Raw genomic sequence first — 57,215 nt, forward strand, 5'->3', positions numbered from 1 at the left:
GCAGGACGAGGTTGGCGTACGCGTCGCGCTCGTCGACGGCCCGCAGGGCCTCGAAGGCGAGGATGCGTGCAGGGTCCTTCTTCGGCCGGCGGTAAGGCTTGCCGGGGCGACGACGGGGCTGGTCGGTCACGGGAAATGTGCTCCGGGGAAGGAATCGGTCCGAACGGCCGGACAGGCCTCTAGCCTACGTCGCCGCCCGCTCACCTCAGCCGAGCGCCCCCTGGACGGCGGCCGGCTCCCGCGCTGCGGCGGGTGCACCCTCCGCGGCGGATTCCGGCTCCTCGGACGACGGCCCCGACTGCAGGTCGAACTGCGTCCGGTGGAGCTGCTCGTAGCGGCCTCCGGCGGCGAGCAGCTCGCTGTGAGTACCGCGTTCCACGATCCGGCCGTCCTCGACCACGAGGATGAGATCGGCGGCCCGGACGGTGGAGAGCCGGTGCGCGATGACCACCGCGGTACGCCCGTCGAGGGCCTCGCTCAGCGCCTCCTGTACGGCCGCCTCGGACGTGGAATCCAGGTGCGCGGTGGCCTCGTCGAGGATCACCACGCGGGGCCGGGCGAGGAGCAGGCGGGCGATGGTCAGCCGCTGGCGCTCGCCACCGGAGAGCCGGTAGCCGCGCTCGCCGACGACGGTGTCCAGGCCGTCGGGCAGGGCCGCCACGAGTCCCTCGAGGCGCGCCCGCCGCAGCACCTCCCACAGCTCGTCCTCGGTGGCCTGCGGCCGCGCCAGCAACAGGTTCGCCCGGATCGAGTCATGGAAGAGGTGCCCGTCCTGGGTCACCATGCCGAGCGTGTGGCGGACCGACTCGGCCGACAGGTCGCGGACGTCAACCCCGGACAGACGTACGGCCCCGCTGTCGGCGTCGTAGAGCCGCGGCAGCAGCTGCGCGATCGTCGACTTGCCGGCACCGGAGGAGCCCACGAGAGCGATCATCTGTCCGGGCTCGGCGCGGAAGGACACCTCGTGCAGCACCTCGACGCCGCCCCGCGTGTCGAGGTTCGCCACCTCCTCCAGGGAAGCGAGGGACACCTTGTCCGCGGAGGGATAGCCGAAACCCACCCGGTCGAACTCGACGGACACCGGTCCGTCCGGGACGCGTCGGGCGTCCGGCTTCTCGGTGATCAGAGGCTTGAGGTCGAGCACCTCGAAGACCCGCTCGAAGCTGACGAGTGCGCTCATCACCTCCACCCGCGCGCCGGCCAGGGCGGTGAGCGGGGCGTAGAGGCGGGTGAGCAGGAGGGCGAGGGCGACGACGGCACCGGCGTCGAGCGTGCCGCGCAGCGCGTAGAAGCCGCCGAGCCCGTAGACGAGGGCGAGGGCCAGGGCGGAGACCAGCGTCAGCGCGGTGACGAACGAGACCTGGACCATGGCCGTACGCACGCCGATGTCGCGCACCCGACGGGCCCGAGCGGCGAACTCGGCCGACTCGTCGGCCGGCCGCCCGAACAGCTTGACCAGGGTCGCGCCAGGGGCGGAGAAGCGCTCGGTCATCTGGGTGCTCATGGCCGCGTTGTGGTTCGCGGCCTCGCGCCGGAGCTTAGCCAGCCTGCCGCCGACCCGTCGCGCGGGCAGCAGGAAGGCGGGCAGCAGGAGCAGCGCGAGGAGGGTGATCTGCCAGGAGATCCCGATCATCACGACCAGCGTGAGCAGCAGCGTCACGAGGTTGCCGACGACCCCGGAGAGGGTGTCGCTGAACGCCCGCTGCGCGCCGATGACGTCGTTGTTGAGCCGGCTGACCAGCGCACCGGTGCGGGTCCGGGTGAAGAAGGCGACGGGCATGCGCTGGACGTGGTCGAACACGGCGGTGCGCAGGTCGAGGATCAGGCCCTCGCCGATGGTCGCCGACAGCCAGCGGGTCACCAGTCCGAGTCCGGCCTCGGCCACCGCGATGACGGCGATGAGGGCGGCGAGTCCGATGACCACCCCCGCGGAAGAGCGGTCGACGATCGTGTCGACCACTCTGCCCGCGAGCAGCGGCGTGGCGACGGCCAGCATCGCCGTGACCGTGCTGAGCAGCAGGAACCAGGCCAGTCGGCGACGGTGCGGCCGGGCGAAGCCGCCGATGCGGCGGAGCGTGGAGCGGGAGAAGGGCCGCCGGTCCTCCCGGGCGTTCGCCGCATGGTGGAGCGAGGTCCAGGCCGTGACTTCCATGTCCATCGGGCACCTCCGAGGTCTCGGTGTGCCGCGGTGGCTCCCGGCACGACAGGGACCGTAAAACCTCAACAAAGCTTGAGGTCAAGTCGTTCCCTGACGGGGCGCCAGGGCGGTGGCGGCCGATGAGGCGCGGCCACCACCGACTGGCCCGCTCGCCCGGGGCATTCGCGCTACGCGCCCAGCCGCTCCCCCGCCCCGATGCGTACGCCGCGCGCCCAATCGGCCGCCCGCATCGGCTTCTTGCCCTGCGGCTTCACCCACTGCAGCTCGACGGCGTGCGACCCGGTCCCGGCGTACACCGCGTTCTTGGTGACCGACAGCTCGCCCGGGGCGAGGTCCGTACGGTCCGGCAGCAGAGCCAGCGGCATGACCTTCAACCGGTCCCCGCGGAAGAGCGTCCACGCGCCCGGCGCGGGCGTGCAGCCGCGGACCACGCGGTCCACCCGCAGCGCGGGGGCCGCCCAGTCGATCCGGGCGTCCTCGACACTGATCTTGGGTGCGTGGCTGACGCCCTCGGTCGGCTGGGGCACCGCCTCGAGGGTGCCGTCCTCGATGCCGTCCATCGTCGCGACGAGAAGCCCGGCCCCGGCGAAGGCGAGCCGGGTCAGCAGGTCCCCGCTGGTGTCGGTCGGCCGTACCTCCTCGGTGACCACGCCGTACACGGGCCCGGAGTCCAGGCCCTCCTCGATCAGGAACGTCGTGGCGCCGGTCACCTCGTCCCCGGCCAGCACGGCGTGCTGTACGGGCGCGGCACCTCGCCAGGCGGGCAGCAGCGAGAAGTGCAGGTTCACCCAGCCGTGGGCGGGCACCTCCAGCGCGGCCTTCGGCAGCAGCGCTCCGTAGGCGACGACCGGGCAGCAGTCGGGCGCGATGTCGCGGAGCCGGGCGAGGAAGTCCTCGTCGCGCGGCTTCAGCGGTTTGAGCACCTCGATGCCCGCCTCCTCAGCACGTTGCGCGACGGGGCTGGCGACCAGGCGCCGGCCGCGCCCGGCCGGCGCATCGGGCCGGGTGACGACGGCCGCGACCTCGTGCCGGTCGGACGCGATCAGCGCGTCCAGAGCGGGTACGGCGACCTCGGGGGTGCCGGCGAAGACGAGCTTCATCGGTGGTGCACTGCCTCTCTCAGGCGGACGACGAGAACGGCGCATGGGGGGACTCCCCCAGGGCCGTACCCCACCCGGCGACAGACCCCCTGGGCCTGACGGTCCGGCACCCCGGAAGGAGCCGGTGGCGCGCCCACGGAGGAGGTGCCGGTGCGGAGCGCACCAGTCTATGGGCCGAACTGCCAGGGGGCGTACGCGCTTCCGCGCGCCCCCGGCCCGGGCGAGTACGCCCCTGCACCGTGACCAGGGAGGCGGGTCGGGCGTTGGTCAAGTGGGATTGACCGAAATGGGCCGCGATTGCGGCCCGCTCCTTTTGACGCCGGTTCGAGAGGCTTGTTCATGGCCGACCACGCAACCCACGACGCCCAGGCTCGGGCCAGCCTGCATCTGCTGGTGCGGGACATCGAGCGGGTCCGCCGGCAGGTGGACGCGCTGCGCACCCTGACCGCCCAGCTGGGCAACGTCTACCGGCCGCGGCGCACCGGCCCGTCCGCGGGCTTCGTCGTGTACGGCAGGGCGCCCGCGCCCACCGTACGGCTCGCCCAGGAGCTGCGGGACAGCGTTGAGACCCTGGTGACGGCGGCGGTCGACTTCGACCGCTCGCTGGGCTTCTCCTGGGACGCCGTGGGCTCGGCGCTCGGCGTGACGAAGCAGGCGGTCCACCGCCGTTACGGATCCCGCCGCGCGACCGCCGCGACGCAGAACGGTTCCTCCGGGGACACCGGAGAGGCGCCGCCTGCGGTGTCAGCCGTACCTGCCGCCCGCTCGGTTCCCGGCCAGTCGAGCCCGTCCCTGGCCCTCGAGGACTCCCGGCCCACCGCGCTCCCGGGCCCCCGCCACGGCTGACACCGCGCGTCGCGGGCGGAGTCGTACAGGCCGGTGGTGCCGGCTCAGCCGAGATCCGTCGGGTCGATGCGGACCCGGACCCGTTCGCCCTCACGGCGGACCGCGCGGGACGCCTGGGCCTCCTTCAGGGCGGACGCCAGGCCGGCACCGTTGCCCGGCCGCACCCGGAGCAGCACCCGCTCCCAGCTCTCCCCCGGCGGAGGGTCACCGGGGCGGCGCGGGCGGCCCGCTTCCGTGACGGGCAGCGGCACCGGTCCCAGCACATCGGTTCCCTCGGGCAGTTGGACCGTGCCGACGAAGTCCTGGACGTCCTCGGGACGGCCTGAGACGGCCGCCATCCGGGAGACGGGCGGGAAGCCCAGCTCGGCCCGCTCGGCGAGCTCCCGGACCGCGTGACCTGCCGGGTCCCAGCGGACCAGCGCCTGTACGGGCCGCAGGGTCGGCTCGGCGACGACCACCACCGTGCCCCCGTCTTCCTGGCTCCGGACCAGCGCCGCCGCACCCAGCCAGCGGCGCAGCGCCTCCTCACCCGCCCGCAGGTCAGGGCGGCCGAGCATGGCCCAGCCGTCCAGCAGCAGCGCCGCCGCATAGCCCGCCTCGGCGACGGGCTCGGCGCCCGGTGTGCTGACGACCAGGGCGGGATGATCGGGGACGCTGTCCAGGACGTGATCGCGTCCCGAGGTGCGGACCGGAACCGCAGGGAAGGCGCGTCCCAGCTCCTCCGCCGTGCGCCGGGCACCGACGATCTGCGCCCGCAGCCTGACTCCCCCACAGGAGGCGCAGTGCCAGGACGGCTCCGCACGCCCGCACCACCCGCACTCGAGCCCGCCCGCGTCCGTGGCCTCGAGCGGCCCGGAGCAGGCCCCGCAGCGGACCGGGGTCCGACACCGCTCGCAGGCCAGCCTGGGTACGTACCCCCGGCGCGGGACCTGCACCAGCACCGGGCCCGTGCGCAGTCCTTCGCGGACCACTTGCCAGGCGAGCGTCGGCAGCCGTGCGGCGCGGGCGGCCTCGTCGCGCGCCTGGTCGGCGTCGCCGACGGTGCGGATCAGCGGTGCCGTGGACCGGACCACCTCACGGGAGGCCGCGAGCGGCCGGGCCCAGCCGGTGTCCACCAGCTGCGCCCCCTCGACCGTGCAGCCGACGCCGCCGAGCAGGAAGGCCGCCTTTTCATGCGCGGCTCGCAGCAACAGCACCTCGCGTGCGTGGGGTTGGGGCGCGTGTTGCTCGCTGTGGCTGGAGTCTCCGTCGTCCCAGATCGCCACGAGCCCGAGATCGCGCACCGGCGCGAACATGGCGGCCCGGGTGCCGATGACGGCCCGGACGGATCCGCGGCTCACCGCGAGCCAGCGTCGATAGCGCTCCTCCGGTCCGCTGTCCGCGGTGAGCAGCACATGCCGTCCCGGGCCGATCAGAGCAGTGAGGGCGGAGTCCGCACCCGCTGCCGTACGCCCGTCCGGCACGACGAGCAGGGCACCGCGCCCGGAGGCGAGCGTCGCGGCGATGGCCCGGGACAGTTCGTCGGACCAGTGCGGGCCGGGCAACGCCGTCCATACGGCCCGGGGAGCGTCACCGCGGGCGAGCGCCTGGAGATAGCCGGGTCCTTCGGCATAGCGCGACCAGCTGCCCGGGGCCGGGGGCGGGGGCGGGGGCAGGGGGTCGCCGACGGGCTCTGTCTCCGGCCGCGCGCGGCGGGGCGGCACGGCCAGCTGTACGACATCCGCCAGCGCTCCCGCGTACCGGTCGGCGACCGCGCGGCACAGCGCCAGCAGCTCGGGCCGCAGCACCGGTTCCGGGGAGAGGACTTGGGCGAGGGGGGCCAGCGGGCCGCGATAGTCGCTCTCCGCCAGCCGCTCGACGATGAAGCCGTCGTGCAGCTCCCCCCCTTCGCGGCGACCCTTGACCACGCGGGCGCCGAAGCGGACCCGGACGCGGACACCGGGCCGAGCTTCGGCGTCCATGGCGGCGGGGACGGCGTAATCGAAGAACTGGTCGAGGTGGAGCAGGCCCTTGTCGACGAGAACCCTGGCCACGGGCTGGTGCTCGGCGAGCGGCGCTCCGCGCCAGGTGCGCGGTTTGGCCCGCGGCGCCTTGGCCTGGCGCACGGTCGCACGCATGAGCGCGAGCTGCTCCGCGCCCCCGTGCGGCTCTGCCGCCCGGGGGTCCCGCGCCGGATCCCGCTCCGGCGGCCGCGGCCCGTTCTCGCTGCTCATAAGGTTTGTCCTACCAGACGAGAGTGACACGGCGGCACGGCACCGGCCGACTTCTCTCACCTGGGTACGACAGCTCCGCTACCCTCGGACGGGGGGGGGGTAGGGGGCCCGCGACGGACGGCGGTCAGGTCACCGGCCGACGGCCTGGCGCAGGGCGTCCACCCGGTCGGTGCGCTCCCAGGTGAACTCCGGCAGCTCCCGGCCGAAGTGCCCGTACGCGGCGGTCTGGGCGTAGATCGGGCGCAGCAGGTCCAGATCGCGGATGATCGCGGCCGGCCGCAGGTCGAACACCTCACCGATGGCCTGCTCGATCTTCTCCGGCTCCACCGTGGCCGTCCCGAAGGTCTCCACGAACAGGCCCACCGGCTCGGCCTTGCCGATCGCGTACGCCACCTGCACCTCGCAGCGCGCGGCCAGACCCGCCGCGACCACGTTCTTCGCCACCCAGCGCATCGCGTACGCCGCCGAGCGGTCGACCTTGGACGGGTCCTTGCCGGAGAAGGCTCCGCCACCGTGCCGGGCCATGCCCCCGTAGGTGTCGATGATGATCTTCCGGCCGGTCAGTCCCGCGTCACCCATCGGGCCGCCGATCTCGAACCGCCCGGTCGGGTTCACCAGCAGCCGGTAGCTGTCGGTGTCCAGCGTGATCCCGTCCTCCGGCAGCTGCTTGAGCACGTGCTCCACCACGAACTCACGGATGTCCGGCGCCAGCAGCGAGTCCAGATCGATGTCCGAGGCGTGCTGCGAGGACACCACGACGGTGTCCAGCCGGACGGCCTTGTCACCGTTGTACTCGATGGTCACCTGGGTCTTGCCGTCCGGGCGGAGGTAGGGGATGGTCCCGTTCTTCCGCACCTCCGACAGCCGGTGCGAGAGCCGGTGGGCCAGGTGGATCGGCAGCGGCATCAGCTCCGGCGTCTCATCGCACGCATAGCCGAACATCAGGCCCTGGTCACCAGCGCCCTGCCGGTCCAGCTCGTCCCTTTCCTCGCCTGCTTCGGCAGCCTCGACCCGCTGCTCGTAGGCGGTGTCCACACCCTGCGCGATGTCCGGCGACTGCGCCCCGATGGACACCGACACACCACAGGAAGCTCCGTCGAAACCCTTCTTCGACGAGTCGTAGCCGATCTCGAGGATCTTGTTCCGCACCAGCGTCGCGATCGGTGCGTAGGCCTTCGTGGTCACCTCGCCGGCCACATGCACCAGGCCGGTGGTGATCAGCGTCTCCACGGCGACCCGCGAGCCCGGGTCCTCCTGGAGGAGCGCGTCGAGAATCGTGTCGCTGATCTGGTCAGCGATCTTGTCAGGGTGGCCCTCGGTCACGGATTCCGAGGTGAACAGGCGGCGGGACACATCGCTCCCTGGGGTTGCAGCGGCTGCTGGCTGATCATGGTCGGATCCGTCCGGGAGCTGCGCCCGGCGCGGATCCGCCATCAGTTTATCCGTCCCACCCGGCGACCGGACACGGCATCTCGCTCCGTGGGAGACCTGTGTCTTACGGCACCGCCGGGGACAGCCGTGCGCGGCACGGGAAGTTCACCGAACCGGCTGGGCGTGTTCGCAGGAGATCAGGAACTCTCGGGACCTGGCGAAGGTATCAGCGCAAGGCGTCGGCCCACCAGGTCCCAGACCGTGTCGGCCAGGGCCTCCTTGGGGCCGTACGGCACCGGGGTCTCGGTTCCGTCGGCGCCGAGCACGATCGCTTCGTTCTCCTCGGAGCCGAAGGTCTTGCGCTCGCCCACCTCGTTGACGACCAGGAGGTCGCAGCCCTTGCGGGCCAGCTTCGTCCGGCCGTTGGCCAGGGCGTCGCCGGTCTCGGCGGCGAAGCCGACGATCACCTGCCCGGGCCGGGCCCGTTCCGCGGAGATCTCGGCCAGTACATCGGGGTTGCGCACCAGGGCGATGGGGGCGGGGTCCTCGCCCTCCCTCTTCTTGATCTTGCCCTCTGCGTAGTGCGCAGGGCGGAAGTCCGCGACGGCGGCGGCCATCACGACCGCATCCGCGTCGGCGGCGGCCTTGAGGACCGCCTCACGCAGCTGCACGGCCGTGCCGACCGGGACCACGTCGACACCGGCCGGGTCCGGGAGGCCGGTGTTGGCGGCGACCAGTGTGACGCGTGCGCCGCGCGCCGCCGCCGTTCGGGCCAGGGCGTACCCCTGCTTGCCGGAGGAGCGGTTGCCGAGGAAGCGGACCGGGTCCAGCGGCTCGCGGGTGCCTCCGGCGCTGACGACCACATGCCGGCCGGAGAGATCCTGCGTCCCGCCTGCCGACCCGCGGGCCAGCACGTGACGGCACACGTCGAAGATCTCGCCGGGCTCGGGGAGCCGGCCCTTGCCGGTGTCCACGCCGGTGAGCCGGCCGACGGCGGGCTCGAGGACGACGGCGCCGCGACGGCGCAGCGTCGCCACGTTCTCCTGGGTGGCCGGGTGCTCCCACATCTCGGTGTGCATGGCGGGCGCGAAAATCACCGGACAGCGGGCGGTGAGCAGGGTATTGGTCAGCAGGTCGTCGGCGATGCCGTGGGCGGCCTTGGCCAGCAGGTCGGCGGTGGCGGGGGCGACGACGACGAGGTCGGCCGCCTGGCCGATCCGTACGTGCGGCACCTCGTGGACCGACTCCCACACCTCGGTCGAGACGGGGTTGCCGGAGAGCGCGGACCAGGTCGCCTCGCCGACGAACTGCAGCGCCGAGCCGGTCGGCACGACCCGTACGTCATGTCCGGACTCGGTCAGCCTGCGCAGCAGCTCGCACGCCTTGTAGGCGGCGATGCCGCCGCTGACCCCCAGGACGACCTTCGGCTTGTCCATCGCCGGCCTCTCCCGCGCTTCCTCAGGTACCTCTCCCATGACACACCACGGGCCCGGCGGAGCGCTCCCCCAGTGGGGCAGCCCGTGCCGGGCCCGTGGTGACGTTGACGGTGCCGCTACTGCGCCGGGCCCTCGACGGCCTCGGAGGTCAGCAGACCCGCGTTGATCTCACGCAGGGCGATCGAGAGCGGCTTCTCGTGCACATGGGTGTCCACGAGCGGGCCGACGTACTCCAGCAGGCCCTCGCCGAGCTGGGAGTAGTACGCGTTGATCTGCCGCGCGCGCTTGGCCGCGTAGATCACGAGGCTGTACTTCGAGTCGGTGGCCTCGAGCAGCTCATCGATCGGCGGGTTGATGATGCCCTCGGGCGCGGTGATGGGAGAGGACACGCTCTACCTTCCGAAAAGGGGAGAAAGATCAGACGAACTTCTGGGGGTCCGGGGCCCGTGGCGTCGGCCGCCGGTGCTCCGTCACCCCGGATATCACAGCAAGGCTAGCAGCTCGCGGACGACGTCCTCGACGGAGGTGTTCACCAGGGTGACGTCGAACTCCGACTCTGCCGCGAGTTCGGTCTTGGCGACCTCGAGCCGGCGCTCGATGACCTCCGGCGGCTCCGTGCCCCGCCCCGTGAGCCGGCGGACCAGCTCGTCCCAGCTCGGCGGGGCGAGGAAGACCAGCTGCGCCTCCGGCATGGACTCGCGCACCAGCCGGGCTCCCTGGAGATCGATCTCCAGCAGCACCGGCTGGCCGGCCTCCAGGTGCTCGAGCACGGCGCGCCGCGGCGTGCCGTACCGGTTGCCCGCGAACTCGGCCCACTCCAGCAGCTCGCCGTTGGCGATCAGCTTGTCGAACTGCTCGTCCTCGACGAAGAAGTACTGGACCCCGTGCCGCTCGCCCGGGCGCGGCTTGCGCGTGGTGGCCGAGACCGAGAGCCAGACCTCGGGATGGACGGCGCGCATATGAGCGACGACCGTGCTCTTGCCGACCCCTGAGGGGCCGGAGAGCACGGTCAGCCGCGGACGTACGCCAGGAGGTTCTGAGGGTTCCCCCTGCTGAGCGAGGGGGTGGGTCGTCCCCCGGGTTGTTGCAGCCATGGAGCGATTATCCAGGTTCTCGGGAGGGCCCGGGAACCTCAGGAGGCGGCGCCGCCGAACTCGCGCTCCAGGGAGGCGATCTGGTTGGAGCCGAGACCACGGACCCGGCGGCTCTCGGAGATGCCGAGCCGCTCCATGATCTGCTTGGCACGGACCTTGCCGACGCCGGGCAGCGACTCGAGAAGGGCGGAGACCTTCATCTTGCCGATGACATCGTTCTCCTGACCCTGCTTGATGACCTCGTGGAGCGAGGCGCCGGAGTGCTTGAGTCGATTCTTGACCTCGGCCCGCTCCCGGCGAGCCGCGGCGGCCTTTTCGAGCGCGGCTGCGCGCTGTTCAGGGGTAAGGGGCGGAAGAGCCACGCCTACGTCACCTCGGATGTCGAACTGATGGATACGGACCGGTGAGGAACCTAGTCGCCCCACACCTGCGGAGCAACGAGCAACGCGCTTTCACGGTCGCTCGTGACGGAGACTAGCGGCCAAGGAGGCTCCAGTCAGCGAGAACGAACGAAAAGTCCTGGTCAGACTCAGTTGACTCGGACTTTTCAGACAAATCAACCCCACTTTCGCCAGAAATTGTTCAACACGCTCGACCTGCGCTGCCGATCAGCCGGTGGCCAGGGCGGTCCGTACCTCGTCGGCGAAGCGTGCGGCGGCCTCCTGGAGGCCCTTCGTGTCGGGGCCGTGGCGCAGTACCCCGCGGCTGACGCTGGGCACCACGTTGCGGACGGCAGCGCCGAAGACGCGCGGCAGATCGGCCGACGTGGCGCCCTGTGCGCCGATGCCCGGAGCCAGCAGCGGACCGTTGATGTCCAGGTCGGCCCCGGCCTCGCCGAGGGTGGCTCCGACCACCGCGCCGACGGAGCCGAGCGGCTGCGCGCCCGCGTTCTCCACCGCCATGTGGTCGAGCATCACCTGCGCGACGGAGGTGCCCGTTGCGGCGGTGGCCCGCTGCACCTCGGCACCCTCCGGATTGGAGGTGAGGGCGAGGACGAAGACGCCGCAGCCGTTGATCACGGCCGCGTCCAGCGCCGGGCGCAGGGACCCGAAGCCCAGGTACGGGCTGACGGTGACGGCGTCGGAGAACAGCGGGCTGCCCTTGTGCAGGTAGGTCTCGGCGTACGCGCCCATGGTGGAGCCGATGTCGCCGCGCTTGGCGTCCATCAGGACCAGCGCACCGGCGGACCGGGCGTCGGCCACGGCCCGCTCCAGCACGGCGATACCGCGCGAGCCGAACCGCTCGAAGAACGCGGACTGCGGCTTGAGGACCGCGACCCGGTCCGCGAGCGCGTCGACGACCGTCCGGGTGAACCGCTCCAGGCCCGCGACGTCGTCGTTCAGGCCCCACGCGGTGAGCAGCGAGGCGTGCGGGTCGAGGCCGACGCACAGCGGACCGCGGGTGTCCATGGCGGTGCGCAACCGGGCCCCGAACGGCTCCAGGTTCTCCAGGGAGGTCATGACGTGGTCACCTTCCGGGTTTCGGCGCCGACGGCGTCGGCGAGGGTGCCGTACGGGCTCGCGGCGAGATGGGCGGCCAGACCGCGGTGGATCGTCCGGCACCAGAAGGGCCCCTGGTAGATGAACCCGCTGTAGCCCTGGACCAGGGTGGCTCCGGCGAGGATGCGCTCCCACACGTCGTCGGCGGTCTCGATGCCCCCGACACCCACGAGCGTGATCCGGTCGCCCACGCGCGCGTACAGCCGGCGCAGGACCTCCAGCGAGCGGGCCCGCAGCGGAGCGCCGGAGAGGCCGCCCGCGCCGATCGCCGCGATCTCGTCCGCGCCGGTCCGCAGGCCGAGACCGTCGCGGGCGATGGTGGTGTTGGTGGCGATGATCCCGTCGAGGCCGAGTTCGAGGGCGAGGTCGGCGACCGCGTCGACGTCCTCGTCCGCCAGGTCCGGCGCGATCTTGACGAGCAGCGGCACGCGGCGGTCGGTCACCATCCGGTCGGCGGCGTCGCGGACGGCGGAGAGCAGCGGGCGCAGCTGGTCGACGGCCTGGAGGTCGCGCAGCCCGGGCGTGTTCGGGGAGCTGACGTTGACCACGAGGTAGTCGGCGTGGGCCGCGAGCCGCTCGGTGGACGTCACATAGTCGAGGACGGCTTCCCCCTCGGGGACGACCTTGGTCTTGCCGATGTTGACTCCGACGACCGTGGGAAAGATCGGCTTGCGCTCGCCCAGGCGGGCGGCGACGGTCGCGGAGCCGTCGTTGTTGAAGCCCATCCGATTGATCAGCGCCCGGTCGGCGACCAGCCGGAAGAGCCGCTTCTTGGGGTTGCCCGGCTGCGCCTCGCCGGTGACGGTGCCGATCTCGACGTGGTCGAAGCCGAGCATCGCCATGCCGTCGATCGCGACGGCGTTCTTGTCGAACCCCGCGGCGAGGCCGAAGGGGCCGGGCATGGCCGTGCCGAAGGCCGTGGTGCGCAGCGCCGGGTGGCGGGGGGCGAGGACCGCGGCGAGCAGGGTGCGCAGCACCGGGATGCGGACGGCCAGCCGGATCCAGGAGAAGGCGAGGTGGTGGGCCTGCTCCGGATCCATGCGCCGGAAGAGCAGGTTGAACAGGAGTCGGTACATGGTGTGCTTTCTACGAGGCAAGGGGATCTCACGACGCGGGGGACACCTCTGACGCTCCCCCATAGCCCTTCGGCATGGGGTGGTCCCATCGGTGTCCCCCGATATCACCTAGACCTTTCGGGCGGCGGTGAGATGTTCCGCGTGTTCCTGGAGGGAGCGCACACCCACGTCCCCGCGGCTCAGCGCCTCGATGCCCTGGACGGCGGCGGCGAGCGCCTGGACCGTCGTCAGGCACGGCACGCCGCGGGCGACCGCCGCCGTACGGATGTCGTAGCCGTCGAGGCGGCCGCCGGTGCCGTAGGGGGTGTTGACGATCAGGTCCACCTGCCCGTCGTGGATGAGCTGGACGATGGTCTTCTCGCCGCGTGGGCCCTCGCCCTCGCTCTGCTTGCGCACCACGGTGGCGTTGATGCCGTTGCGCTTGAGGACCTCCGCGGTGCCGGAAGTGGCCAGTAGCTCGAAGCCGAGGCCGACCAGCTCCCGCGCCGGGAAGATCATCGAGCGCTTGTCGCGGTTGGCGACGGAGACGAAGGCGCGGCCCTTGGTCGGCAGCGCGCCGTACGCTCCGGCCTGCGACTTCGCGTACGCCGTGCCGAAGACCGAGTCGATGCCCATGACCTCGCCGGTGGAGCGCATCTCCGGACCCAGGATGGTGTCCACGCCACGGCCGGAGGCGTCGCGGAAGCGGGTCCACGGCATCACGGCCTCCTTGACGGAGATCGGCGCGTCGAGCGGCAGCGTGCCACCGTCACCGCTCTTCGGCAGCAGGCCCTCCGCACGCAGCTCGGCGATCGACGCGCCGAGCGAGATCCGGGCGGCGGCCTTGGCGAGCGGCACAGCGGTCGCCTTGGAGGTGAACGGGACCGTACGGGAGGCGCGCGGATTGGCCTCCAGGACGTAGAGGATGTCACCCGCCAGAGCGAACTGGATGTTGATCAGGCCGCGGACGCCGACGCCGCGCGCGATGGCTTCGGTGGACGCCCGCAGCCGCTTGATGTCGAAGCCGCCGAGGGTGATCGGAGGCAGGGCGCAGGCGGAGTCGCCGGAGTGGATGCCGGCCTCCTCGATGTGCTCCATGACGCCGCCGAGATAGAGCTCGGTGCCGTCGTAGAGCGCGTCGACGTCGATTTCGATGGCGTCGTCGAGGAACCGGTCGACCAGGACCGGGTGTTCGGAGATCAGACCCGCGTGCCGGGTCAAGTACGCGGCGAGGGAGTTCTCGTCGTAGACGATCTCCATGCCACGGCCGCCCAGGACGTACGACGGGCGCACCATGACCGGGTAGCCGATCTCGGCGGCGATCTTCTTGGCCTCCTCGAAGGAGAAGGCGGTGCCGTACTTCGGCGCGGGGAGCCCGGCCTCGGTCAGCACGCGGCCGAAGACCCCGCGGTCCTCCGCGGCGTGGATGGCCTCGGGAGAGGTGCCGACGATCGGCACGCCGTTGTCCTTGAGCGCCTGCGCCAGGCCCAGCGGGGTCTGCCCGCCGAGCTGGACGACGACGCCCGCGACGGGACCCGCCTGCGTCTCCGCGTGGACGATCTCCAGCACGTCCTCCAGGGTGAGCGGCTCGAAGTAGAGCCGGTCGGAGGTGTCGTAGTCGGTGGAGACGGTCTCCGGATTGCAGTTGACCATCACGGTCTCGTAGCCCGCTTCGCTGAGCGCGAAGGAGGCGTGGACGCAGGAGTAGTCGAACTCGATGCCCTGGCCGATGCGGTTGGGGCCCGAGCCGAGGATGATCACGGCGGGCTTCTCACGCGGCGCGACCTCGCTCTCCTCGTCGTAGGAGGAGTAGAAGTACGGGGTCCTGGCGGCGAATTCGGCGGCGCAGGTGTCGACGGTCTTGTACACCGGCCGTACGCCCAGCGCGTGCCGGACCTCACGGACGACGTCCTCGCGCAGGTCGCGGACGGCGGCGACCTGGGCGTCGGAAAAGCCGTAGCGCTTGGCCTCGGCGAGCAGCTCGGGATGGAGCTTGTCGGCCGCCGCGATCTCGTCCGCGATCTCCTTGATCAGGAAGAGCTGGTCGACGAACCACGGGTCGATCCCGGTGGCGTCGAAGACCTCCTGCGGGGTGGCCCCGGCACGGATCGCCTGCATGACGGTGTTGATCCGCCCATCGGTGGGGACCCGGGCCGCGTGCAGCAGTTCGCCCTTCTCCCCCGGCCGGCCGACGAAGGAGAACTGGCTGCCCTTCTTCTCCAGCGAGCGCAGCGCCTTCTGCAGCGCCTCGGGGAAGTTTCGTCCGATGGCCATGGCCTCGCCGACGGACTTCATCGTGGTGGTGAGGGTGGCGTCCGCCGCCGGGAACTTCTCGAAGGCGAACCGGGGCACCTTGACGACGACGTAGTCGAGCGTCGGCTCGAAGGACGCGGGCGTCTTCTCGGTGATGTCGTTCGGGATCTCGTCGAGGGTGTAGCCGACGGCGAGGCGGGCGGCGATCTTGGCGATCGGGAAGCCGGTGGCCTTCGACGCCAGCGCGGAGGACCGGGACACACGCGGGTTCATCTCGATGACGATGACCCGGCCGTCGTCGGGGTTGACCGCGAACTGGATGTTGCAGCCGCCGGTGTCGACGCCGACCTCGCGGATCACGGCGATGCCGATGTCGCGCAGGATCTGGTACTCGCGGTCGGTCAGGGTCATCGCCGGGGCGACGGTGATCGAGTCACCGGTGTGCACCCCCATCGGGTCGAAGTTCTCGATGGAGCAGACGACCACGACGTTGTCGTGCTTGTCCCGCATCAGCTCCAGCTCGTACTCCTTCCAGCCGAGGATGGACTCCTCCAGGAGCACCTCGGTGGTGGGCGACAGCGCCAGGCCCTGACCGGCGATCCGGCGCAGCTCCTCCTCGTCGTGCGCGAAGCCGGAGCCCGCGCCGCCCATGGTGAAGGAGGGCCGTACGACGACGGGGTAGCCGCCGAGCGACTCGACGCCCGCGAGGACCTCGTCCATGGCGTGGCAGATGACCGAGCGGGCCGACTCGCCGTGGCCGATCTTGGCGTTGACGGCCTCGACGACCTCCTTGAACTGGTCGCGGTCCTCGCCCTTGTGGATGGCCTCGACGTTGGCGCCGATCAGCTCGACGCCGTACTTGTCGAGGGTGCCGGCCTCATGCAGGGCGATCGCGGTGTTGAGCGCGGTCTGGCCGCCCAGGGTCGGCAGCAGCGCGTCGGGGCGCTCCTTGGCGATGATCTTCTCGACGTACTCCGGAGTGATCGGCTCGACGTACGTGGCGTCGGCGATCTCCGGGTCGGTCATGATCGTGGCGGGGTTGGAGTTGACCAGGACCACCCGCAGGCCCTCGGCCTTCAGGACACGGCAGGCCTGGGTGCCGGAGTAGTCGAACTCGGCGGCCTGGCCGATGACGATCGGGCCGGAGCCGATGACCAGAACGGACTGGATGTCGGTGCGCTTAGGCACGCTGGCCCTCCATCAGGGAGACGAAGCGGTCGAACAGGTACGCGGCGTCGTGCGGACCTGCGGCGGCTTCGGGGTGGTACTGGACGCTGAACGCGGGCTGGTCGAGCAGCTGGAGGCCTTCCACCACGTTGTCGTTGAGGCAGACGTGGGAGACCTCGGCCCGGCCGTACGGGGTGTCGGAGACCTTGTCGAGCGGGGCGTCGACGGCGAAGCCGTGGTTGTGCGCGGTGACTTCGACCTTGCCGGTCGTACGGTCCTGGACCGGCTGGTTGATCCCGCGGTGGCCGTACTTGAGCTTGTAGGTGCCGAAGCCGAGCGCACGGCCGAGGATCTGGTTGCCGAAGCAGATGCCGAAGAGCGGGGTCTTCCGCTCCAGCACACCCCGCATGACGGCGACGGGGTGGTCGGCGGTGGCCGGGTCACCGGGCCCGTTGGAGAAGAACACGCCATCGGGGTGCACGGCGTAGACGTCCTCCAGCGTGGCGGACGCGGGCAGGACGTGGACCTCGATGCCGCGCTCGGCCATCCGGTGCGGGGTCATCCCCTTGATGCCCAGGTCGACGGCGGCGACGGTGAAGCGCTTGGTTCCGATGGCCGGCACGACGTACTGCTCGGCGGTGGCGACCTCGCCGCACAGGTCGGCGCCCTTCATCTGGGGGGATGCCTGCACCTTGGCCAGCAGCGTCGCCTCGTCGGCGATCACCTCGCCGGAGAAGATGCCCACCCGCATCGCGCCACGCTCCCGGAGGTGGCGGGTGAGGGCGCGGGTGTCGATGCCGCTGATGCCGACGACGCCCTGGGCGGTGAGCTCCTCGTCGAGGGAGCGCACCGAGCGCCAGTTGGAGGGCACCCGGGCCGGGTCGCGCACGACGTAGCCGGAGACCCAGATGCGCTTCGACTCGGGGTCCTCGTCGTTGACGCCGGTGTTGCCGATGTGCGGGGCGGTCATGACGACCACCTGGCGGTGGTACGACGGGTCGGTCAGGGTCTCCTGGTAACCGGTCATGCCGGTGGAGAACACCGCCTCGCCGAAGGTCTCCCCCACGGCCCCGTAAGCACGGCCACGGAAGGTACGGCCGTCCTCCAGAACAAGTACGGCGGGGGTCCTGGCTCCCCGGGTGGAGGTCGTCATGTTGTGTCCTTCTCGGGGGTTACGGCTCGCGGCGGAGCCGCCGAGAGACGCTGTGTCCCCCGGGAGATAGCAGTCTGGTCGTGCGGGCCGGCGACACCCGTGTCGCCGGTGAGAGTGGTGATCCGTTCGACCCAGGCCCGGTGCTCCGCGGCACGGTCGGAGCGGAAGCCGGAGTCGATCGGCTTGCCGCCGTTTTCCCAGGTGATCACCAGCAGGCCGCCCTCGGCGAGGACCTTGCCCGCGATGCCCTTGTCGAGCCGGGCGCCGCGCAGCGCGTCCGCGGGGACGAAGAAGTCCCGCGCCCCGGGCCGTACGACCGCCAGACCCTGGTCGGTCAGCGTCAACTCGGCGCGGCTGCGGGTGCCGAGCCCGTGGGCGACGATCCGGTCGAGCCACTGGCCGGCGGTGGTGGAGCCGTGGTAGCGGCCGGACATGGAGAGCCGGGGCTCGCCGGTGGTCTCCGGTACGGCCGACAGCTCCGGCAGGTCGTCCTGCAGCAGGGCGCGCCATTTCCAGCCCTCGCGCATCAGCCAGTAGACCAGCGCGACGAAGAGCAACAGACCGACGACCCAGCCGAGGCGGGCCGCCCAGTCCGTCACTTCCTGGGACTTCTGCTCGGCGGCGAGATCCGCCGCCGCAATCGTCAGTGGTGTCACGCCAGCTTCCCGTCCACGACCGTCGCCCGGCCCCGCAGGAAGGTGTGGGTGACGCGGCCCGGCAGCTCGCGGCCCTCGTACGGGGTGTTGCGGCTGCGGGAGGCGAAGCCCGCGGGGTCCACCACACCACGGTAAGCCGGATCGACGAGGGTGAGGTTCGCGGGTTCCCCGACCGCGATGGGCCGTCCATGACCTTCGAGGCGGCCGATGGCGGCCGGCCGGGAGGACATCCGGTCGGCGACCTGGGCCCAGTCCAGCAGGCCCGTGTCGACCATCGTGTGCTGGACGACGGAGAGCGCGGTCTCCATGCCGACCATGCCCATGGCCGCGGCGGCCCACTCGCAGTCCTTGTCCTCGTGCGGGTGCGGGGCGTGGTCGGTGGCGACGCAATCGATGGTGCCGTCGGCCAGGGCCTCGCGTAGGGCCATCACATCGGCCTCGGTGCGCAGCGGCGGGTTCACCTTGTAGACGGGGTTGTAGGACCGTACGAGCTCGTCGGTGAGGAGCAGGTGGTGCGGGGTGACCTCGGCGGTCACGTTCCAGCCCTTGGACTTGGCCCAGCGGACGATCTCGACCGAGCCGGCGGTGGAGAGGTGGCAGATGTGCACCCGGGAGCCGACGTGCGCGGCGAGCAGCACGTCCCGGGCGATGATCGACTCCTCGGCGACGGCGGGCCAGCCGCCCAGGCCCAGTTCGGCGGAGACGATGCCCTCGTTCATCTGGGCGCCCTCGGTCAGGCGCGGCTCCTGAGCGTGCTGGGCGATGACGCCGTCGAATGCCTTCACGTACTCCAGGGCACGGCGCATGATCACGGCGTCGTCGACGCACTTGCCGTCGTCGGAGAAGACGCGGACGCCCGCGGCGGACTCGTGCATGGCCCCGAGCTCGGCGAGCTTCTTGCCCTCCAGGCCGACGGTGACCGCGCCGACGGGCTGGACGTCGCAGTAGCCGGACTCCCTGCCGAGCCGCCAGACCTGCTCGACGACACCGGCGGTGTCGGCGACCGGGAAGGTGTTGGCCATGGCGTGGACGGCGGTGAAGCCGCCGACGGCGGCCGCGCGGGTGCCGGTCAGGACCGTCTCGGAGTCCTCCCGGCCGGGCTCGCGAAGGTGGGTGTGGAGGTCGACGAGACCGGGCAGCAGGATCTGGCCGTCCGCCTCGATGACCGTCGCGCCCTCACCGCTGGACACGGTCAGGTCCGTGCCCACCGCAGTGATGGTCTCGTCCACGATGATGACGTCCTGCGGTTCGCCGCCCAGGATCTTCGCACCGCGGATAAGGATCTTGGTCATGGTTACTTGCTCTCCTCGGTGCGGGAGTTGGTGGTTGTTACGGCGGGCTCGGCGCCGCCGAGCAGCAGGTAGAGGACGGCCATCCGGATGCTGACCCCGTTGGCGACCTGCTCGACGGCGGTGCAGCGGACCGAGTCCGCGACCTCGGCGGTGATCTCCATGCCGCGGTTCATCGGGCCGGGGTGCATCACGACGGCGTGGTCGGGCATCCGGGCCATCCGGTCTGCGTTGAGGCCGTAACGCCGGGAGTACTCGCGCTCGGTGGGGAAGAACGCGGCGTTCATCCGCTCGCGCTGCACGCGCAGCATCATCACGGCATCCGACTTCGGGAGGACGGCGTCGAGGTCGTAGTTCACCTCGCAGGGCCAGCTCTCGACGCCGATGGGCACCAGGGTGGGCGGGGCGACGAGGGTGACCTCGGCGCCGAGGGTGTGCAGCAGGTGCACGTTGGACCGCGCGACACGGCTGTGCAGCACGTCGCCGACGATCGTGATCCGCCGCCCGGCGAGGTCGCGGCCAGTCCCGTCACCAGTGCCCTGGTGGTTCGTCGGGCCGCCGTCGGGCGCTCCCGCCAGGTGGCGGCGCATGGTGAAGGCGTCGAGCAGCGCCTGCGTGGGGTGCTCGTGGGTGCCGTCGCCGGCGTTGATGACGGCGCCGTTGATCCAGCCGGAGGTGGCCAGGCGGTGGGGGGCGCCGGAGGCATGGTGCCGGATGACGACGGCGTCCGCGCCCATCGCCTCCAGGGTCAGCGCGGTGTCCTTCAGCGACTCGCCCTTGGAGACCGAGGATCCCTTGGCGGAGAAGTTGATGACGTCGGCGGAGAGGCGCTTGGCGGCCGCCTCGAAGGAGATGCGGGTACGGGTCGAATCCTCGAAGAAGAGGTTGACGACGGTGCGGCCGCGCAGGGTCGGCAGCTTCTTGATCGGCCGGTCGGCGACCCGGGCCATCTCCTCGGCGGTGTCGAGGATCAGGACGGCGTCGTCGTGGGTGAGGTCTGCGGCCGAGATGAGGTGGCGCTTCATCCGGTGTCTCCGTGGGTGAGGAGGTCTGCGGGTGGTTCGACGGGCAGGCCGGGCCCCTGTCGGGGATCGCGCGTGCCGAAGGCGGGGGGTCGGCCCGAGGGCGTGCGCCCGGCGGGGTCGCCGGGCTCGTCCAGCGGCCTACTGCTCGCCGACCGGGGCGGTCTCTTTTAGGCCGAGAAGCACGCTGTCGCGGCCGTCCTCCTCGGTGAGCTGGACCTTGACCGTCTCCCGCAGCGACGTGGGGAGGTTCTTGCCGACGTAATCGGCGCGGATCGGCAGTTCGCGGTGGCCGCGGTCGACGAGGACGGCGAGCTGGACGGCACGGGGACGGCCGATGTCGCCGAGGGCGTCGAGAGCGGCGCGGATCGTGCGGCCGGAGAAGAGCACGTCGTCGACCAGGACGACCAGCCGCCCGTCGACGTCGTCACCTGGGATGTCCGTGCGGGCGAGGGCCCGGGCCGGTCGCATCCGCAGGTCGTCGCGGTACATGGTGATGTCGAGGGAGCCGACCGGGGCCGGGCGGCCGGTGATCTGCTCGAGCTTGGCTGCCAGCCGGCGGGCGAGGAAGACGCCACGGGTGGGGATGCCGAGAAGCACCACGTCGTCGGCGCCCTTGGCGCGCTCGACGATCTCGTGGGCGATGCGGGTGAGCACCCGCGCGATGTCCGGCGCCTCCAGGACGGGGCGGGCCGGATGTGTGCTCGGGGAGCTGTCTGCGTCCATACGAAACGGACCTCCTTCTCCGCCTCACGGGACGGACTTTAAAGGACGTCGGAACTGTGCGAGGCCCACGGTATCAGGGCGGCAGGACAGGGTCAGCGGCGGCCTGAAGTACCACCCGGTAGTGCCGGTGTGGACCGTTCGGCTTGACGAAGTCAGATTACGCTGCGTAACCTCACAGTGAGTGACCATCCTTCGTCCGGGGAGCTATATGTCCAGCGAATACGCCAAACAGCTCGGGGCCAAGCTTCGCGCCATCCGCACCCAGCAGGGCCTCTCCCTCCACGGTGTCGAGGAGAAGTCCCAGGGCCGCTGGAAGGCCGTGGTCGTCGGCTCGTACGAGCGCGGCGACCGAGCCGTGACCGTACAGCGCCTCGCGGAGCTGGCGGACTTCTACGGCGTCCCGGTGCAGGAGCTGCTGCCGGGCACGACGCCGGGCGGTGCCGCCGAGCCTCCGCCGAAGCTGGTGCTGGACCTGGAGCGGCTGGCCCACGTGCCGGCCGAGAAGGCGGGTCCGCTGCAGCGGTATGCCGCGACGATCCAGAGCCAGCGCGGTGATTACAACGGCAAGGTCCTCTCGATCCGGCAGGACGACCTGCGGACACTCGCGGTCATCTACGACCAGTCGCCCTCGGTTCTGACCGAGCAGCTGATCAGCTGGGGAGTGCTGGACGCGGACGCGCGCAGGGCAGTGCAGCACGAAGACGCCTGACGCTCGCGCGTCAGGCTGCGGAGCTGCAGAAACGTGCCGCCGGGGCGGCGGCACCCGTTGGGGTGCCCGCTCCGGCGGCCTTCGTTTGCGCCCGCCCGCGCCCCGGCGTCGGCGCCTCCGGACGCGGAAAGCCCGCAGGCCCGAGCCACTCCCCCGCAACACCCGTGCGGGGAATCACGGCGGGCCGAAACGAGCCTGCGAGCGCGGAAGGCCCGGGCCACCGAGGCGCTCACCCGCGAGGCACGTTGGCCGGGGAGACGCGTCCGTCAAGGAACGCATGCGGGCCCGGAACAGGAACGTTCCGGGCCCGGGGCTTGGGGTGATGGCTATGGGGCGCGGCGCAGGGTGGGCTTGAGCTCCTTGAGACGGCCCAGCAGGCCGTTCACAAAGGCCGGCGAGTCGTCCGTAGAGAACTCCTTGGCGAGCTGTACCGCCTCGTCGATCACCACCGCGTCGGGGACCCCGTCCTCCCATATGAGCTCGTACGCGCCGAGCCGCAGGATGTTGCGGTCCACCACCGGCATCCGGTCGAGCGTCCAGCCGACTGCGTAGGTGGCGATCAGTTCGTCGATCCGGTCCGTGTGCTCCGCGTATCCCTCGACCAGCTGCATGGTGTACTCGTTGACCGGCGGCTGCCGGTCGTCGGTCCGGGCGAGCCGCATCCAGTCCGCGAGTACGGTCCGCACCGCGACATCCCGCTGGTCAGACTCGAAAAGGATCTGGAAGGCGCGTTTCCGGGCCTTGTAGCGTGCGGCCACGGTTACTTGGTCACCCGGCCGAGGTACTCACCGGAGCGGGTGTCGACCTTGATCTTCTCGCCCGTGGTGATGAAGAGCGGGACGCCGATCTCGTGGCCGGTCTCCAGACGGGCGGGCTTGCTGCCCCCGGTGGAGCGGTCGCCCTGGACACCCGGCTCGGTGTACTCGATGACCAGCTCGACGGAGGCGGGCAGCTCGACGTAGAGCGGATTGCCCTCGTACATCGCCACGACGGCCTCGAAGCCCTCGAGGAGGTACTTGGCGGCGTCGCCCACGACCTCCGGGGTGACGTGGATCTGGTCGTAGGTCTCCGTGTCCATGAACACGAAGTCGCTGCCGTCCTTGTAAGAGAACTGCATGCCGCGCTTGTCGACGTTGGCCGTCTCGACCTTGACGCCGGCGTTGAAGGTCTTGTCGACGACCTTGCCGGACAGCACATGCTTCAGCTTGGTGCGGACAAACGCAGGGCCCTTGCCGGGCTTGACATGCTGGAACTCGACAACGGACCAGAGCTGGTTCCCGTCGAGCTTGAGCACCATGCCGTTCTTGAGGTCGTTCGTGGTGGCCACGGTTGCTTGAATCTCCTGGACTGGCTGGAGCGGAGACCGAGGCTGCGCGCCGGGCTTGCTAGAGCGCGAGCAGTTCCTTGGTCGTAATGGTGAGTAGCTCGGGTCCGCCGTCCGCCTCGGAGCGGACGACGAGCGTGTCATCGATCCGGACACCGCCCCGGCCCGGGAGGTGGACCCCCGGTACGACGGTGACCGGCACACAAGCGTCCAGTTTACCCATGGCCGAAGGCGACAGCTGAGGGTCCTCACCGATTTCGAGCCCCACTCCGTGTCCCGTGGAGGGACCCAGCCGGTCGCCGTATCCGGCGGAATCCAGGATCTGGCGCACCGCGCGGTCCACCTCCCGGTGGGCGGCACCGGGTGCGAGCGCCTCCCGGCCGGCCCGCTGGGCGGCGAACACCAGGTCGTAGAGGTCGACCTGCCAGGAGGCGGGAGAGGTGCCGATGACGAAGGTCCGTCCGAGTTCGCAGCGGTAGCCGCGGTAATTCGCGCCCAGGCAGACGCTGAGGAAGTCGCCCTCCTCGACCCGCCGGTCCGTGGGCAGGTGGCCGGCCGCACCAGCGTTCGGCCCGGTGGCGACGGAGGTGGGGAAGGCGGGGCCGTCGGCGCCGTGGTCCACCAGACGGCGCTCCAGCTCCAAGGCGAGATGCCGCTCCGTACGGCCGACGAGTATCGACTCCAGCAGCTCACCGAGAGCCTGGTCCGCGATCTCGGCGGCGATGCGCAGGCAGGCGATCTCCTCCTCGTCCTTGATCAGCCGCTGCTGTTCGACAGCGAAGCCGAGGTCCGTGAGACGGAGTCGCGGGGCCGCCGAGCCGATGGCCCGGTGGCGGGCGACGGTGAGGTGGTGCTCCTCCAGGGCGAGGCTCTCGGCACCGGACGCGGCGGCGAGACTCGCGGCAGCGAGGGCGGGGTCGGCGCCCGTGTCGTCCAACGTCTGTACGCGCAGGTCCTCGCCGATGCGTCCCTCGACAGGGTCGCCGGAGGGAGGCTGGGAACAGAAGAGGACGTCCTCGGCGGGGCCGAGGAGCAGGACCGCGTGCTGTGGCGCGCTGCCCGTGAGATAGCGGAGGTTGGCGGGGCGCGATACAAGCACGGCGGACCGCCCGGCCGCCGCGCGCCCCTCGCGCAGCCGCGAACGCCTGGCCGCATGCACCTCCGCCATGCTCCGAGCCTACGCACGGCGGCAGGCCCCCGGCCCGGCGAACGCGGCCGTACGGGCGGCCTACGGCGCGCTCCCCGCCGCCGACAGCGCCGGGTGGCGGGCCCGGCAGGCCCGAGGTGCGGTGACGTGAGGGCGGCAGACGCTGATCGCGTGCCGCAGGGACGGTGGTTCGGGTCCGGCAGCGGCCCGCCGCGCATACCCCGAACCACCTGGCGCCACGGGTAACGAGGGAACGCGCAGCTTTGAATGAGCCGGCGAGCGGCCACAGCTCCGAACGTCAGGAACCCGGTGGGCAGGGCGGGCACGTCGGCGCCATCGGATCCGGGGGCGGAGTCCTGGGCGGGGTCCGGGCCGGAGGCCGGAGTGCCTACCAGGCCGGAGGGCTGGCGATGCTGCGGACCAGGATGTCGTCCAGGAGGCGGGCCGTCGTGGGGACGTCGAGCTGGGAGTTGTCGATGATGGGGAGGCCCGAGCCGTACCAGCCGGCCATCTTGCCGTGGATCAGGGCGACCTCCTCGTCCGACAGCCGGCGGTTGCCGGTGCGCTCGGCGTTGCGCTCGAGGACCACCTCCAGGCCGGGGAGCAGCACCACGGGCAGCAGGCCCGGGCCGACGTGCCGCTTCCAGCCACCGAGGCCGACGACGGGGCGGTCGGGGAAGACGGCGTCGTCGAGGATGCAGGAGATCCCGTTGGCGAGGAAATTACGGGCGGCGAAGCCACAGGTGCGGCGGGCGAGCCGGTACTGCGCCTCGGAGTGGTCGTTCCACCCGGACTGGGGGTCCGCGAAGCCGGACCTCACCCACTCGCGGACATCATCGAGGCTGATGTGCGCCGTCGGCACCCGCCGGGTGTCCGCCCAGTGGCGGGCGACCGTCGTCTTACCGGCGCCCGCCGGGCCTATGAGGAGCACCGCGATGGTCGCGTGCGAGAAGTCGGGGGCCGCCGCGCCCGGGGCCGGCCCTGGCATCGGCACCGGTCCACCGGGCGGCAGGGGGATGTGCCCCGTGGTGTCGACGGGCGGCGGGGCGGACGGGTGACGCTGGTCCTTGCCGGTCCAGCCCGGTGCGTGCGGCGGGCCCGGAGGTAGGGGGTGGTGACTGGGGTGGACCTGCGCTCGGGGAGCCGGGACGTCCGCCGCCTGCCCAGTCGCTGCCTCTTGCGGATAGCCAGGTGGTGGTATCGGAGGCTCGGCGGGCCGACCGGGGACGACCGGCTCATGCGGTCCGTGGGGCGGTGGCAGCGGAGCCCCCACTGCATGCTGCATCCGCTGTCTCTCCGTCTCGTGCAGGCGACTTGCGCAAGGTCGACCGGCCTGAGAAGGCCGGTCGTCATCGAACCGTACCTTCCCCGCCTCCGCGGGGAGCGTACGGAGTGCCCAAAGGCCCGGGTCAGCCGGACAGTTCCTCGGCCAAGGAGCGCAACGCGAGCCGGTACGAGCCGATGCCGAAGCCCGCGATCGTCCCGGACGCCACGGCGGCGACGACCGAGGTGTGCCGGAACTCCTCCCGTGCGTACGGGTTGGAGATGTGCACCTCGATCAAGGGCGCGGTGCGCTGCGCCGCCGCGTCCCGCATCCCGTACGAATAGTGCGTGAACGCACCGGGGTTGAGCACGACCGGAATCGAGCCGTCCGCGGCTTCGTGGAGCCAGCGGATCATCTCGCCCTCGTCGTTGGTCTCGCGCACCTCGACCGCGAACCCCAGCTCCTTCCCGAGCCGGGTGCACTCCTCGACCAGCCCCGCGTAGGAGGTTGAGCCGTAGACATCGGGCTCACGCGAGCCGAGGCGCCCCAGGTTGGGGCCGTTCAACACCAGGACGCGCCGCGTCAATTCGATACCTCCGCGTACGCGGCCGCCAGCACGGCCGGGTCCGGGCCCTCCAGGACGGTCGGCTTGGCGAGGCCGTCGAGGACGATGAAGCGCAGCAGGTCACCACGGGACTTCTTGTCGACCTTCATGGTCTCCAGCAGCTTGGGCCACTGGTCGGCGCGGTAGGTCAGCGGCAGACCGACCGCTTCCAGCACGGTGCGGTGCCGGTCGGCGGTGGCGTCGTCCAGCCGGCCGGCGAGCCGCCCGAGTTCGGCGGCGAACACCATGCCGATCGAAACCGCCGCGCCGTGCCGCCAGTTGTAGCGCTCGTTCTTCTCGATCGCGTGGCCGAGGGTGTGTCCGTAGTTGAGGATCTCCCGCAGGCCCGACTCCTTGAGGTCCGAGGAGACCACCTCGGCCTTGACCCTGATGGACCGTTCGATGAGCTCGGCGGTGTGCGGGCCCTGCGGCGTACGGGCCGCTGCCGGATCCTGCTCGATCAGGTCGAGGATCACCGGGTCGGCGATGAAGCCCGCCTTGATGACCTCGGCGAGCCCACTGACGTAGTCATGCGCGGGCAGCGTCTCCAGGCTCGCGAGATCGCACAGCACGCCCGCGGGCGGGTGGAAGGCACCGACGAGGTTCTTGCCCTCGGCGGTGTTGATGCCCGTCTTGCCGCCGACCGCCGCGTCGACCATGCCGAGCACGGTGGTGGGCACGGCGATCCAACGGACTCCGCGCAGCCAGGTCGCGGCGACGAACCCGGCGAGGTCGGTCGCCGCCCCTCCGCCGACGCCGACGATCACATCGGTGCGGGTGAAGGCGGTCTGGCCGAGCACCTTCCAGCAGTACGCCGCGACCTCGGCGGTCTTCGCCTCCTCCGCGTTGGGCAGCTGGATCGCGATCGCCTCGTACCCCTGCCCGGAGAGGTCCTCGCGCAGGGCCTCACCGGTGGCCGCCAGCGCTTCCGGGTGCAGCACGGCGACGCGTTTGGCCTTCTTGCCGATGAGGCCGGGGAGTTCGCCGAGCAGCCGGCGTCCGACGAGCACCTCGTACGGGTCCGCGCCCGCGGAGCCGCCGACGTGGATGCGGGTGGTGGCTTTGTTCATAGTCTTTTCCCTGCCGGGGGTCCGGGGGTTGCCCCCGGGAGATGGGGCCTCAACTCCAGTGCGTCGAGGACGGCTTCGGTGACGTCCTCGGGGGTACGGCCGTCGGTGGCGACGACGGCGCGGGCGACCTCGGTGTACAGCGGACGGCGCTGCTCCATCAGCTCCCGCCACCGCTGCCGCGGGTTGACCGCGAGCAGCGGACGCGGGGCGTCCAGGCCCACCCGCTTCACGGCGTCGGCGAGTTGGACGTCCAGGAAGACCACGGGCAGCCCGGCGAGCAGGGCACGCGTGCCCTCGTCCATGACGGCACCGCCGCCCAGGGAGAGGATGCCGTCGTGCCCGGCGAGAGCAGCCCGCACGGCCTGCCGCTCCAGCTGGCGGAAGTGGGGTTCGCCGTCCTCGAAGAAGATCTCGGGGATCGGCTTGGCGGCGGACTGTTCGATGTCGGCGTCGGTGTCGCGGTACGCCACGCCGAGCCGCTCGGCGAGCAGCGCGCCGACGGTGGACTTGCCCGCGCCGGGCGGCCCCACGAGGACGACGACCGGACCGCCGGCCCCCCGTGCCGCGCTCATCGGATCGCCAGGTTGTCGAGGAAGTTCTGCACGTTTCGGCGGGTCTCGGTCACGCTGTCACCGCCGAACTTCTCCGCGACCGCGTCGGCCAGGATGAGGGCGACCATCGCCTCGGCGACGATGCCGGCCGCCGGGACCGCGCACACGTCGGAGCGCTGGTGGTGCGCCTGCGCGGCCTCACCGGTGGCCACGTCGACGGTGGCCAGGGCCCGCGGCACGGTCGCGATCGGCTTCATCGCCGCCCGGACGCGCAGCAGCTCACCCGTGGACAACCCACCCTCCGTCCCGCCGGAGCGACCGGAGGCGCGCCGGATTCCCTCGTCGGTGCCGACGATCTCGTCGTGCGCCTGTGAGCCCGGTACACGTGCCAGGTCGAAGCCGTCGCCGACCTCCACCCCCTTGATCGCCTGGATGCCCATCAGGGCCGCGGCGAGCCGGGCATCGAGACGCCGGTCCCAGTGGACGTGCGAGCCGAGGCCGACCGGCACGCCGTAGGCGAGTACCTCGACCACACCGCCGAGGGTGTCCCCGTCCGTGTGGGCCTGATCGATCTCGGCGACCATCGCCTTGCTCGCGTCCGCGTCCAGACACCGCACCGGGTCGGCGTCCAGCCGCTCCACATCCGAGGGCCTGGGATAGACCCCGTAGGGGGCCGTCGCCGAGGCGAGCTCCACGACATGGGAGACGATCTCGATCCCCGCCGTCTCCTTCAGGTACGAGCGGGCGACCGTGCCCAGCGCCACCCGGGCCGCGGTCTCCCGCGCCGAGGCGCGCTCCAGGACCGGGCGGGCCTCGTCGAACCCGTACTTCTGCATACCGGCCAGGTCCGCATGGCCGGGCCGGGGACGCGTCAGCGGAGCGTTGCGGGCCAGCTCGGCGAGCTCGGCCGGATCCACCGGATCGGCCGCCATCACCTTCTCCCACTTGGGCCACTCCGTGTTCCCGACCATGATCGCGACCGGGGAGCCGAGGGTCAGGCCGTGGCGCACGCCTCCGATGAAGGTGACCTCGTCGCGCTCGAACTTCATCCGGGCGCCGCGGCCGTACCCCAGCCGTCGGCGCGCCAGCGCATCCGCCACCATCTCGGTGGTGATCGGCACGCCGGCGGGGAGTCCCTCCAGCGTCGCGACGAGTGCGGGGCCGTGCGACTCCCCCGCGGTCAGCCAGCGCAACCTGCTCAACGGTGCTCCCTCATCTTCGGCCCTCGGCATACGGTGCGGCGGCCCGGGAGCGCAGTCCCCCGGCCGGCCACCTCGGTCCATCCTCCCACGTCCGGGCCCTCTCCCCGGACGCCGGTCCAGCTGGCGGACGGCTCGTGAACGGCTCCCGTCGGCCGCCCGGGGCCGGCTGCTGGGGGCACGCCCCCTGGCTTCGCCGGGGGGATCCCCACCCAGCGATAGCTGGGGGAGCTCCGGACCGAGCGCATACCGGCTCTCCCTCGGCTCCCGACGGAGTCCGACCGGCCTGGGTCAGGCCTCGGAGCCAGCCCCGCGCGCCACGAGCGCCCGCTCACCCGCCGCGCGCATCGCCTCCAGCGGTGCCGGGGTACGGCCGGTCATCCGCTCGACTTGCAGTACGGCCTGGTGGACGAGGAGGTCGAGACCGCCGACCACTCCGCCGCCCCGGGCCGACCAGGCCTCGGCGAGCGCGGTGGGCCACGGCTCGTACAGCACATCGAACAGCACCCCGGGCCGAGCAGGGACGGACGCGGCGAGGGCGTCGGTGGTGCCCGCCGGAGTGGTGGCGATGACCAGCGGTGCGGTGAGGGCACGCGCCGCGTCCGCCCAATCGGCCGTCGTGACGTCCACGGCGAGCCGCTCGCCCCACTGCCGCATCTCGGCGGCGCGGGCCTCGCTGCGCACGTAGGCCGTGACCGGGCCGGTGCAGATCCGGGAGAGCGCAGCAAGCGCGGAGGAAGCCGTGGCCCCGGCGCCGAGTACGGCGGCGCGTTCGACCTTCTCGACACCGCGCTCGCGGAGGGCTGCCAGCATGCCGGGGATGTCCGTGTTGTCGCCGGTGCGCCGACCGTCGTCGGTGAAGATCACTGTGTTGACCGCCTCGACCGACGCGGCCGTCTCACTGATCTCGTCGAGCAGCGGGATGACGGCCCGCTTGAGCGGCATGGTGAGGGAGAGGCCGGCCCACTCCCGTGCGTCGAGCCGGGTCATGAACCCGGGGAGGGCAGCCTCGTCGACCTCGAAGCGGTCGTAGGTCCAGTCGGTGAGTCCCAGGGCGTCGTACGCGGCTCGGTGCAGCACCGGCGAGAGGGAGTGCGCGATCGGTGAGCCGAGAACGGCCGCACGCCGGCCGCCGGTGCGGTGCTCTGCCGTCACGCTCTCAGCCCTTCTTCGCTCGCCGGTTCTTGTTGAACTCGTCGACCAGCCGGTTGTGTTCCTTCAGCGTCTTGGCGAACTTCGTCTCGTTGCCGTCGACCGCGACGAAGTAGAACCAGCCGCCCTTGTCCGGATCGAGTGCCGCCCGCAGCGCCTCGTCCCCCGGGTTCCCGATCGGCCCCGGCGGAAGGCCCCGGTGGAAGTAGGTGTTGTACGGGTCGGGGTCGTTGCGGATCTTGTTGATCGGAATGTCGATGTTGCTTTGATTCTTGAGGTAGTTGTACGCCGAGTCGAACTCGATCTTGCCGTTCGTCTGGATGTTGCCGGGCTTGAGGCGGTTGTAGACGACATCGGCCATCTTGCGGAAGTCGTCGTGGGTCTTGCCCTCGGCCTGCACCAGGCTGGCCACCGTGACGACCTGGAGCGGCGACTTCAGTCCGAACTCGTCGGCCTTGCGCTCGATCCCGAGCTGCGCGTACCGCCCCTTCGCACGGTCGACCATCTGACGCAGGACGTCCTCCGGCTTGGTGCCCTTGGCCGCGCTGTACCGCGAGGGGTAGAGGAAGCCCTCGAGCGGGTCCTTGATGTCCGCGTCGTCGTCGGCCCACTCGGGCAGTCCCAGGTTCTTGGCCTGTTTCTTGGCGACGGCCTTGGTCGTACCGGCCTTGAGGTCGAGCTTCTTGTCGATGGTCGAGTAGACCGCGGACGCCCGGATGCCTTCGCTGATGATGAGCGCGCTGAGGCTCTTCGGGTCGGTCATCATCTCGACGGCCGCCTCGGCCGACATCCCCTTGCGCAGGACGTAGACACCCGCCTGGATCTGCCTGCCCTTCGGATGCTTCTTCTGAGCCTCGACGAACGCGTCGACGCTCTTCACCACCCCGGCCTTCTTCAGGATGCCGCCGATCTCGTTGCCGAACGCGCCGTCCGGGATCTCGACTTGGACCTCGCCCGTGCCGCTCCCGGTGAAGTCCGGTGCCGGGCCGAAATGTTCCTGCCAGAGGTCGTAGCCGAGGTAGCCGATGCCGCCGACCGCTCCGAGGAGAAGCGTTCCCGCGACCAGCAAGGCCGTCCCGCTGCGGCGCTTCGGCCGGTCGCGCTGGTCGCGGCGGCCCGGCCCGTAGTCGTCGAACTCTTCGTCGAAGTCGTCGTCGCTCCTGGACCGGCCCCGGCGCCGGTCGGGCTCGCCCGTGAAGAAGGGGTGCTCGGCGGCGTCCGGCTCGGATTCCCACGTGGCGGGCGGTTCGGTCTGCGGCCGCCGGTGCTGATGCTGGTCCGGGTACTGGTGCTGCGCGTCGTAGCCCTGGGCGGGGTACGCCTGCTGATTGCGGCCGCCGGGGGGCTGGGGCGGCGGATACGCCTCGGGCGTGCCGTACGGGCCGGGCCGTTCGCCGCCGTACGGGTTGGGGCCGGGGCGGCCGTAGGGATCTCCGGCCCCGCCTCCGTAGGTCACCCCGCCGCCCTGCGCCGGGTCCCAGCCGTACTGCTGCCGGTTGTAGTGCTGCTGGTCGGGATACTGCTGACCGGCGCCGTAGGAGGCCGGCTGGCCTGGCCACTGCGAATGGGGCGTCCCACCACCGGCTGGGGGAGGATACTGCTGACCGTCGTAGGGACCGTAGCCGTCGTTCGTGGCCTGCTGCCCATCCCATCCGTCCCCGTAGAGCGGGTCCTCGGGATGCCACGGTTCGGAGCCAAGGCCCCGGCCATACTCAGTCATCGATCCCCTTGCACCGCGAGGCGGCTCCCGGTGCGCGTCGTGAGGCGCAGGCGTCCGGTCCGCCTCGTTCCGCGCGGCGGCATTCGATAATCGGACGCCGCCCCGTCGCGCGGAAACGCTACCGTACCGCGATCACCCGACTACCTCGACGCACTCGCCCGGAGCTTTACCCGACACTCGTTCGGACTCCAGGGCATTCTGGAGGATGACCACGGCCGCCGCCTGGTCCACGACCTTGCGTCCCTTCTTGCCACCGACACCCGAGGCGCGCAGTCCCCGGGTCGCTGTGACCGTACTCATCCGCTCGTCCACCAGCCGTACCGGGATCGGGGCGACGCCTTGTGCCAGCCCCTGCGCGAAGGACCGCACCTTCTTGGCTGCCGGGCCCTCACCGCCGCCGAGGGAGCGGGGTAGGCCGACCACGACCTCGATCGGTTCGTACTCCTCGACGATCGCGGCCAGCCGCCGCTGGGCGGCCGGGATGTCGCGTCCCGGCACGGTCTCCACCGGGGTGGCGAGGACCCCGTCGGGGTCGCACGAGGCGACCCCGATCCGGGCGTCCCCGACGTCGACGGCGATCCGCCTGCCGCGTCGCATGGCCTGAGCCTCCGTCATGCCTTCTCGGCGGCGCTTGCGACCAGCCTGTCGACGGCGGCAACGGCCTCGTCGACGGCGGCCGGGTTCTGCCCGCCGCCCTGGGCGACGTCGTCCTTGCCACCACCGCCGCCGCCGAGGGTCTTGGCTGCCGTACGGACCAGCTCGCCGGCCTTGATGCCGCGTTCGCGGGCGGCCTCGTTGGTGGCGATCACGGTCAACGGGCGGCCGTTCGCCACCGAGAAGAGGGCGACCACGGCGGGGCGGCCGCCGCGGATGCGGCCCCGCACATCGAGGACCAGCTTGCGCAGGTCGTCGGCGCCGGTGCCGTCCGGCACCCGCCCGGTGACCACGGCCACGCCCCGTACGTCACGGGCGCCCTCGGCGAGGCCGGCGGCGGCCTGGAGCACCTTCTCCGCGCGGAACTTCTCGATCTCCTTCTCGGCCTCCCTGAGCCGGGTGAGCATCCCGGAGATCTTCTCCGGCAGCTCTTCCGGGCGGCCCTTCACCAGGTCGGTGAGCTGGGAGACGACCGTGGCCTCACGGGCGAGGAAGCTGTACGCGTCCACGCCGACCAGCGCCTCGACCCGGCGCACCCCGGAGCCGATGGAAGACTCGCCGAGCAGCTTTACCAAGCCGAGCTGGGCGGTGTTGTGGACATGCGTGCCGCCGCACAGCTCCTTGGAGAAGTCGCCGATGGTGACGACGCGGACCTGCTCGCCGTACTTCTCGCCGAACTCGGCGATGGCGCCCCGCTTCTTGGCCTCGGTCATGCTCATCACCTCGGCGGTGACGTCGAGTTCACGGGCCAGCACCTCGTTGATCGTCTGCTCGACATCGTTGAGGACCGTGCCGGGAACGGCGGTCGGCGAGCCGAAGTCGAAGCGGAAGCGGCCGGGGGCGTTCTCGGAACCGGCCTGGGCGGCCGTGGGGCCGAGGGCGTCGCGCAGCGCCTGGTGGGTGAGGTGGGTGGCGCTGTGGGCGCGGGCGATGGCGCGCCGGCGGGTGACGTCGATGACGGCGTAGGCGGAGGCCCCGACGGTCACCTCGCCGACCTGGACGACGCCCTTGTGCACACTGACGCCCGGCACCGGCTGCTGGACGTCACGCACCTCGACGACGGCACCGGTGTCCAGCTTGATCCGGCCCTGGTCGGCCTGCTGGCCGCCGCCCTCGGCGTAGAACGGGGTGCGGTCGAGGACGACCTCCACCTCGTCGCCCTCCTGGGCGGCGGGTGACGGCACGCCGTCCACCAGCAGGCCGACGACGCGGGACTCGCCGGAGGTGTCGGTGTAGCCGGTGAAGACCGTGGCGCCGGAGGTGTCGGCGACCTCGCGGTACGCGGACAGGTCGGCGTGGCCCTGCTTCTTGGCCTTCGCGTCGGCCTTGGCCCGCTCCCGCTGCTCCTTCATCAGGCGGCGGAAGCCCGCCTCGTCCACCGACAGGCCCTGCTCGGCGGCCATCTCGAGGGTGAGGTCGATCGGGAAGCCCCAGGTGTCGTGGAGCAGGAACGCCTTGTCGCCAGGGAGGACGGTGGAGCCGGCGGCCTTGGTGTCGGTGACGGCGGTGTCGAGGATGTTGGTGCCGGTCTTGAGGGTCTTGAGGAAGGCGGCCTCCTCGCCGAGCGCGACCGTCTCGATGCGCTTACGGTCCTCGATCAGCTCCGGGTACTGCTTGCCCATGGTCTTCAGCACGACGTCGACGAGGTCGCCGACGACCGGCTGGGGGGCACCCAGCATGCGCATGTTGCGGATGGCGCGGCGCATGATGCGGCGCAGGACGTAGCCGCGGCCCTCGTTGCCCGGGGTGACGCCGTCGCCGATGAGCATCACGGAGGTGCGCAGGTGGTCGGCGACGACGCGCAGCGAGACGTCCGAGGCGTGGTCGGCGCCGTAGCGGACCCCGGTGAGCTCGGTCGCCTTGTCCATGACCACGCGCAGCGTGTCGGTCTCGTACATGTTCTGCACGCCCTGCAGGATCATCGCGAGGCGTTCGAGGCCGAGTCCGGTGTCGATGTTCTTGCTCGGCAGCTCCCCGAGGATCGGGAAGTCCTCCTTGCCCGACCCCTCGCCGCGCTCGTACTGCATGAAGACCAGGTTCCAGAACTCCACATAGCGCTCGTCGTTGACGGCCGGGCCACCCTCTTCGCCGAACTCCGGGCCGCGGTCGTAGTGGATCTCGGAACACGGTCCGCAGGGGCCGGGGACGCCCATGGACCAGAAGTTCTCCTTCATGCCCAGGCGCTGGATGCGCTCGGCGGGGACGCCGATCACGTCGCGCCAGATCTGCTCGGCCTCGTCATCGTCCTTGTAGACGGTGATCCAGAGCTTCTCCGGCTCCAGGCCGTATCCGCCCTCGGCCACGGGCGTGGTCAGCAGCTCCCAGGCGAGCTTGATGGCGCCTTCCTTGAAGTAGTCCCCGAAGGAGAAGTTGCCGCACATCTGGAAGAACGTGCCGTGCCGGGTGGTCTTGCCGACCTCCTCGATGTCGGGGGTGCGCAGGCACTTCTGCACGCTGGTGGCGCGCAGGTAGGGCGGCTTGACCTCACCCAGGAAGTACGGCTTGAAGGGGACCATTCCGGCATTGACCAGCAACAGCGTCGGGTCGTCCGCGATGAGCGACGCCGACGGCACGACGGTGTGCCCACGCTCCCCGAAGAAGCGCAGCCAGCGGCGACGGATTTCAGCCGACTCCATCAGTGGTCCTCATTCCGGTTGTACGGGTGCTTCGTGCCCAGCGCGGCAGGTCGGCGCGGCCCGGGCAGTTCTCGATCGTGGTCGTCCGGGTGCTGCAGCCCCAGGGCGTCGTTCAGTTCGGTCTCGCGCTGCGCCATCCCGGCCTTGACGTCGAGGGCGAACTCCTTGAGCCGGTGCCCTGCCGCGACGGCCTTGTCCGCCGCCTGGGCGGCGAGGGAGTCCGGCGTGAGCTGCCGGAGCTTGCGGTTGACCTTGGTCGTGGCCCAGACGCCGGCGGCGGCGCCCGCGGTGAACCAGAACGTGCGGCGGAACATGGGGTCTCAGGCCTTCCCGCCGCGGAAGCGCCGGCCGCCTCGCCGGGCCGGCGGCACAGTGCGTCCTACGATCACGGTACGGCGCGGCGCGGGTGGCTGCGCGTCCTTCCGGCCGAGCGCCTGGCGCACCCCGTATCCGAACGCCGCGACCTTGACGAGCGGTCCGCCGAAGGTCGTGGCGACGGTGGAGGAGAGTGCGGAGGCGTTGGAGGCGACTTCCTGGACGTCGGTGGCGATGGCGTCGACCCGCTCGAGCTGGGACTGTGCGGACCGTACGGTCGCCGAGGCCTCGCCGAGCAACGGGACCGCCTGCTCGGAGACGTCCGCCACCAGCTGGGTCGCCTTCTTGAGGACCTGGGCGAGCCTCACCAGCACCACGGCGAGGAACGACACCAGGATGGCCCAGAAGACGGCCACGAGGATCCCGGCCACCTCTCCACCGGACACGATGCACCGCTCCCTGTAGACGTATCAGTCGCCGCCGGTCGCGGCGGTCGGTCTCCGGAACGGGCGGCAGATGTCGACCTTATCGCGCCGCAGGCACCCTCCCGTACCGGATTACCGGGTGGCGGCAGGTGGGTTGTCATCGGCCGGACCGGCTGCAAACGAGACCGCCGCCTCCCCCTCCGCGTGCGGCGGGGAGACGGCGGGCTGAATGTGGTGCGGTGCTACGGCCGACTCAGCGGGCGTAGTACTCGACGACCAGCGCCTCGTCGCAGATCACCGGGATCTCCTTGCGGTTCGGCTCCCGGTCGAGGCGGAAGGCGAGCGCCTTCAGGTTGACCTGCAGGTAGCGCGGGGTCTCGCCCTCGGGGGCGTAGCCGCCCTCACGGGCCACCTGGAAGGGGTACTTCTCGCGGCTGCGCTCGCGGACCATCACCACGTCATCCGGACGAACCCGGAAGGACGGCTTGTCGACCTTGCGGCCGTTGACCTCGATGTGGCCGTGGACCACCATCTGGCGGGCCTGGTAGATCGTGCGGGCGATTCCCGACCGCAGGACGAGCGCGTCCAGACGGCGCTCCAGCTCGACGATGAGGGCTTCGCCCGTCTTGCCGGTGACCTTCCGAGCGCGGTCATAGGCACGGGCCAGCTGGCGCTCGCTGATGTCGTACTGAGCGCGCAGCCGCTGCTTCTCCAGCAGGCGGACCTTGTAGTCGCTGGTCTGCTTGCGACCACGGCCGTGCTCGCCGGGCGGGTAGGGACGGGCCTCGAAGTACTTGACCGCCTTCGGCGTCAGGGCGATGCCGAGCGCCCGCGACTTCTTGACCTTGGGACGCGACTGGTTCACGTGGAACGAACCTCCGTGTAAGTTAGGTGAGGCTTACCTTAGCGGAGGAGAACGCATGTTTCGACCTGGGAGCCCCCTGCCCCGCACCGGCCGTGCCGCGGAATCGACGACGGACAGCGCGTGGCCGAGTCAGCCGCGCCCCTGGGAAGACGTCCGGCAGCCGACGGCCGCCGAGCGTGTACGTACCCTCGTGGAGTCGAACGCCTCGGCCGCATTGAGCATTCCGGATACGGACCTCGACGAATTCGGCGCCGGAGCGCCCACAGCCCGCGCCGTCACACCGGACGGAGACGTACTGCTGCTGGTGCCTGGGGACTCCCCCGCGGCTCGCGCCGCGGCCCACGCACAGGACGACGATCTGACGGCGGTGATCGAGATCACCGATGTCGCACCCGTCGCCGTACCCCATCGTATCCGGGGACGCGGGTGGGTTGCAGGGTGGCTCACCCCGGTACGGAACGAGGAACGCGCGGCGTGCGCCATGCTGCTCGCGGAGCAGCACCCGGTGGGGGAGATTCTGGGCATCGGCGAGGCCCTCCGCGAGGATCCGGCACCCGGCCAGTACGGGCGGCCGGCGTGGATGCTGCTGCGGCTGGAGGTCGGCGAGGCCTCCGTCGACGACCTGTGGGGCGCGGAGCAGGTCGAGCCGGAGGACTTCGCCGCGGCCGCGGCCGATCCGCTCGTCCGGCACGAGGCGGAGCTGCTGCAGCACCTCGCTGCGGCCCACGGTGACCAGGTGAGGGGACTCTGCTCGCTGCTGGGCGAGCGCGGGGGCATCTGTGGCCGCCACGACCGGGTCGTGCCGGTGGGGCTGGACCGATTCGGCCTGCGCGTACGGTTCATCAGCGCCCATGCAGACCGGCCCTTCGACGCCCGCTTCGACTTCCCGGAGCCGGTCCGCGACGTCGCGGAGCTGCGCCACGCGATGCACGCGCTCTTCGAGGCCGCCGCCGTCGAGAACGAGTGATCCGGCGTCCCCGCGGCTCACCACGGGGACGTTCGCCCGCCCCCTGGGAGCCCGGCGGCCGGTTCACGACGGGCCTGCCGACCCCTCGGTCTCGTCGCGCTGGGAGGGCTCACCTGGGCTGGTGGCGCTCGGGGCGTCGGGAGACGCCCCGGAGCGGGGTGGCGGCGGCGCGTCCGCGGGGCGCGGGACGGCCTCTCCGCTCAGTCGGCTGCGGACTCGCTCCACCACGTCCGCGTAGCGGGCCTCCGCGCCGTAGCGGGTCGGCTGGTAGTACCGCTTCCCGTGCAGCGCGTCAGGCGCGTAGCGCTGAGCCGCGATGCCGCCCGGGACGTCGTGCGGGTAGACGTAGCCCTGAGCGTGGCCGAGCTTCTCGGCGCCCTTGTAGTGCCCATCGCGCAGGTGCGCTGGTACGGGTCCCGCGAGCCCGGCCCGTACGTCCGCCAGTGCGGCGCCGATCGCGGTCGTGGCGGAGTTCGACTTGGGCGCCAGGGCGAGCGCGATGGTGGCATGACTGAGCGTGAGGGCGGCCTCGGGAAAGCCGATCATGGCGACGGCCTGGGCGGCGGCCACCGCGGTCTGCAAGGCCGTCGGGTCCGCTATGCCGATGTCCTCGCTCGCCGAGATCATCAGTCGGCGTGCGATGAACCGCGGGTCCTCCCCGGCCTCGATCATCCGCGCCAGGTAGTGCAGCGCCGCGTCCACATCGGAGCCCCGGATCGACTTGATCAGCGCACTCGCCACGTCGTAGTGCTGGTCACCGTCGCGGTCGTACGTCACCGCGGCCCGGTCGACGGACTCCTCCAGGGTCCGGAGGGTGATCTCCTTCTCGCTCTTCGCCATCGCCGCTCCGGCGCCCGCTTCCAGGGCCGTGAGCGCCCTGCGGGCGTCGCCGCCCGCGATGCGCAGCAGATGCACCTCGGCGTCCTCGGGCAGCCGCACCGCGCCGCCGAGCCCGCGCTCGTCCTCCAGCGCTCGGCGGATCAGCCCGCGCAGGTCCTCGTCGGTGAGCGGCTCGAGGGTGAGCAGCAGCGACCGCGACAGCAGCGGCGAGATGACCGAGAAGTACGGGTTCTCGGTGGTCGCCGCGACCAGGGTGACCCAGCGGTTCTCGACGGCCGGGAGCAGGGAGTCCTGCTGGGCCTTGCTGAAGCGGTGAATCTCGTCCAGGAAGAGCACGGTCTCCTTGCCGTACCCGCCCGAGGCGCGGCGCGCGCCCTCGATGACGGCCCGCACCTCCTTCACCCCCGACGTGATCGCCGAGAGCTCCACGAACCGCTTGTTGGTGGCCTGGCTGACCACATAGGCCAAGGTCGTCTTGCCGATCCCGGGAGGCCCCCAGAGGATCAGCGAGGAGGTGCCGACCGGGCCCCCGTTCCCGTCACCAACGAGTCTGCGCAACGGCGAGCCGGGCCGCAGCAGATGCTGCTGCCCGACGACATCGTCGAGCGTGCGCGGACGCATCCGCACGGCCAGGGGACTGCTGGCCGGGTCCTTCGCGCGGCGGTCCTCTTCGGCTGCGGTGAACAGGTCGGGCTCCACGTCCGGAAGCCTATGTCACCCCACTGACAGTGCTTTCGCCTCCGGCGCGGTCGCCCTTGCGCACACCGGTTGCGCGGTCAGCCGGTCCAGAAGTTCCACCAGCGCGTGAGGATCAGCATGCCGATGATCCCGATCCAGAGCACCGGCGGCACCCAGTGGAACTCCATCAGCCCGCGCCGCAGCCCCTCCGGCGCCGGGATGAACCGATGCTCGATGTTCTTCTTGGTGACGTAGCAGAACATCACGATGGTGGCGATCCAGGCGAGGGAGCACCACAGGCACAGGGAGCCGATCACGTAAAGCGACTGGTACTGGAGCCAGGTGCAGAACCCGACGCCGAACAGCGTGCCGGCGTTCAGCCCGAGCCAGAACCAGCGCCGGTAGCGTGCGCCGGCGACCAGACCCATGCCGATCGCGATCACCATGCCATACGTGACGAGGCCGAGCATCGGGTTGGGGAACCCGAAGGCCTCGGCCTGCTCGCTCTTCATGATGTTGCCGCACGACACGATCGGGTTCAGGCTGCAGCCCGGCTGGAAGTTCGGGTCCTCGAGCAGCTTGAACTTGTCGAGCGTGATCACCCAGGACGCGAGCAGCCCGGCCGCGCCGGTGATCACCAGCAGCCAGGCAAACCCTCGCCCGCTGCCGACCGCCTCACGGGTGCCGTGCTCCCGGTCGTCCCCGTCGGTGGACACGTCGTCAACCACTGTCGTCGCCATATCGCCGTTTCCGTCGCTCCCGAGAGTTCCGCCCTGACGGGCATGCCCATTGTGCCCCAGCCATCCTCGCGGGTCCGCTGTTCGCGCCGGGTAAACAAGCCGACCCGGCGGGTCGATTCCGCTCCCGCCGGATTGACGGCCGGATGCCGGGCAGAACGTCAGGCGAGCCTGCCCCGCAGCTCCGCCACGACCGCGTCGAGCGCCACCGGCACCTGCTCCCCGCTCTCCAGGTCCTTGAGCTGGACGACGTCCTCGGCGAGGTCCCGCTCGCCCGCCACGACGGCGTACCGCGCGCCGGACCGGTTCGCGGACTTCATCGCGTTCTTCAGGCCCTTGCCGCCGTAGGCGAAGTCCGTGGCGACCCCAGCCCTCCGCAGCTCGGTGACGAGACCGAACAGCGTGCGCCGCGCCTCCTCGCCGAGCGGGACCGCGAACACCTGTGTAGGGGCGGGGAGTTCGAGCTCCAGCCCCTCCGCGCGGAGCGCCAGGACCGTACGGTCGACGCCGAGCGCCCAGCCGACCGAGGGCAGCGCGGGCCCGCCGATCATCTCGGACAGGCCGTCGTACCGGCCGCCGCCGCCCACCGCCGACTGCGAGCCGAGGCCGTCGTGGACGAACTCGAAGGTGGTGCGGGTGTAGTAGTCCAGGCCGCGCACCAGTTTCGGATCGTCCTCGAAGGCCACGCCCGCCGCGGTCAGCAGCTCGCGCACCTGCTCGTGGTATGCCTTGCAGCCCTCGCACAGGTGGTCCCGCATCATCGGCGCGCCGGCCAGCTGCCTCTGCACGGCCTCCCGCTTGTCGTCGAGGACCCGCAGCGGGTTGATGTCGACCCGCCTGCGGGTGTCGTCATCGAGGTCGAGGCCGCGCAGGAAGTCCTGGAGCGCGGCGCGGTAGACCGGCCGGCACTCCTGGTCGCCCAGGGAGTTGAGCAGCAGCCGGAAGTTCTTCAGCCCGAGGGCCCGGTACGCGTCGACGGCCAGGATGATCAGTTCGGCGTCGAGCGCGGGGTCCTCGGCGCCGATGGCCTCGGCACCCACCTGGGAGAAGTGGCGGTACCGCCCCTTCTGCGGCCGCTCGTAGCGGTAGTACGAGCCGGAGTACCAGAGCTTGACCGGCAGGTTCCCCGCCTTGTGGAGGTTGGCCTCGAGCGCGGCCCGCAGGACCGACGCGGTGCCCTCCGGGCGCAGCGCCAGCTCGTCGCCCCCCTTGGTGGTGAGGGTGTACATCTCCTTCGTCACGATGTCGGTGGACTCGCCGACGCCGCGGGCGAAGAGTTCGACGCTTTCGAAGCCAGGGGTCTCGACGTAGCCGTAACCCGCGCGCTTCAGGGGCGCGGAGATGGCCTCACGCACCGCGAGGAAGGTCGCGGAGTCCGGCGGGATCAAGTCGTACGTGCCCTTGGGGGCCTTGAAGGTGCTCACGGGAGAAGTCGTCACATTCCTCGTCGTGGAACGGCGGCCGAGCCGCCTCCGAGGCCGGCCGCCACCTCACGCAGATACGGGTTGGTGGCGCGCTCGCGGCCGATGGTGGTCTGAGGGCCGTGGCCGGACAGCACCACGGTCGAGTCGTCGAGCGGCAGGCACACCCGGGCCAGCGACCCGAGCATCTCGGCGTGGTCGCCGCCGGGCAGGTCGGTGCGTCCGATGGAGCCGGCGAAGAGCAGATCGCCCGAGAAGAACACCGACGGGATCTCGGCGGTCTCGGGCATCCGGAAGGTCACCGACCCCTTGGTATGGCCGGGCGCGTGCGCGACCGTGAACTCCAGGCCCGCCAGCTTCAGCTCGGTGCCGTCGGTCAGCTCCTGGACGTCGTCGGGCTCCCCCACGGTCAGCTCACCCAGCAGCTGCATCCCGATCGACCGGCCGAGCGCCTTCTCCGGGTCGCTCATCATGTAGCGGTCCGCGGGGTGGATCCAGGCCGGCACGTCGTGCGCACCGCAGACCGGGACGACCGAGGCGACATGATCGAGGTGGCCGTGGGTGAGGACGACGGCGACGGGCTTGAGTCGGTGCTTCTTCAGCGTTTCCTCGACGCCTTCCGTGGCCTCGTGGCCGGGGTCGATGATCACGCACTCCTCGCCCGCCGCGGGGGCGACCAGGTAACAGTTGGTCCCCCAGGCCCCGGCGGGGAACCCGGCAATCAGCACGATCGTCCCTCAAATGTTGTCCGTCCGCGAAATCTGAGCAGTTCAGAGCCTACCGGCGACGGCCATGGCACAGCGAACCCGTATACGGTACGGCTCAGCCCAGGCGGATCAGCAGACGATACGGCACAGGGGAGAGACACGGTGACGTCGAAGGACCAGCGGCGGCGGCAGCTCGCCCGGGAGAAGTTCGAGCGACAGCAGCAGCGGCGTGTCGAGCGGCGCAGGAAGGCGCGGTGGCGCAACGCGGTGATCGCGGCGGGCCTGGCCGTCGTGCTGGCGGCGGGAGCGGCCGCCTATGCGACGGGCACCTTCGCCGGCGGCGAGAAGAAGAAGGACGACAGTGCGGCGCCCTCCACATCGCCCACCAGTAAGGCGCCGGACCCCTGCGGCAAGCCCGCGAAGGGCTCCCCCGGCAAACAGCAGTGGAAGAAGGAGCCGGCCCTCACCATCGACGAGTCGGCCTCCTACACCATGAACCTGGAGACCACCTGCGGCGACATCGAGATCGCGATGGACGCCGCCAAGGCCCCGCACACGGTCAACTCCTTCAATTTCCTGGCGGGCAAGGGCTTCTTCGACCACACGAAATGCCACCGCCTCACCACGGGCGGTATCTACGTGTTGCAGTGCGGCGACCCGGAGGGCACCGGCCGGGGCGGCCCCGGCTACACGATCCCGGACGAGAACCTCAAGGATCCGCGGCTCAAGGACAACGTCTACCCGGCGGGCACGGTCGCGATGGCGAATCAGTACAACGCGCAGACCAAGAAGGGCCGGAACACCGGCGGCAGCCAGTTCTTCCTCGTCTACCAGGACAGCCAGCTGCCGCCCGACTACACACCCCTCGGCACCATCACCGCCGGCAAGGACGTACTGAAGAAAATCGCCGACGCGGGCGCCACCCCACCGGACGCCGCGCAGAACACCGCGCCCAACGCCACAGTGGTGATCGACAAGGCGACCGTGCGCAAGTCCTGACACGCGCGAACGTGAAATTTCGGTCGTGCTGGATGCGGACAGCCGACCCGCCGTTCGCCTATGTTGGCCGTGACGAAACTGTGGACGATGCACGCGGGGCCAGCCCGCGCGAGCATCATGTGGAGGAGGCGCTGTGAGCAGCGACCCATGGGGCCGCGTCGACGAGACGGGCACCGTGTACGTGCGGACGGCCGAGGGCGAGAAGGTCGTCGGATCGTGGCAGGCGGGATCTCCCGAGGAGGCCCTCGCCTACTTCGAGCGCAAGTACGACGGGCTGGTCGTCGAGATCGGCCTCCTCGAGCGCCGGGTGCGGACCACCGACCTCTCGGCGAAGGACGCGACGACCGCCATCGAGCACCTGCGCCAGCAGGTCGACGAGCACCACGCCGTCGGTGATCTGGACGCGCTGAGCAAGCGGCTCGACAAGCTGACCGCCGAGGTCGCGGCCCGCCGTGAGGAGCGGAAGGCGGCGAAGGCGCGGCAAGCCGACGAGGCCAGGCAGGCCAAGGAGGCGCTGGTCGTCGAGGCCGAGCAGCTGGCCGCGAGCGAACAGTGGCGGTCGGCGGGCGAGCGACTGCGCGCCCTGGTGGACACGTGGAAGGGTCTGCCGCGGCTGGACCGCAAGACCGACGACGAGCTGTGGCACCGCTTCTCGCACGCCCGCTCGGCGTTCTCCAAGCGGCGCAAGGCGCACTTCGCCGCGCTCGACGCGCAGCGCGAGGAGGCCCGTAAGACCAAGGAGAAGCTGGTCGCCGAGGCGGAGTCGCTCTCCGGCTCGACGGACTGGGGGCCCACGGCTGCGCGCTACCGCGAGCTGATGCAGGAGTGGAAGGCGGCGGGCCGCGCCCAGCGCGAGGCCGAGGACGACCTGTGGAACCGCTTCCGCGGTGCCCAGGACGTCTTCTTCCAGGCCCGCGGCGAGGTGTTCGCGGAGCGCGACGCCGAGCAGCGGGAGAACCTGACCCGCAAGGAGCAGCTGGCCACCGAGGCCGAGAAGCTCCTCCCGGTCTCCGATCTCAAGGCGGCCCGCGCGGCCTTCCGCTCGATCAACGAGCGGTGGGAGGCCATCGGGCACGTACCCCGGGACGCCCGCGCCCGGATCGAGGGCCGGATGCACGCGGTGGAGCGCGCCATCCAGGAGGTCGAGGAGACGGAGTGGCGGCGTACGAACCCGGAGGCGCGGGCCCGCGCGGAGGGGCTGACCGGTCAGCTCCAGGCGGCGGTGGACAAGCTGCGCGGGCAGGTCGACCAGGCGCGCGCGGCCGGTAACAACGCCAAGGCCGACAAGCTGGCGAAGGAGCTCGAGGGCCGGCAGGCGTTGCTGGACCAGGCGCTCAAGGGCCTCCAGGAGTTCGGCGGCTAGCGCCTCTTTGCGGCTGAACCGCCGCCGCTCTCGCGGACCTGGTTGCTCGCCGCGGGGGTTCCTCAATTGATGGTTGATGTCAAAGACGCGAGCGGCCCCAGTGCTTAGCACCGGGGCCGCTCGCGTCTACGTGTTACGGCCGCCGGGCGGAGGTCACGCGGTAGACGTCGTAGACGCCTTCCACACCGCGTACTGCTTTCAGCACGTGTCCGAGGTGTTTGGGATCGCCCATCTCGAAGGTGAAGCGGGAGGTGGCGACCCGGTCGCGAGAGGTCTGCACGGCCGCGGACAGGATGTTGACGTGCTGGTCGGAGAGCACCCGTGTGACGTCCGACAGCAGCCGGGAGCGGTCCAGGGCCTCCACCTGGATGGCCACCAGGAAGACCGAGGACTGGGTGGGCGCCCACTGCACCTCGAGCATCCGCTCGGGCTGCTTGGCCAGCGAGTCGACGTTCACGCAGTCCGCGCGGTGCACCGACACCCCGTTGCCCCGGGTCACGAAGCCGATGATCGGGTCTCCCGGTACGGGTGTGCAGCAGCGGGCGAGTTTCACCCAGACGTCGTCGACACCCTTGACGACCACACCCGGGTCCGTGCTGGACCGCCGCTTGGTGCGGCGCTGGATGGGCGGTGCCGTCTCGGCGATGTCCTCGTTGGCCGCCTCCTCGCCACCGAGCGACTGGACCAGCTTCTGGACCACGTTCTGCGCCGAGACATGGCCTTCGCCGATGGCCGCGTACAGCGAGGAGATGTCGGGGTAGCGCATCTCGTGCGCGAGGGTGACGAGCGAGTCGCCGGTGAGGATCCGCTGGATCGGCAGGTTCTGCTTGCGCATGGTCCGGACGATGGCGTCCTTGCCCTGCTCTATGGCCTCGTCGCGGCGCTCCTTGGAGAACCAGGCACGGATCTTGTTGCGGGCACGGGGGGACTTGACGAAGCCGAGCCAGTCGCGCGAGGGCCCGGCGCCCGCGGCCTTGGAGGTGAAGACCTCCACCACATCGCCGTTGTCCAGGGTCGATTCGAGCGGTACGAGCCGCCCGTTGACGCGGGCGCCGATCGTACGGTGGCCGACCTCGGTGTGGACCGCGTACGCGAAGTCGACCGGGGTGGCGCCCGCGGGAAGCGCTATGACGTCGCCCTTGGGCGTGAAGACGAAGACCTCGTTGCGGGAGAGGTCGAAGCGCAGGGACTCCAGGAACTCACCCGGGTCCTCGGTCTCCTTCTGCCAGTCCAGCAGCTGGCGCAGCCACGCCATGTCGTTGACGGCGTCGTCCTTGCCGGCCTTCCTCGCCACGTCCGTACGGACCTTGGAGGTGCCGGCCACGGCCTCCTGCTTGTACTTCCAGTGGGCCGCGATGCCGTACTCGGCGCGGCGGTGCATGTCGAAGGTGCGGATCTGCAGCTCGACCGGCTTGCCGCCCGGCCCGATGACCGTCGTGTGCAGCGACTGGTACATGTTGAACTTGGGCATCGCGATGTAGTCCTTGAACCGCCCGGGCACCGGGTTCCACCGCGCGTGGATGGTCCCGAGCGCCGCGTAGCAGTCGCGGACGGTGTCGACGAGGACGCGGATGCCCACCAGGTCGTAGATCTCCGCGAAGTCCCGGCCGCGGACGATCATCTTCTGGTACACGGAGTAGTAGTGCTTCGGGCGGCCGGTCACGGTCGCCTTGATCCGGGCGGCGCGCAGGTCGCCCTGCACCTGGTCGGTGACGACCGCCAGATACTCGTCGCGCTTGGGCGCACGCTCGGCGACGAGCCGCACGATCTCGTCGTACATCTTGGGGTAGAGGATCGCGAAGGCGAGGTCCTCCAGCTCCCACTTGATGGTGTTCATGCCCAGCCGGTGGGCCAGCGGGGCGTAGATCTCGAGGGTCTCGCGGGCCTTCTTCTCCTGCTTCTCCCGCTTGAGGTAACGCATGGTGCGCATGTTGTGCAGGCGGTCGGCGAGCTTGATGACCAGAACGCGGGGGTCCTTGGCCATGGCGACGACCATCTTGCGCACGGTCTCGGCCTGGGCCGCCTCGCCGAACTTGACCTTGTCCAGTTTGGTGACGCCGTCGACCAGCAGGGCGACCTGGTCCCCGAAGTCACGGCGCAGGGTGTCCAGGCCGTACTCGGTGTCCTCGACGGTGTCGTGCAGCAGGCCCGCCATCAGCGTCGCCGGATCCATGCCGAGCTCGGCGAGGATGGTGGTGACGGCGAGCGGGTGGGTGATGTACGGGTCGCCGCTCTTGCGCTTCTGCCCGCGGTGCCAACGCTCGGCCACCTGGTACGCCTGCTCGATCTGGCGGAGCGTCGCCGTCTCGATCTTCGGATCGTTGCTGCGGACGATGCGCAGCAGCGGCTCGAGGACGGGGTTGTACGGGCTGGAGCGCTGGACGCCGAGGCGGGCCAGGCGGGCGCGGACCCGGTTGGAGGAGCCCGAGCGGGCGGCGGCACCCTGCGTCGGACGGACGGCCGCGGACGATCCGGCGGTCCCGGTCCCCGTTCCGTTCGACCGCTGTACGGCGGGCCGCTGGGCGGAGCCCGGCGCGGACGCGGCCTCGGAGACGGCCTGAGGCGCTGGTGGGGCCTTCGCCACGTCTGGGGTCTTCTCGGCAGGCGTGGTGGCGGCCGCCGCGGCCTCGGCGGAGGGCATCTCCTGTTGCGCGGCGGTGAGCGGCTGGGCCTCGTCTGGCAAAAGCACTCCTCGTGTGCGGCCCGTTCCCGCCGGTCACCGACGCGGCGGGATTCCGGCTCCCGATCAGGTCCGGAGACTGCCATGGTATCGACCCGTGCTGCGGTACTCGTCTCGGGCCGCTGAGCCAAGGGATGCCAGAGGGGCGGACGCCCGGTTTCTCCGAGCGTCCGCCCCTCTACCGCAGGCAGTGGCTCAGATCGTGATCAGGGCCTCCAGCGGGGCGCCCTCGAGGGCGGGCTCCAGACGCGCACGGCCCGCGAGGAAGCCGAGCTCCATCAGAACCGCCACCCCGGCCACCTGCGCCCCGGCCCGCCGGATGAGTTGCAACGAGGCCTCGGCGGTGCCGCCGGTGGCCAGCACATCGTCGATCACCATGATCCGGTCACCGGGCGCCAGGTCCTCGGCGTGCACCTCGATCTCCGCGGTGCCGTACTCCAGCTCGTACGCCTGCGACAGGGTCGCCCCGGGCAGCTTGCCCGCCTTGCGGACGGGAACAAAGCCCAGCCCCGACCGGATCGCCACCGGCGCCGCGAGGATGAAACCGCGTGCCTCCAGACCGACGACCTTGGTGGCACCGTGCCGCGCGCACAGCTCGGCGAGCGCGTCGGTGAGCGCGCCGAAGGCCGACGGGTCGGCCAGCAGGGGGGTGATGTCCTTGAACATCACCCCGGGCTTCGGATAGTCCGGCACATCGCGGATGCGACTGGCCAGCAGGTCCTGCAGCCCTTGCTGCGGTACGGCGGTCATCGACGCTTGCCCGACGGTCGGCCGCGGCCGCGGTTGCGCGATGCAGGCTGAGCGCGCTGGGCGACAACGCCCGCCGGCTCCTCGTCCTCGGGTTCGCCGTCCTCGGGGACGTCGTCCTGCGCCGGGCTCCCGGGCTCGCGCTCGGCCTTGGCGGCCGCCGAAGCCCGCTTCGAACGCACCCGCTTGGCCAGGAGCTTCATCTCCGGCTCGCGCTCCTTGAGGTCGGCGACGAGCGGAGTGGCGATGAAGATCGAGGAGTACGCACCGGCTGCCAGGCCGACGAACAGCGACAGCGAGATGTCGTTGAGCATGCCGCCCCCGAGGACGCCACCGCCGATGAACAGCAGACCGGCGACGGGCAGCAGGGCCACGACGGTGGTGTTGATGGAGCGCACCAGGGTCGCATTGAGGCTGCGGTTGGCGATCTCGCTATACGTCCAGCGGGTCTGCTTCGTGATGCCGCGGCTGGCTTCCTTCAGGCCGTCGAAGACCACGACAGTGTCGTAGAGGGAGTAACCGAGGATCGTGAGCAGACCGATGACCGTGCCGGGGGTGACCTCGAAACCGACGAGAGCGTAGATGCCGACGGTGATCGTGAGGTCGTGGATGAGGGCGACCAGAGCCGCCATGGCCATTCGCCACTCGAAGGCGAGGGCCAGATAGACCACCACCAGGGCCATGAAGATCCCGAGGCCCAGCCAGGCCTTGTTGGCGATCTGCTCACCCCAACTGGGGCCGACGAGCTCGGCGTTGATGTCCTCGGCTGACACCTTGAAGTCCTCGGCCAGCTTCTCGCGGATCTGGTCGGCCTTCGCCGTGTCGACTTCGCTGATCTGGATGCGCAGCTTGTCTTCGCCGAGCTTCTGCACGATGGCGGCGTGCCCGGACGCCTTCTCGGCCTCCTCCTGGGCGTGGGAGACCGAGACGCTGGTCTTCGGGGTGGTGAAGACGGCACCGCCGGAGAACTCGATGCCCATGTTCAGACCGCGCACCCCGAGGCCGATGATCGCCGTGATGGTGATCAGGATCGAGATGCCGTACCAGATCATCCGCTTGCCGACGAAGTCGTAGCCGACTTCACCGCGGTAGAGCCTGGCGCCGATGTTGCCCAGTCGCGACATCTCACGCCTCCTTCGGGTCGGTCGGAACGATGGGGGCGCGGTTGCGGCTGCGGCGCAGCGGCGGCTTGGCGCCCAGACGCTTGGGGTCCAGGCCGGACCAGGGATGGCCGCTGCCGAAGAACTTCCGCCGGGCGAGGATCGTCATCAGCGGCTTGGTGAAGAGGAAGACCACGACCACGTCGAGCAGCGTGGTGAGGCCGAGGGTGAAGGCGAAGCCCTGCACCTTGCCGACCGTGACGACGAACAGCACGGCGGCAGCGAGGAACGACACGAAGTCGGACACCAGGATGGTGCGCCGGGCCCGCGGCCAGCCGCGCTCGACGGCCGGGCGGAGCGTACGGCCCTCACGGATCTCGTCGCGGATGCGCTCGAAGTACACGATGAACGAGTCGGCGGTGATACCGATCGCGACGATCGCACCGCAGACGGCCGGCAGGTTCAGCGCGAAGCCGATACCGGGGCCGAGGAGCGTCATGATCGTGTAGGTGAGGATTGCGGAGGCCACCAGGCTGAGGATGGCGACGAAGGCCAGGCCGCGGTAGTAGATCACCAGGTAGAGGACGACCAGCGCGAGGCCGATGGCGCCGGCGATGAGACCGGCGTGCAGCTGGTCGCCGCCAAGCGCCGCCGAGACGGTCGTGACGCTGGACTCGTCGAAGGTCAGCGGCAGTGCACCGTAGGAGAGGACGTTGGCCAGGTCTGAGGCGGTCTGCTGAGTGAAGCCGCCGGAGATCTGGGCGTTGCCACCGGTGATGGCTGTGGAAACGGTCGGCGCGGAGACGGACTGGCCGTCCATGACGATGGCGAACCGGTTGGGCTGCTGGGTGGCGATGCGCCCGGTGATCTCCCCGAACTTCTTGGCGCCCGTCTCGTCGAACTTCAGCGTCACGATCCAGCCCTCGCCCCGCTGCCCGGGGTCGAACTGGGCCTGCGCGCCGGTCACCTGGGTGCCCTCGAGCTCCATGGGGCCGAGGACGTACTTCTCCTGACCCTTGTCGTCGCACGCCACGATGGTGTCGGTGGGCTTCGTGCCCTCAGCGGCCTTGGCGCGCGCCTCCTTCGTGGAGCAGTCCAGAGTCGCGAACTTCTTCTGCAAGTCCGGCGGGATCTTGGCCGCGGGTGCGGGGTTCGGGGCAGGCGGTTGGGTCGGCTGGCCGACCGGGGCGGAAGGAGGCGCGTTCGGCGACGGCGACTCGTCGGCCTTCAGTGCGTCGGTGAGAGCACGGCCCTGCGTGGTCGGGCTCGAGGACGGCGAGGCCGACGACGTGCCCTCCTCGGGCTTGCCGTTCTCCGCCTTCTCCTCACTGCCCGCCTGGTCCTTGTCCTGGCCGGTCGAGGGGCTCGGCTTCGGCTGGGGCGCGGTGGTGGGAGCGCCCGCGACAAGCACCGGGCGGAAGTACAGCTGGGCGGTCGTGCCCACCTGCTCCCGTGCCTGTGCCGAGTTCGTCCCCCTGGGGATGTTGACGATGATGTTCTCTTCGCCCTGGGTCTGAACCTCGGCCTCGGAGACACCCAGACCGTTCACCCGCCGCTCGATGATGCTGACGGCGGTGTTCATGTTGGTCGGGTTGATCGCGCTCTTCTCGCCGGGCTCGCTCTTCGCCGTGAGCGTGATGCTCGTGCCGCCGGCGAGGTCGATGCCCAGTCGCGGCGTGGTGTGCCCCGAGAAGAACATTCCCGCCGTGAGCGCCACCATGGCGATCAGGATCAGTACCAGGGCGCGCCCCGGCCTGCCCTGGGCCCCCGAGGGCCTCCGCCCCTTCTTCGGTCCTGCCACCTTCTCGTTTCTCCCTGTCCAACCGCCCCCGCATCCGGTTGTACGCGGGCGGCCACGAAGTGTTGTGGGGACGTGCCCCGCCGGAGCCTAGACCGTCCGCGGACCGCGGTGCGCGCCCGGGCGCGTGTCGCTTGGTCGAGCGAACACGGCCGCGGGGCGCTGCGCGGTCCGCTGGAGGGGCTACTTGTCGGCGTCGCCGTCCTTCTTTGCGTCCTTGGCCTCGGCCTTGACGTCCCCGGCGTCGGCCTCGGCCTCGGCGTCGGCAGTCTCGGCGGCTGGTTCGCCATCGGACTTGCCGAGGTCGATGCGCGGCGTGTCGCCCTCGGCGGGAGCCTCCGGCGTGTCCGGCGCGTCGTCCTGGACCAGCGAGGACGCGTCGTCCGGAACGACCGGGCCGTCGACCTTGAGATCGCCCTCGGGCTCGATGCCGTGAACGATGCGGTTGTACTCGGCGTCATCGAGGACGGCGCCGACGGCGTTCTTGGCGTAGATGGCGTGGACGCCCGGAGCCACCTCGAGGAGGACCGTGTCGTGGCCGACCTCCTTGACGGTGGCGTACATGCCGCCGATGGTGCGGACGCCGGTGCCCGGCTGCATCTGCTCGCGCATCTGCATGGCCTGGCGCTGCTTGTTCTTCGCGGACCGGGTCATCAGGACCATGGCCCCGATCAGCACGATGAACGGAAGGAGGGTAACGATATTCACGGGCCGGAAATCCTTCACACGACCGCTCATGCTGCGGCCTGGTATTCGGGGGTGGGCACACCGTCCAGCAAAGACGGCATCGGCGGAGTCTAAGCGAGTCCGCGCCTAGGGAACAACGCCCAGCATGGCACCCGGGTTCCTGAACCCGCGAGTTTCCGCGCCGTCACGGAGGGGTCACGCTCCGAAGAGGCCCTGCTGCCCGGGACCGCCACCGCCGTGCTGCGGAGGTGTGAGTCCCAGATGTACCCAGGCCGCCGGGGTGGCGATCCGCCCCCGGGGCGTACGGGCCAGCAGCCCCTCCCGTACGAGGAAGGGCTCGGCCACCTCCTCCACCGTCTCCCGCTCCTCCCCTACCGCCACCGCGAGGGTGGACAGCCCCACCGGGCCGCCGCCGAAGAGCCTCAGCAGGGCGTCGAGAACGGCACGGTCGAGGCGGTCCAGGCCGCGGGCGTCGACTTCGTAGACCCCGAGGGCCGCGGCCGCGATCTCACGGGTGATGATGCCGTCCGCCTTGACCTGGGCGTAATCCCGGACCCGGCGCAGCAGCCGGTTGGCGATCCGGGGGGTGCCGCGGGAGCGGCCGGCGATCTCGGCGGCGCCGTCCGGCTCTATGGCCACATCCAGCAGACGGGCGGAGCGATGAATGACGCGCTCCAGCTCGGACGGTTCGTAGAACTCCATGTGACCGGTGAAGCCGAACCGGTCGCGCAGCGGGGGCGGCAGCAGTCCCACCCGGGTAGTGGCACCGACCAGCGTGAAGGGCGGCAGCTCGAGCGGGATGGCGGTGGCCCCCGGGCCCTTGCCGACGATGACGTCGACCCGGAAGTCCTCCATCGCCATGTAGAGCATCTCCTCCGCGGGACGGGACATCCGGTGGATCTCGTCGAGGAAGAGCACTTCTCCCTCGGTGAGGGAGGAGAGGATCGCGGCGAGGTCGCCCGCATGCTGGATGGCCGGCCCGGAGGTGATGCGGATCGGCGCGCCCATCTCCGCCGCAATGATCATGGAGAGAGTGGTCTTGCCGAGCCCCGGGGCTCCCGAGAGCAGCACATGGTCGGCGGTCCCGCCGCGCCGGCGCGCTGCACGCAGCACGAGGTCGAGCTGCTCCCGCACCCGCTCCTGTCCGACGAATTCGGCCAGGTCCTTGGGCCGCAGCGCGGCCTCGACGGCCTGGTCCTCGCCGTCGGCGGCGGCGCCCACCAGCCGTTCGGCCCCAGCCTGGCCGGCAGCGTCGGACAGGCCGTTCGTGGTCGCGGGTGCGGACTCGTCGTCCCAGTTCACTACGGATGTGCCTCATGGGTCGTGGCGGCAGGACCGCCGGCGTGGGTGTTCGTGCGCGGGCGGACGGCCTGCGCTGCCGACCGCTGCCCGTCATCGTGCCGCAGGGCACTGACACCGGTCACGGTGCACTCTCGGTCGGCGGCCCGGCGACCGCCCGCCCGGCCCGGCGCGCGACGGCTCATCGCGCCCGGTTCAAGGTCTGCAGTGCGGCGCGCAGCAGCTGCGGTACGGGTGGGGGTGCGCCCTCGGCGGTGGCGGCCTCGGCTTGCGGGGCGACGGCGGAGACCGCCTCGTCGGCCTCGCGTGTGGCATATCCGAGGCCGATCAGAGCGGCGTGCAGCTGATCCCGCCAGGAGGCCGTAACGCCGCTGCCGACGCCCTGGGCGGCCGCGCCATGACGGCCGACCGGTTCGCCGAGCCGGTCCTTGAGCTCCAGCAGGAGCCGCTGGGCGCCCTTTTTGCCGATGCCGGGCACGGCCGTGAGCGCCTTCTCGTCGCCCTGGGCGATGGCCAGTCGCAGCGCGTCCGGGGAGTGCACGGCGAGCATCGCCTGGGCGAGCCGCGGACCCACGCCACTGGCGGTCTGCAGCAGCTCGAAGACCTGGCGCTCGTCGTCGTCGGCGAAGCCATACAGGGTGAGCGAGTCCTCGCGTACGACGAGCGAGGTGGCGAGCCTGGCCTGCTGCCCGACGCGGAGCCCGGACAGCGTGTCCGGAGTGCACTGAACGGCAATGCCGACGCCGCCGACTTCGACGACCGCCAGGTCTGGAGCGAGGGCGGCGACCGGGCCGCTGACGAAGGCGATCACTGTGTCTCACCGCGATCGGATCGGGCGCCCTTCGGGACCGCAGCGATGGGCGGAGCGGGGGTGCGACGCGCGGCGGCGTGTGCCTGCTGGAGGCGGTTGACCGCCGGGGCGCGCCAGATGTGGCAGATGGCGAGCGCGAGCGCATCGGCCGCGTCCGCGGGCTTCGGCGGCGCGTCGAGCCGCAGCAGCCGGGTGACCATCGCCCCCACTTGCGCCTTGTCGGCCCGGCCGCTGCCGGTGACGGCGGCCTTGACCTCACTGGGCGTGTGCAGCGCGACGGGCAGTCCGCGCCGGGAGGCGCACAGTATCGCGACTGCGCTGGCCTGTGCGGTGCCCATCACCGTACGGATGTTGTGCTGGCTGAACACCCGCTCCACCGCCACGTACTCGGGCCGGTGCTCGTCGAGCCACCGCTCGATGCCGGACTCGATGAGCAGCAGGCGCGCCCCGATGTCGGCGTCGGCCGGGGTCCGTACGACGCCGACGCCGAGCATCCGCAGACTGCGCCCCGCGACACCGTCGACGACGCCGATGCCGCACCGGGTCAGCCCCGGGTCCACCCCGAGCACGCGCATCAACGCCCCGCCCCTTTCTGCGGCTAAGCCGCCGCCCGCTCTCGCGGAGGTGGTTGATCGCCATCGGGGTTCCTCAATTGATGGTTGCGGTCCACAGGCGACGATCTCCGACTGTCATGGGCAGGCTATCGGGTGCCACCGACAACGCCGGACGGGCCGACGGGTGTGTCCCGTCGGCCCGTACACTCGCTGCGCAACCACCGGCAGCGCGCTTACCGCAACCATCAATTGAGCAATCCCCGCGGCGATCAACCAGGTCCGCGAGAGCAGGCGCCGGCTTAGGCGCAAAGAGCTATCAGGCTTCGACCTTCTCCATGATGTCGTCGGCGACATCGAAGTTGGCGAAGACGTTCTGGACGTCGTCGCTGTCCTCGAGTGCGTCGATCAACTTGAAGATCTTGCGCGCGCCCTCCTCGTCGAGCTCGACCTGCATGGTCGGCACGAAGTTGGCGTCGGCGGAGTCGTAGTCGATGCCCGCGTCCTGGAGCGCGGTGCGCACCGCGACCAGGTCGGTCGCCTCGCTGATCACCTCGAAGTTCTCGTCGAGGTCGTTGACCTCCTCCGCGCCCGCGTCCAGGACCGCGGCAAGGACGTCGTCCTCCGTCAGCTCACCCTTGGGGACGATCACCACGCCCTTGCGGTTGAAGAGGTAGGAGACGGAGCCCGGGTCGGCCATGGAACCGCCGTTACGGGTCATGGCGACGCGTACGTCGGAGGCGGCGCGGTTGCGGTTGTCGGTGAGGCACTCGACGAGCACCGCGACGCCGTTCGGGCCGTAGCCCTCGTACATGATCGTCTCGTAGTCGGCGCCGCCGGCCTCGAGGCCCGCACCGCGCTTGACCGCGCTGTCGATGTTCTTGTTGGGCACGGAGCTCTTCTTGGCCTTCTGGATGGCGTCGAAGAGGGTCGGGTTGCCGTCCGGGTCGGAGCCACCCATGCGCGCGGCGACCTCGATGTTCTTGATCAGCTTCGCGAAGAGCTTGCCGCGCTTGGCGTCGATCACGGCCTTCTTGTGCTTCGTCGTAGCCCATTTAGAGTGGCCGGACATCCGCCTGTCTCCTTCACGTAACCACTTGGTCGAGCGAACTCCTGTGATCCTACCGGGATACGCTCAGGACCTTTTCCTGCTGCCCTTGCCGCACCGCTCGCCCATCGACCGAGTCCCCCAGCTAACGCTGGGTGGGGGTACCCCCAGCACCCCGCACCGCCCTCCCGTCGCCCACCACCCTCAACCGGGTGCTACGCACGCTGCACCATCTCCACGAAGAACCGGTGCACCCGGTGGTCGCCCGTCAGCTCCGGGTGGAAGGACGTGGCAAGGACGTCGCCCTGCCGGACGGCCACGATGTGCCCCTGGTGGGTGGCCAGCACATCCACCTCTCCGCCGACGGATTCGACCCACGGAGCACGGATGAAGACGCCCTCCACCGGGCCGCTCCCGATGCCCGCGATGTCGACCGCCGCCTCGAAGGACTCGTTCTGCCGCCCGAACGCGTTCCGGCGCACGATCATGTCGATCCCGCCGACGGTTTCCTGGTCGTCCCGGCCGTCCAGGATCTTGTCCGCGACCATGATCATGCCGGCGCACGTTCCGTAGGTGGGCAGCCCCGCTCGTACCCGCTCGCGCAGCGGCTCCAGCAGGCCGAAGGTGATCGCCAGCTTCGACATGGTGGTCGACTCGCCGCCGGGGATCACCAGGCCGTCGATCTCGGCGAGCTCCTCGGCGCGGCGGACCGGACGGGCGACGGCGTCGGCCGCGGCGAGCGCAACGAGGTGTTCGCGTACGTCGCCCTGCAGGGCGAGGACGCCGATGACTGGGGTGGACACGGTGGGGACCTCTCAGCACAAACGATGCACGAACGATCGGGGGCGGTGCTACGGCCGGTGGACGGCCCGCGGTCTTCGCGGGCCGCCCACCGTGGGAGTCGGAAAGACTGCTGACCAGCCGATCACCAACCGCGGTTGGCGTAGCGCTCCGCCTCGGGGAGGGTGTCGCAGTTGATGCCCACCATGGCCTCCCCCAGATTGCGGGACGCGTCCGCGATGACCTTGGGGTCGTCGTAGAAGGTGGTGGCCCGGACGATCGCGGCGGCGCGCTTGGCGGGGTCGCCGGACTTGAAGATGCCGGAGCCGACGAAGACGCCCTCAGCGCCGAGCTGACGCATCAGCGCCGCGTCGGCCGGGGTGGCGACACCGCCCGCGGAGAACAGCACGACTGGCAGCTTGCCCAGCTCCGCGACCTCCTTGACCAGCTCGTACGGGGCGCGCAGCTCCTTGGCGGCGGCGTACAGCTCGTTGTGGTCGAGGGTGGTCAGACGGCCGATCTCCTGCTTGATCTGGCGCAGGTGCCGGACGGCCTCGACGACGTTGCCCGTGCCGGCCTCGCCCTTGGAGCGGATCATCGCCGCACCCTCGGCGATCCGGCGCAGCGCCTCGCCCAGGTTGGTCGCGCCGCAGACGAAGGGGGTGGTGAAGGCCCACTTGTCGCTGTGGTTGACCTCGTCGGCCGGGGTGAGGACCTCGGACTCGTCGATGTAGTCGACACCGAGCGCCTGGAGGACCTGGGCCTCGACGAAGTGACCGATCCGGGACTTGGCCATGACCGGAATCGAGACCGCGTTGATGATGCCCTCGATCATGTCCGGGTCGGACATCCGGGCCACGCCGCCGTCCTTGCGGATGTCCGCGGGCACCCGCTCGAGGGCCATGACCGCCACCGCGCCGGCGTCCTCGGCGATCTTCGCCTGCTCCGGGGTGACGACGTCCATGATCACGCCGCCCTTGAGCTGCTCGGCCATGCCGCGCTTGACGCGCGCGGTGCCGGTCTCGGGAGTCCCGCTGGAAGCGTTGACAGGCGTGCTGGTGGGCGTGCTGGACACGGTTTGACCTCACTCGATGACGAAAGTGCGATGAGCCCATCGTAGGCCCGTTCGATACCCGTTCCTGACCGGCCATCCGGTCCAGGTGGGCCGCCGCACTGCTACACGACAGACAAAACCCCGCATCGCGGCCTGACGACAAGGGCCAATCGTTCCCCGGTGGCCCGCCGGCGGAAGGTGCGTCGGGGCATCACGCCATGCGGTCCGTCAGCGCGGCCGGTGGCTCGTCGTCCATCTCGAACGCGAGCGGGAAC

At 70.9% G+C, this 57,215-nt stretch carries 54 protein-coding genes (2 of these 54 only partly in view); 6 read left to right on the plus strand and 48 right to left on the minus strand.

Annotated features, from left to right (window positions below; all coding sequences use genetic code 11):
- The 3 genes from ACTWQI_RS03995 to fmt form a co-directional block, all read right to left on the minus strand.
- Positions 1–130, minus strand: partial view of an RsmB/NOP family class I SAM-dependent RNA methyltransferase gene (locus ACTWQI_RS03995; protein ID WP_443267470.1) — the start only. The gene continues 1,304 nt to the left of window position 1, outside the view; only the first 130 of its 1,434 coding nucleotides appear in the window; it begins with the start codon at positions 128–130; the stop codon falls past the left edge of the window.
- Between the two features lie 75 nt (positions 131–205).
- Positions 206–2,158 carry an ABC transporter ATP-binding protein gene (locus tag ACTWQI_RS04000; protein ID WP_443267472.1) on the minus strand — a complete coding sequence of 651 codons (1,953 nt, stop codon included), beginning with the start codon at positions 2,156–2,158 and terminating at the stop codon, positions 206–208.
- Between the two features lie 167 nt (positions 2,159–2,325).
- A complete protein-coding gene (gene fmt / locus ACTWQI_RS04005) occupies positions 2,326–3,258 on the minus strand; it encodes a methionyl-tRNA formyltransferase (protein ID WP_443267474.1) in 933 nt (310 codons plus the stop codon).
- 339 nt (positions 3,259–3,597) lie between these two features.
- Between fmt and ACTWQI_RS04010 the strand changes: the two genes are divergently transcribed.
- Positions 3,598–4,104 (plus strand): hypothetical protein, encoded by a 507-nt coding sequence (locus tag ACTWQI_RS04010; RefSeq protein ID WP_443267476.1) that lies wholly within the window; start codon positions 3,598–3,600, stop codon positions 4,102–4,104.
- 44 nt (positions 4,105–4,148) lie between these two features.
- Here ACTWQI_RS04010 and ACTWQI_RS04015 read toward each other — a convergent pair whose 3' ends face one another.
- The 14 genes from ACTWQI_RS04015 to pyrR all read right to left on the minus strand — a co-directional run bounded on the left by ACTWQI_RS04015 (position 4,149) and on the right by pyrR (position 21,038).
- A complete protein-coding gene (locus tag ACTWQI_RS04015) occupies positions 4,149–6,317 on the minus strand; it encodes a primosomal protein N' (RefSeq protein WP_443267478.1) in 2,169 nt (722 codons plus the stop codon).
- 129 nt (positions 6,318–6,446) lie between these two features.
- Positions 6,447–7,670, minus strand: coding sequence for a methionine adenosyltransferase (gene metK, locus ACTWQI_RS04020; protein WP_443267480.1), 1,224 nt, complete (start codon positions 7,668–7,670; stop codon positions 6,447–6,449).
- A 215-nt stretch (positions 7,671–7,885) separates the two neighbouring features.
- Positions 7,886–9,124: a bifunctional phosphopantothenoylcysteine decarboxylase/phosphopantothenate--cysteine ligase CoaBC gene (gene coaBC, locus ACTWQI_RS04025; protein ID WP_443267482.1), complete on the minus strand. Its 1,239-nt coding sequence runs from the start codon at positions 9,122–9,124 to the stop codon at positions 7,886–7,888.
- A gap of 116 nt (positions 9,125–9,240) precedes the next feature.
- On the minus strand, positions 9,241–9,513 hold the full coding sequence (rpoZ, locus tag ACTWQI_RS04030) for a DNA-directed RNA polymerase subunit omega (RefSeq protein ID WP_443267483.1): 273 nt from the start codon (positions 9,511–9,513) through the stop codon (positions 9,241–9,243).
- Between the two features lie 93 nt (positions 9,514–9,606).
- Positions 9,607–10,218, minus strand: a complete 612-nt coding sequence (gene gmk, locus ACTWQI_RS04035) for a guanylate kinase (protein WP_443267485.1) — start codon at positions 10,216–10,218, stop codon at positions 9,607–9,609.
- 38 nt (positions 10,219–10,256) lie between these two features.
- Positions 10,257–10,580 carry an integration host factor gene (locus ACTWQI_RS04040; RefSeq protein WP_055492888.1) on the minus strand — a complete coding sequence of 108 codons (324 nt, stop codon included), beginning with the start codon at positions 10,578–10,580 and terminating at the stop codon, positions 10,257–10,259.
- Positions 10,581–10,826: 246 nt separating this feature from the next.
- Entirely contained in the window at positions 10,827–11,678 is an 852-nt protein-coding gene (gene pyrF / locus ACTWQI_RS04045; RefSeq protein ID WP_443267487.1) for an orotidine-5'-phosphate decarboxylase, read from the minus strand.
- Positions 11,675–12,793, minus strand: coding sequence for a quinone-dependent dihydroorotate dehydrogenase (locus ACTWQI_RS04050; RefSeq protein ID WP_443267489.1), 1,119 nt, complete (start codon positions 12,791–12,793; stop codon positions 11,675–11,677). Before ACTWQI_RS04050 ends, pyrF begins: the two co-directional genes overlap by 4 nt.
- Positions 12,794–12,901: 108 nt before the next feature.
- Entirely contained in the window at positions 12,902–16,213 is a 3,312-nt protein-coding gene (gene carB, locus ACTWQI_RS04055; RefSeq protein WP_443267491.1) for a carbamoyl-phosphate synthase large subunit, read from the minus strand.
- Complete coding sequence (carA, locus tag ACTWQI_RS04060) at positions 16,206–17,345, minus strand: glutamine-hydrolyzing carbamoyl-phosphate synthase small subunit (RefSeq protein ID WP_443267493.1); 1,140 nt, start codon at positions 17,343–17,345, stop codon at positions 16,206–16,208. The genes carB and carA overlap by 8 nt, the downstream gene beginning before the upstream one ends.
- Positions 17,342–18,001: a PH-like domain-containing protein gene (locus tag ACTWQI_RS04065; protein ID WP_443267495.1), complete on the minus strand. Its 660-nt coding sequence runs from the start codon at positions 17,999–18,001 to the stop codon at positions 17,342–17,344. Before ACTWQI_RS04065 ends, carA begins: the two co-directional genes overlap by 4 nt.
- Complete coding sequence (locus ACTWQI_RS04070) at positions 17,998–19,293, minus strand: dihydroorotase (RefSeq protein ID WP_443267497.1); 1,296 nt, start codon at positions 19,291–19,293, stop codon at positions 17,998–18,000. The genes ACTWQI_RS04065 and ACTWQI_RS04070 overlap by 4 nt, the downstream gene beginning before the upstream one ends.
- A 2-nt stretch (positions 19,294–19,295) precedes the next feature.
- Positions 19,296–20,315 (minus strand): aspartate carbamoyltransferase catalytic subunit, encoded by a 1,020-nt coding sequence (locus tag ACTWQI_RS04075; protein ID WP_443267498.1) that lies wholly within the window; start codon positions 20,313–20,315, stop codon positions 19,296–19,298.
- A gap of 138 nt (positions 20,316–20,453) precedes the next feature.
- A complete protein-coding gene (gene pyrR / locus ACTWQI_RS04080; RefSeq protein ID WP_443267500.1) occupies positions 20,454–21,038 on the minus strand; it encodes a bifunctional pyr operon transcriptional regulator/uracil phosphoribosyltransferase PyrR in 585 nt (194 codons plus the stop codon).
- A 208-nt stretch (positions 21,039–21,246) separates the two neighbouring features.
- On the opposite strand from pyrR, the gene bldD reads away from it, so the two are divergent.
- On the plus strand, positions 21,247–21,747 hold the full coding sequence (gene bldD, locus ACTWQI_RS04085; protein ID WP_004948690.1) for a transcriptional regulator BldD: 501 nt from the start codon (positions 21,247–21,249) through the stop codon (positions 21,745–21,747).
- Between the two features lie 326 nt (positions 21,748–22,073).
- Here bldD and nusB read toward each other — a convergent pair whose 3' ends face one another.
- The 3 genes from nusB to ACTWQI_RS04100 are packed head-to-tail and all read right to left on the minus strand — an operon-like array spanning position 22,074 to position 24,239.
- On the minus strand, positions 22,074–22,505 hold the full coding sequence (nusB, locus tag ACTWQI_RS04090; RefSeq protein ID WP_443267502.1) for a transcription antitermination factor NusB: 432 nt from the start codon (positions 22,503–22,505) through the stop codon (positions 22,074–22,076).
- Between the two features lie 2 nt (positions 22,506–22,507).
- Positions 22,508–23,074 carry an elongation factor P gene (gene efp, locus ACTWQI_RS04095; RefSeq protein WP_443267503.1) on the minus strand — a complete coding sequence of 189 codons (567 nt, stop codon included), beginning with the start codon at positions 23,072–23,074 and terminating at the stop codon, positions 22,508–22,510.
- A gap of 58 nt (positions 23,075–23,132) precedes the next feature.
- Positions 23,133–24,239 carry an aminopeptidase P family protein gene (locus tag ACTWQI_RS04100; RefSeq protein ID WP_443267505.1) on the minus strand — a complete coding sequence of 369 codons (1,107 nt, stop codon included), beginning with the start codon at positions 24,237–24,239 and terminating at the stop codon, positions 23,133–23,135.
- Here ACTWQI_RS04100 and ACTWQI_RS04105 point away from each other — a divergent pair.
- Positions 24,238–24,369, plus strand: a complete 132-nt coding sequence (locus ACTWQI_RS04105; protein ID WP_443267507.1) for a hypothetical protein — start codon at positions 24,238–24,240, stop codon at positions 24,367–24,369. The two genes, ACTWQI_RS04100 and ACTWQI_RS04105, sit on opposite strands and share 2 nt — an antisense overlap.
- A gap of 237 nt (positions 24,370–24,606) precedes the next feature.
- On the opposite strand, the gene ACTWQI_RS04110 is transcribed toward ACTWQI_RS04105, so the two are convergent.
- The 12 genes from ACTWQI_RS04110 to rpsD form a co-directional block, all read right to left on the minus strand.
- Complete coding sequence (locus ACTWQI_RS04110) at positions 24,607–25,503, minus strand: Pro-rich N-terminal domain-containing protein (RefSeq protein WP_443267508.1); 897 nt, start codon at positions 25,501–25,503, stop codon at positions 24,607–24,609.
- 124 nt (positions 25,504–25,627) lie between these two features.
- Positions 25,628–26,068: a type II 3-dehydroquinate dehydratase gene (gene aroQ / locus ACTWQI_RS04115; RefSeq protein ID WP_443267510.1), complete on the minus strand. Its 441-nt coding sequence runs from the start codon at positions 26,066–26,068 to the stop codon at positions 25,628–25,630.
- Positions 26,065–27,156, minus strand: coding sequence for a 3-dehydroquinate synthase (aroB, locus tag ACTWQI_RS04120; protein ID WP_443267512.1), 1,092 nt, complete (start codon positions 27,154–27,156; stop codon positions 26,065–26,067). The genes aroQ and aroB overlap by 4 nt, the downstream gene beginning before the upstream one ends.
- Positions 27,153–27,728 carry a shikimate kinase gene (locus ACTWQI_RS04125; protein WP_443267514.1) on the minus strand — a complete coding sequence of 192 codons (576 nt, stop codon included), beginning with the start codon at positions 27,726–27,728 and terminating at the stop codon, positions 27,153–27,155. Before ACTWQI_RS04125 ends, aroB begins: the two co-directional genes overlap by 4 nt.
- Entirely contained in the window at positions 27,725–28,909 is a 1,185-nt protein-coding gene (gene aroC, locus ACTWQI_RS04130) for a chorismate synthase (RefSeq protein WP_443267516.1), read from the minus strand. The genes ACTWQI_RS04125 and aroC overlap by 4 nt, the downstream gene beginning before the upstream one ends.
- A 288-nt stretch (positions 28,910–29,197) precedes the next feature.
- The gene (locus tag ACTWQI_RS04135; RefSeq protein WP_443267518.1) at positions 29,198–30,061 is read right to left on the minus strand and encodes a shikimate dehydrogenase; all 864 of its coding nucleotides are present in this window, start codon (positions 30,059–30,061) and stop codon (positions 29,198–29,200) included.
- Positions 30,062–30,065: 4 nt separating this feature from the next.
- On the minus strand, positions 30,066–31,778 hold the full coding sequence (gene mltG, locus ACTWQI_RS04140) for an endolytic transglycosylase MltG (RefSeq protein WP_443267520.1): 1,713 nt from the start codon (positions 31,776–31,778) through the stop codon (positions 30,066–30,068).
- 132 nt (positions 31,779–31,910) lie between these two features.
- Positions 31,911–32,375 (minus strand): Holliday junction resolvase RuvX, encoded by a 465-nt coding sequence (gene ruvX / locus ACTWQI_RS04145; RefSeq protein WP_443267522.1) that lies wholly within the window; start codon positions 32,373–32,375, stop codon positions 31,911–31,913.
- Between the two features lie 14 nt (positions 32,376–32,389).
- Positions 32,390–35,068: an alanine--tRNA ligase gene (gene alaS, locus ACTWQI_RS04150; protein ID WP_443267524.1), complete on the minus strand. Its 2,679-nt coding sequence runs from the start codon at positions 35,066–35,068 to the stop codon at positions 32,390–32,392.
- Positions 35,068–35,382, minus strand: a complete 315-nt coding sequence (locus ACTWQI_RS04155) for a DUF6167 family protein (RefSeq protein WP_443267526.1) — start codon at positions 35,380–35,382, stop codon at positions 35,068–35,070. The genes alaS and ACTWQI_RS04155 overlap by 1 nt, the downstream gene beginning before the upstream one ends.
- Before the next feature lie 6 nt (positions 35,383–35,388).
- Positions 35,389–35,829: a DUF948 domain-containing protein gene (locus ACTWQI_RS04160; RefSeq protein WP_443267528.1), complete on the minus strand. Its 441-nt coding sequence runs from the start codon at positions 35,827–35,829 to the stop codon at positions 35,389–35,391.
- Between the two features lie 232 nt (positions 35,830–36,061).
- Positions 36,062–36,673 carry a 30S ribosomal protein S4 gene (gene rpsD / locus ACTWQI_RS04165; protein WP_443267530.1) on the minus strand — a complete coding sequence of 204 codons (612 nt, stop codon included), beginning with the start codon at positions 36,671–36,673 and terminating at the stop codon, positions 36,062–36,064.
- 55 nt (positions 36,674–36,728) lie between these two features.
- Here rpsD and ACTWQI_RS04170 point away from each other — a divergent pair, with 55 nt between their 5' ends.
- Entirely contained in the window at positions 36,729–37,640 is a 912-nt protein-coding gene (locus ACTWQI_RS04170) for a DUF2470 domain-containing protein (RefSeq protein ID WP_443267532.1), read from the plus strand.
- 63 nt (positions 37,641–37,703) lie between these two features.
- On the opposite strand, the gene ACTWQI_RS04175 is transcribed toward ACTWQI_RS04170, so the two are convergent.
- The 4 genes from ACTWQI_RS04175 to ACTWQI_RS04190 form a co-directional block, all read right to left on the minus strand.
- Positions 37,704–39,179 carry a replication-associated recombination protein A gene (locus ACTWQI_RS04175; RefSeq protein WP_443267534.1) on the minus strand — a complete coding sequence of 492 codons (1,476 nt, stop codon included), beginning with the start codon at positions 39,177–39,179 and terminating at the stop codon, positions 37,704–37,706.
- Between the two features lie 77 nt (positions 39,180–39,256).
- Positions 39,257–39,898, minus strand: a complete 642-nt coding sequence (locus ACTWQI_RS04180; protein WP_443267536.1) for a vitamin K epoxide reductase family protein — start codon at positions 39,896–39,898, stop codon at positions 39,257–39,259.
- 158 nt (positions 39,899–40,056) lie between these two features.
- Entirely contained in the window at positions 40,057–41,319 is a 1,263-nt protein-coding gene (gene hisS, locus ACTWQI_RS04185; RefSeq protein WP_443267538.1) for a histidine--tRNA ligase, read from the minus strand.
- A gap of 11 nt (positions 41,320–41,330) precedes the next feature.
- Positions 41,331–42,044, minus strand: a complete 714-nt coding sequence (locus ACTWQI_RS04190; RefSeq protein WP_443267540.1) for an MBL fold metallo-hydrolase — start codon at positions 42,042–42,044, stop codon at positions 41,331–41,333.
- 141 nt (positions 42,045–42,185) lie between these two features.
- Between ACTWQI_RS04190 and ACTWQI_RS04195 the strand changes: the two genes are divergently transcribed.
- Positions 42,186–43,022, plus strand: coding sequence for a peptidylprolyl isomerase (locus ACTWQI_RS04195; protein WP_443267542.1), 837 nt, complete (start codon positions 42,186–42,188; stop codon positions 43,020–43,022).
- 133 nt (positions 43,023–43,155) lie between these two features.
- Complete coding sequence (locus tag ACTWQI_RS04200) at positions 43,156–44,385, plus strand: DUF349 domain-containing protein (RefSeq protein WP_443267544.1); 1,230 nt, start codon at positions 43,156–43,158, stop codon at positions 44,383–44,385.
- A gap of 133 nt (positions 44,386–44,518) precedes the next feature.
- On the opposite strand, the gene ACTWQI_RS04205 is transcribed toward ACTWQI_RS04200, so the two are convergent.
- The 12 genes from ACTWQI_RS04205 to ACTWQI_RS04260 form a co-directional block, all read right to left on the minus strand.
- Positions 44,519–47,068, minus strand: coding sequence for a RelA/SpoT family protein (locus ACTWQI_RS04205; protein ID WP_443267546.1), 2,550 nt, complete (start codon positions 47,066–47,068; stop codon positions 44,519–44,521).
- A 192-nt stretch (positions 47,069–47,260) separates the two neighbouring features.
- Positions 47,261–47,815 (minus strand): adenine phosphoribosyltransferase, encoded by a 555-nt coding sequence (locus tag ACTWQI_RS04210; RefSeq protein WP_443267548.1) that lies wholly within the window; start codon positions 47,813–47,815, stop codon positions 47,261–47,263.
- On the minus strand, positions 47,812–48,936 hold the full coding sequence (gene secF, locus ACTWQI_RS04215) for a protein translocase subunit SecF (RefSeq protein ID WP_443267550.1): 1,125 nt from the start codon (positions 48,934–48,936) through the stop codon (positions 47,812–47,814). Before secF ends, ACTWQI_RS04210 begins: the two co-directional genes overlap by 4 nt.
- A 1-nt stretch (position 48,937) precedes the next feature.
- A complete protein-coding gene (gene secD, locus ACTWQI_RS04220) occupies positions 48,938–50,713 on the minus strand; it encodes a protein translocase subunit SecD (protein WP_443267552.1) in 1,776 nt (591 codons plus the stop codon).
- Positions 50,714–50,893: 180 nt separating this feature from the next.
- The gene (yajC, locus tag ACTWQI_RS04225) at positions 50,894–51,418 is read right to left on the minus strand and encodes a preprotein translocase subunit YajC (RefSeq protein WP_443267554.1); all 525 of its coding nucleotides are present in this window, start codon (positions 51,416–51,418) and stop codon (positions 50,894–50,896) included.
- Between the two features lie 174 nt (positions 51,419–51,592).
- Positions 51,593–52,699 (minus strand): Holliday junction branch migration DNA helicase RuvB, encoded by a 1,107-nt coding sequence (ruvB, locus tag ACTWQI_RS04230; protein ID WP_443267556.1) that lies wholly within the window; start codon positions 52,697–52,699, stop codon positions 51,593–51,595.
- Between the two features lie 178 nt (positions 52,700–52,877).
- Complete coding sequence (gene ruvA / locus ACTWQI_RS04235; protein WP_443267558.1) at positions 52,878–53,507, minus strand: Holliday junction branch migration protein RuvA; 630 nt, start codon at positions 53,505–53,507, stop codon at positions 52,878–52,880.
- The gene (gene ruvC, locus ACTWQI_RS04240) at positions 53,504–54,082 is read right to left on the minus strand and encodes a crossover junction endodeoxyribonuclease RuvC (protein WP_443267560.1); all 579 of its coding nucleotides are present in this window, start codon (positions 54,080–54,082) and stop codon (positions 53,504–53,506) included. Before ruvC ends, ruvA begins: the two co-directional genes overlap by 4 nt.
- 295 nt (positions 54,083–54,377) lie before the next feature.
- Entirely contained in the window at positions 54,378–55,130 is a 753-nt protein-coding gene (locus ACTWQI_RS04245) for a YebC/PmpR family DNA-binding transcriptional regulator (protein ID WP_443267562.1), read from the minus strand.
- 191 nt (positions 55,131–55,321) lie between these two features.
- Entirely contained in the window at positions 55,322–55,909 is a 588-nt protein-coding gene (gene pdxT / locus ACTWQI_RS04250; protein ID WP_443267564.1) for a pyridoxal 5'-phosphate synthase glutaminase subunit PdxT, read from the minus strand.
- Positions 55,910–56,031: 122 nt separating this feature from the next.
- The gene (pdxS, locus tag ACTWQI_RS04255; protein ID WP_443267566.1) at positions 56,032–56,961 is read right to left on the minus strand and encodes a pyridoxal 5'-phosphate synthase lyase subunit PdxS; all 930 of its coding nucleotides are present in this window, start codon (positions 56,959–56,961) and stop codon (positions 56,032–56,034) included.
- Between the two features lie 190 nt (positions 56,962–57,151).
- Positions 57,152–57,215 carry the 3' end of a hypothetical protein gene (locus ACTWQI_RS04260; protein WP_443267569.1) on the minus strand. 479 nt of this gene lie beyond the right edge of the window, so the window shows 64 of its 543 coding nt (coding positions 480–543); its start codon lies beyond the right edge, outside the window — the gene reads right to left on this strand; its stop codon occupies positions 57,152–57,154.

This window comes from Streptomyces sp. KR80 (assembly GCF_052245555.1).
GTDB lineage: Bacteria > Actinomycetota > Actinomycetes > Streptomycetales > Streptomycetaceae > Streptomyces.

Excerpts from the sequence above, each read along its gene's own strand:
- pyrF (WP_443267487.1), bottom strand. The coding sequence starts at position 11,678 with ATGACCTCCCTGGAGAACCTGGAGCCGTTCGGGGCCCGGTTGCGCACC.
- fmt (WP_443267474.1), bottom strand. The coding sequence starts at position 3,258 with ATGAAGCTCGTCTTCGCCGGCACCCCCGAGGTCGCCGTACCCGCTCTG.
- ACTWQI_RS04050 (WP_443267489.1), bottom strand. The coding sequence starts at position 12,793 with ATGTACCGACTCCTGTTCAACCTGCTCTTCCGGCGCATGGATCCGGAG.
- ACTWQI_RS04070 (WP_443267497.1), bottom strand. The coding sequence starts at position 19,293 with ATGACCAAGATCCTTATCCGCGGTGCGAAGATCCTGGGCGGCGAACCG.
- ruvC (WP_443267560.1), bottom strand. The coding sequence starts at position 54,082 with ATGCGCGTGCTCGGGGTGGACCCGGGGCTGACCCGGTGCGGCATCGGC.
- ACTWQI_RS04170 (WP_443267532.1), top strand. The coding sequence starts at position 36,729 with ATGTTTCGACCTGGGAGCCCCCTGCCCCGCACCGGCCGTGCCGCGGAA.
- gmk (WP_443267485.1), bottom strand. The coding sequence starts at position 10,218 with ATGGCTGCAACAACCCGGGGGACGACCCACCCCCTCGCTCAGCAGGGG.
- pyrR (WP_443267500.1), bottom strand. The coding sequence starts at position 21,038 with ATGGACGCAGACAGCTCCCCGAGCACACATCCGGCCCGCCCCGTCCTG.
- ACTWQI_RS04105 (WP_443267507.1), top strand. The coding sequence starts at position 24,238 with ATGCTCCGAGCCTACGCACGGCGGCAGGCCCCCGGCCCGGCGAACGCG.
- ACTWQI_RS04000 (WP_443267472.1), bottom strand. The coding sequence starts at position 2,158 with ATGGACATGGAAGTCACGGCCTGGACCTCGCTCCACCATGCGGCGAAC.
- ACTWQI_RS04180 (WP_443267536.1), bottom strand. The coding sequence starts at position 39,898 with ATGGCGACGACAGTGGTTGACGACGTGTCCACCGACGGGGACGACCGG.
- ACTWQI_RS04015 (WP_443267478.1), bottom strand. The coding sequence starts at position 6,317 with ATGAGCAGCGAGAACGGGCCGCGGCCGCCGGAGCGGGATCCGGCGCGG.
- ACTWQI_RS04100 (WP_443267505.1), bottom strand. The coding sequence starts at position 24,239 with ATGGCGGAGGTGCATGCGGCCAGGCGTTCGCGGCTGCGCGAGGGGCGC.
- ACTWQI_RS04125 (WP_443267514.1), bottom strand. The coding sequence starts at position 27,728 with ATGAGCGCGGCACGGGGGGCCGGCGGTCCGGTCGTCGTCCTCGTGGGG.
- ACTWQI_RS04210 (WP_443267548.1), bottom strand. The coding sequence starts at position 47,815 with ATGACCGCCGTACCGCAGCAAGGGCTGCAGGACCTGCTGGCCAGTCGC.
- mltG (WP_443267520.1), bottom strand. The coding sequence starts at position 31,778 with ATGACTGAGTATGGCCGGGGCCTTGGCTCCGAACCGTGGCATCCCGAG.
- alaS (WP_443267524.1), bottom strand. The coding sequence starts at position 35,068 with ATGGAGTCGGCTGAAATCCGTCGCCGCTGGCTGCGCTTCTTCGGGGAG.
- carA (WP_443267493.1), bottom strand. The coding sequence starts at position 17,345 with ATGACGACCTCCACCCGGGGAGCCAGGACCCCCGCCGTACTTGTTCTG.
- ACTWQI_RS04110 (WP_443267508.1), bottom strand. The coding sequence starts at position 25,503 with ATGCAGCATGCAGTGGGGGCTCCGCTGCCACCGCCCCACGGACCGCAT.
- ACTWQI_RS04155 (WP_443267526.1), bottom strand. The coding sequence starts at position 35,382 with ATGTTCCGCCGCACGTTCTGGTTCACCGCGGGCGCCGCCGCCGGCGTC.
- secF (WP_443267550.1), bottom strand. The coding sequence starts at position 48,936 with ATGTCGCGACTGGGCAACATCGGCGCCAGGCTCTACCGCGGTGAAGTC.
- ruvX (WP_443267522.1), bottom strand. The coding sequence starts at position 32,375 with ATGCGACGCGGCAGGCGGATCGCCGTCGACGTCGGGGACGCCCGGATC.
- coaBC (WP_443267482.1), bottom strand. The coding sequence starts at position 9,124 with ATGGACAAGCCGAAGGTCGTCCTGGGGGTCAGCGGCGGCATCGCCGCC.
- aroB (WP_443267512.1), bottom strand. The coding sequence starts at position 27,156 with ATGAACAAAGCCACCACCCGCATCCACGTCGGCGGCTCCGCGGGCGCG.
- ACTWQI_RS04075 (WP_443267498.1), bottom strand. The coding sequence starts at position 20,315 with ATGAAGCGCCACCTCATCTCGGCCGCAGACCTCACCCACGACGACGCC.
- ACTWQI_RS04010 (WP_443267476.1), top strand. The coding sequence starts at position 3,598 with ATGGCCGACCACGCAACCCACGACGCCCAGGCTCGGGCCAGCCTGCAT.
- bldD (WP_004948690.1), top strand. The coding sequence starts at position 21,247 with ATGTCCAGCGAATACGCCAAACAGCTCGGGGCCAAGCTTCGCGCCATC.
- ACTWQI_RS04245 (WP_443267562.1), bottom strand. The coding sequence starts at position 55,130 with ATGTCCGGCCACTCTAAATGGGCTACGACGAAGCACAAGAAGGCCGTG.